A 56,246-nucleotide genomic window follows, 5' to 3' on the forward strand; every position below is an offset into this window, starting at 1 on the left:
GTCCTGCAACTGATGAATAAGAGCATCACTGTGCTGACGATATGGGAGAAATTTTGCCAATGATTGTTGCTGCACTTTATCGGTATTGCCAAAAATATGCTGCTGGCATCTATCACGTACAGATAAACCAAACAATTGCTCCACGACGAACATCATGACGTCATTGTAGCCGTTGGTGCATGAGGTACAGTAATAATTTCCGTCACAGGTTACTTTTCTCTCAACACGCAACTTTGTATCGGGATACATATCTCGAAATAGGTTAGCGTAACGCCAGTGTGTTGTTGCATTTCGCTTAGAAAGTAAATTAGCTTTAGCTAACGCAAATGATCCTGTACTAATAGAAATAATGGGGATATCTGTATCTGCAAAATCCTCTAACCACTTAAGCGCTTTCTCTGAACAGGCAGTCAGCTCGCTATCAGGCTCTCCCAAAGATCCTATCAGTAATATATCCGTACTTTTAATGCTCTCTATTTTTACTGTAGGAGTGAGAGTTATTCCTCCATGTGCAACAACAGGATTATTGTCCTGGGTTACGATATTAATTTCAGGGGGAGTGACCCCTGCAAGGTAAGCTGCTGTAGTCAACACTTCAATTGGCCCAGTAATTGAAGTGGCCACCCCCCCGGGAAATGCAAGCGCAGTTAAGGTTAGTTGTTTCATAAATACCATTAATAATAGAAGGCTATGAAAACCATGTTAGTAAAGTCAATTATATGTGTCTGTATTTTTACTTATTATAATCTAATGTAAGGCTACTTATTCTACATTCGTTCAAGTTAAAGGTCCAAATTCACCGTACCACTGCGCACCGAGAGCCAAAAAAGACTCAATTGGAGGGTGTAAGTCTTTTGAATTGCATTGTAAAGAACAAATATAACATGGTGGTAAAGCTTATCATATTGATAATATAGAAGTTGCCACACAAATGCTCTCTTTGAGGTGAGCACACAGCATCCTGATGGTTCAGACCTGATTTACTACCCTGAGAACCCTGAAAATGGAAAACCCGCAAGCATTGTAAGGGTAGTCAAGGAATGGTGTTTATCTCAGGGGGGGGCCTAGTTTCAAGAGCTAACTCTCTTTTTATTACAAGCAGCTTGTGCTTTCAGAGTAGGGAGCGAGGTAGCTCCCTTTGCAATTTATGCATAGAGTACCAATGTCAACGCCAGTTCAAATTGTCCATTAGTACACTGTAAAATGATCAATCTTTATTGTTTTGTTTTCTTTTCTTTATCTTGGGGGTAACGAAGAGGAAAAATGATCAAACTTTACAGCTTAATGGTCAACTACAGCTTCAAAATGACACATTTCTGATCAATCTATATTGTCCGCCGACACTTGTGTCAACTTTTTGGGTAGGGACGCCCCCTCTTGAAACTTGAAAACCACTGTCATGAACTGTTCCATATTCGGCCTCCTTACTGCGTAGAAACTTTCGTATGCGAGTTTTTGTCTTTAGCTCGCTCAAGAATCTCAGTGACCGTCGAGTGATATTCTGACAAACTTTGACTGAATTGCTGTCCATCAACCGGCTTAACGAAATAGTACACCGTGTCATTGTTACGCACTGCATTGATGTTAGGAATGTCCTGAGAATCAGCGATATATTCCTTCATCGGTAAACTCATAAAAGTAGCGGTCGGGAGCTTAATAGAAGGGCTGGTGGATAAGCCATTGGCATTTACAAAGCCTGTTGTTTCAGCGTCGCTGTATTGCATGTGTGCTATCAGGCTACTGTAATAAGTAAATCTGACCGCGATGACATTTGTATCTGGGATCTGCTTTTTAAGGTCAGCATCGAACACGTCTGTACTGAAAGGTTCCGAAATAGACCGTACACCGACTCTCGTCCCTAAGAAGGCAGTGTCCACTCCTCTGAAATATATCGCTGCGTGGGAGTCCACGTTTGAATCAAGTGGATACCCTTCAACACAAAGGCTTTCACCTCCATTGTATCTTTCATCGTAAAACTTCGAATCTGGCGACAATGGTTTTTTTGTAAAGGATTGAAGTGTGTCGAATGAAGGAACCATTACCTCATCCATTTTAGACATGACAACCTTACACATTTCATACTCGTCTAAGCCACTATAAGTATCAGCATCCAAGTACATAACTAGGTTTCTTCGATCCCAACCGTACTTTTGATCCGCTAGGATGGCCAATCCGAAACCCGTTGCCATAGAGCCCAATGGTAGCCCTAATAACGTAGACCCCACATAGCCACCGATTCCCACATCCGAAATTGCACCTTTAGGTAAGGTTTGGTCTTCGATGATCGTTCCACTTCCTGCTGAACGGGTAACTTGGAGCGCGATACTTGATGTGCCTAATTTCGGTACTTCGTATTTTGCACTATTGGACGCACATGCATTCAAGAGTAAAGCGGCGGTAATGACTGATGCTGTTTTGAATAGGTCCATAATTCTGTCTTCCTTAGCCAAGTGAAACTGTATGAGTATTTATTAAATCTACTTACATTTATACATCATGAGCCGAAAAATACACAAAACCAGCCAATGAAAACGGGGGGAAATGGGGGAAATGGGGGGAAGCTTCGGATTATTTTCAAAATTAGTGACGGATGTCGAAACGATGTAACAAAGTGAATTTCCTTCGTTAATTGAACTTTGTAGCTAAATAATCTCCTACTCTGATGTACATATTCAAATCCATGAAGCAGTACGAGTCACGTATATGTTAAATCAAGATCAACATCTTTGCGTTAATGCGGAAGGCCATATCATGGTTGTTGCATTGCCCGGTTCAGGTAAAACTGAAGTGTCAGTGCGTTATGCTGAACGGGTGCTTACCGATTCCGAGCTACACGCAATTGCCATGCTGACGTTCACAGATGCAGCGGCAACCAACTTAAAACGTAGGCTTAAGTCGACAATGCCAAGAAGTCAGACTCTTCGTGTATTTCCAAGTACTTTTCATTCTATGGCTGTGCAGCTTTGGCGTCAGACGAACTCATATAAAACGATTGTTATGGGTGGACACTTAAACATCTATATTGAGCGAGCGATGCGTGCTTGTCATGTGGCGATGAGTTATGAGGAAGCAGAGAAAACGATAAGTACGATCGGACAGTATTTAACTATACCTCGCTCAGAATTCTCATCTATCAAACTGAAACTTTTTGCAGCTTATGAAAGCATCATGCGAAAAGAGGGCAAAGTCGACCTAAATCAGATATCTCGCGACGTTATTCATGGTCTGCGAGATGGAACAATTCGACCACTGTCAGAAACTTTAGGCGTTACTCACATATGTGCTGATGAGTTTCAGGATTCCGACGATCTCCAATATATGTTTCTTTACGAGCACGCTAAACGAGGTTGTTGCATCATGGTTGTTGGAGACGATGACCAATCAATCTATGCCTTTCGAAATGCAAGAGGGGTCGATAACTTCCGTAACATGCAAGCTGATCTAAACGCGAAAGCCTACAGTTTAAAAATTTGTTATCGATGTCCACCAGCAATACTGAATGTGGCCAACAACCTAATTCAACACAATGTAGAACGAATTCCAAAAGAATTAAGGTCACACGTAGAGGAGGGCGGTGTTGTCGATTGTCATGGTTTTAAGGATGAAGACCATCAAGTTGAAAGTGTTGTTGAAGGTATCCTTGCCGATCAAGGCGGGTGGGCGGTACTGGCTAGAACCAATAAAGAAATCGATACAGTTGAGCTGGAGTTGTCCAAACATAAAGTGAAAGTTAAGCGCCTCGGCGGTAAGAGCTTCTTTGAGTCAGCCGATGTGATTTGTTATATCAAGTTGATGTGGATGCTGACACACCGTAACAGTCGGTATCTACAAGATTTCTTGGCTTACATGCATGAAGATGAGGTGATGATTGATATGGCGAAAAGTGCTAAATCAAATGGAATCGACTTTATTGGGACGGTAACCACCTTAACCCAAAGCCAATCATTGCTAATCCACACCCAATCAATTTTTGAAATGTTCATGCATGAAGGTGTCCCAAAAGAGCCAAGCAAAACGGTCAACGCCGAGTATCAACGAAAGATCATTTCAATGGTGATGGCGCAACGAAATATGAACTCTCCTGCGGCTCTTGGCGCAATGGCTGACATCCTAACCAAAACAGCTGCGTCACTTGGCAGTTTGGCTAAGGCCGCAGATCAGTTCCATGACCGGATAACCAAAATAAACGCTAAAAAGGCTGAAAAGATTGGCACAGATGAGGTAGTGATCGCTACGTTGCATGGCTCTAAAGGACTAGAGTTTCCGAAAGTCGCGATATTGAGCTGTCAAGATGAAAGAATTCCGCAACCAGATAAAGATGGTTTAGGCGAAAAGCATTGGGAGGAAGAGCGTCGCTTGTTGTATGTGGGCATAACAAGAGCTGAGAAGTACTTGCGACTGTGTTTCTTCAAAGAGCAGTTGTCATTTTTGAGAGAGGCGGTTCCAGATCGAATTGAGTTGGCCGTACAACAGCGAAATGAAGAGCCAGATTCGGCATCTCAGGCAGAAAAACTACAACAGCTAAAAAATGAGTTTTTGAACGCTTCTTAACTCAAGGAAAAGTTAAACACTAAAAAAGCTGCGCTTAATTTACAAAAGTCTCCCGTTCTTGGGGTTTACTATAAGTGATTTACCCGAGAAATTTTTTCACTTTTTTAAAGTGATACTTTTCTCCCTTAGTTGGAGAGCTAATAGCAATTCTCCCATAGATTTATTCTATGTCCCCAGTGACTTTTTTAAGTCATAAACCTGACCCTAAAGTGGGCTATAGATATCCCACTAGGGGATTACTCTATCTATAGTTCCACGTTATTTTATTAATGAGGAATTAATTATGAAACCTTTCCGTTCAAACAATGGCCTTATCGCATTCGTAGTTACTGGTTCTCAAATTGAGAATGGCAACACGACCATCTGGGCCGATCAAGTTACCTCTTGGGTAGACGGTCAAAACCAAATGCAGTCACGTACTAACCAGATTCAACTTTTTGCCCATGGGCAATTAGAGTTTCCAGTCGGTGTTGGTTATGTGTGTAAAGTATCTCTTAAGACGTGTAAATTCACTGGTAACAATAACAGCGAACTTACGCATACTTATTATGAACTTCATAATGTGTTAGGCGAAATTGATGGCAATTCTGTTAATCAATTTGGACTACCTTCATTGTGTAACTTTACGCTTGGCGGCAATGTTGGTTCGATTGAACAGAAAAATGCAAATGGCAGTACTTGGTACAATGTTTCAATTGCATTAACTCGTTCATTTAAAGATGAGCAACAAAATTGGCAAGATGAAACCCACTGGGCTCGCCTGTCAATTTCACAAAAAATTTTTGATCAGAACTTCAAACAAGGTTTAGACAAAGGTGATTCTTTAATGGTCGAAACTGAACTCTCTACTAACGATTACACCGACAAAAACGGCAATAATGTCACTGGACATGAATTCCGCGTTAGTCGTGTTCTTGGTATGGTTAAGAAGTTCGAACTTCAAAGCTTAAAAGCTGCGAATCAAGCCCCACAAAACAATGGATCTGCGTACAACAACGCACCACAGCAAAACGCTCCACAGCAAAATGCTCCTGCGTATAACAACGCACCGCAGCAAAATGCTCCACAGCAAAATGCTCCTGCGTACAATAACGCTCCACAGAATGGTCCAGCGTATAATGCACCACAGCAGAATGCTCCACAGCAGAATGCCAATAATGCACAACAACCTGACTCTACACAGCGTCAATTCCGCCCACAAGCAGGCAACGGAAATTTCCGTCAGCGTGCTTATAATCAGCAATAATTCGAGGTACGCGGATATGAATTTTTCTCACCAGAAAAATGTATCTGCAGCACGAAAAAGGCGCGCTCTGCGCCTTCTTCGAAAGGCTCAGGTACTGAATAACCCCAAACTTCTTCATAAAGCAGAAATGCTACTTGAAGATGCTAATAAAGCTTTCTTTCTCAAGACAGCTTAACCCCTTAATTAACTACCCATATTAATTTAACCCCACACTTCATTCCTGGAGGAATTAACTATGTCTAATGCTAACCCTGTGACTACTGTAGACACGAATAACCAACCAACTTCTACTGTTGAAGAAATTGATTACTCAGAGATGATTACTGTTCGTATGGCCGACGTGTTCAAACCGTTTGTCCCAGCAGCAGTAACGGCAGTTATTCAGATCCCTAAACACCGTCATCCAGATGTACCTCGCGAAATCGCAGGTTATATTCCAGATGAAAAACAACTTTCCCAAGTTATATCTTGGTTTTGCTCACCTCAACGACCTAACTTCATGCATATGGTTGGTCCTACGGGGTCTGGTAAAACTGATTTCATGCTTTGGCTTTGTGCTCGCCTTAATTGGCCAACTGTGCTGGTGTCTGTTAACCCGACATTACGCCCTGAGAAGATGCAAGGCCGCTGGGTGTTGTCAAACGGAATATGTTTATGGACCTATCGCTGACGCAATGAAACACGGAAAATGTGTTTTGCTTGATGAATGTGATAAAGGGTCTTTAGATTTTATTGCCAAACTTCACCTTCCTTCTGAGATGACGAAACCTTGGTCTATTGAAGACACAGGAGAAATCATCTATCCACACCAGAACTATCGTTTTGTAACGTTAGGTAATACTTCTGGAGAAGGGGACATTTCTGGTTTGTATCCATCGTCTCGACGTTGGGATACGGCTTTTCGAAATCGTTCATTCGTTGTGCCATTTCCGTATTTACGCACGGAAGTAGAAGAGAAAGTGGTAATTGGTAAATTTCCGTTTTTACGCGACCACAAGAAGTTACTGAAGAAGTTAATCCAGTTTGCTAATGCTATGCGTGATGCAATGTTAGGTCCTAATCGAGATCGAACAACCAAATCTGGTATTGGAACGGCTTTTTCAACTCGTGTGGTTTTATCTTGGTGCTACTACATTCAAATTAATGGTGATAGAGCTCCACTGCGTGCTTCGTTTAATAATGTATTTTGGAATGGCTGCGACACTCGTGACAAAGCTGATATCGAAAAGATTATTGATCAAGTGTTCAAAGATAAGAATGGTCATATTCTCGATCAACCGTATACCTGGTTGAAAGAGCAATCAAAAAAGTAACAAGCAATGATTCAGAGTGTGATGATGCTGATTTGCCAAGATCGGATTTAGACGGTCTAGATATCAGTACAATCAAGTTCAAAATGTATCATTGTAATGACAATGGAAGTAATAAGCTTTGGGGATATACGTGCCTTGGTGCCGACACACTGGTTGTTTACGGAGCCAAAGGCCAAAAGCTTAACTTCTATCGTAAAACCCATCAGTCTGAGTTACTAGCGCGTAACTACATCGACAAAAAAGTTAAAGAGAAAATGAAGAAGCAATATCAGTTTACACAGATTAATTGTTTCAGCAAAAACGAACTTAGGTTCGCTACTCCTTAACAAACCTACCTAACCCCTTCAGGGACTAGATTCCCTGACCGGGATCAGTCCCTCCAATTTTTATTCCTTGGAGGAATTATGAAAGACATCAACGATACCCAAACTCTCGATATCGATACAGTAGCTCAAAATCAACTTGACCAAGTGGCTCAACAAGATGGCGAATTTGCTAATCGACTCGAAAATGGGCTTGTGATTATCGATGTAACTACTTCTGGCCGTGATGGAGAGAAAACGTTAGCGAATGCTAAAACTCTCTTAGACGAAAAGGAAGTGAATTCAAAGATTGCTCGTAAAGCCCGTATTGAGTGGTTTCCTCGTTCTGAGTTGCAGTTTAAGAACACATTGGAGACTAAGGCACGCCGCGCTATTGCAGCCCGAGGTGTCCGATATGGACGCGTTACCGCGATTCCAGTTGATGAACTTGACTCTCTACTCGTTGAACTCAAGGCAATTCAAGCTGAGTTTTATTCAGAAGTCGCTGACCGTGATAATCGCTATGACACCATAGTTGAAGAACACAAGAAAGCTAACCCTGATATGGCTGAAATTATTGAGTCATTGAAGACCCCTAAAGATGATTTCTTTAGACGTTTTCAATTCAACGTGTTGCCGCCGATGGCCTTCAAACCTTATTTCAATGATGACCAACAGGAAGCTGTTGATTACATCGTGGAAGGGATTTTGGATAACGTCGCGGAGCAAGCTGTTGTTGTTTATGAAAAAATTATTGGTAAAAGTTCAATGATTCAGCGAACTTTCAAGCCAATAAGAGCTATTCGTGATTACGTTTACTCAATGTCATTCCAACACACTGTGTTTGACCGATTGGTTGATGAACTTGATGAAGCGTTCGATACCTTACCCAAAACTGGGAACATCGAAGGCTCTGATATGACCTACGCGGTTAAATTGGTACATAACCTTACAGAACGTGGCTCCATCTTAAATGGCATTGTGCCGGTGATGGAAGTCGCAGATGAATCTGAACCGAGAATTATTGACGCGATTAAGGACTCAGTAGTTTCTACTGATACTGACAGCGGCAATAGTACTCCTACCTATGAAGAAGTCACTGGCGAAACGTCAACAACCGGCTTCTGGTTCGGCTAACCCCACCTACCTAACCTAATGAGCTCCCTTTGGGAGCTCTATCCTATTTTTTGGAGGAACACCTTATGGCTTCAATTCAAGAAGTTCAAAACACAATGCGAGTTATTACAGATATTCACGCACGATTTGACGTAAATATCTATTTTGACCGTCGAACTTGCTACACGAATGGCAGAGATATTTACATCAATGCTGGTGACCCCTCTGATGAAGTTTGGTCACGACTCGTTGAAGCAAAAATTACTCATGAAGCTGGTGGTCATTTACGATTCAGTGACTTCTCAGTCTTCGAGAAACACCTCAAGGGTAAATCAAGCACGTTCTTATCAATCAACAATATCATTGAAGATTGTCGCGTAGAGACTGCTTGTATGAAGGAGTTTTCTGGTGCCTACTGGGTATTTCAGAAAATGACTTATGACTTGCTCGAAGAGGGTTATTTTCAGGAACCAATAATAAGTGACGGCCCCGCTGGGTTGTTATTTGCTTGGTTATTGTATTCTGGTCGTGGTATTGCAATTGAGGGGCAATCTCACCTAAAGAAACTTGGTGATGATGCTCGACATCTACTGATGAAATTAGGCACTCCAAACTCTCCAATTTTTGATGAAATTGAAAAGCGGATGATTAATTGGGGTAAATTACCTTCAACAGTGGCTGCTATAGATGAAACCATCGAGGTTATGCTTTTATTAAAGCGTCTTTCTAAAGAGCAACCGCAACCACCACAGCAACAACAATCGGCTAATCAGAATTCAGATTCAGACGATGATTCAGATGGTCAGGGCTCCGGTTCAGATTCAGACGATAATTCAGATGGTCAGGGCTCCGGTTCAGATTCAGATGATGATTCAGATGGTCAGGGCTCCGGTTCAGATTCAGATGATGATTCAGATGGTCAGGGCTCCGGTTCAGATTCAGACGATGATTCAGATGGTCAGGGCTCCGGTTCAGATTCAGACGATGATTCAGATGGTCAGGGCTCCGGTTCAGATTCAGATGATGACTCAGATGGTCAGGGCTCCGGTTCAGATGCAGACGATGATTCAGATGGTCAGGGCTCCGGTTCAGATTCAGATGATGATTCAGATGGTCAGGGCTCCGGTTCAGATTCAGATGATGACTCAGATGGTCAGGGCTCCGGTTCGGATTCAGATGATGACTCAGATGGTCAGGGCTCCGGTTCGGATTCAGACGATGATTCAGATGGTCAGGGCTCCGGTTCGGATTCAGATGATGACTCAGATGGTCAGGACTCCGGTTCAACTGGTCAGGGCGCTTCTCAAGGCTCTTCAACCCGTAACCCACTCAGTGATGAAGATTTTCAGCGCTTGGGTGAAGCATTGGCCGATCTTCATGAGCTTATCGATCAAGCGATCAATAAACATGCTTCAGTGAATCCGGCATCCTATGAGGACATTTGTAACTATAACGTCACGCCAGAGCTAAATGGGCGAATGTTATCAATGCCAATCCAAAGCAGTATCAACTCTGGTGCTCGTGCGATTAAACGTATTATCGAATCGCAGATGTGGGCTAAAGAGGCTGTACCCATCATGTACGATGAATCTGGTAGTGATTTTGACTGTGATTTACTTGCGGGTGTAACTGCTGGTAACAGTCGAATCTTCTATACAGAGGATATCGTTGAGACTCATAAATCTTCATTCGTTATTGCGATTGATATTTCTGGCTCAATGGGTGTGCCTGTTACAAATGAGTCTGGAGATCGAACTGGCTACTGTCGATTAGACATTGCCCAGAAAGCCGCCTTATCGGTTGCAGCTGCACTTGAAGAGTTGGATGTACCAGTATCAGTCTTGTATTTCAATACGATGGCTTATGTTGGAAAGTCATTCAATGAACCTTTGATGCAATGCTATCCGCGAATCGGTATTGACTCTAGTGATGGTACTGAAACCAATAAGGCTGTCTTAGCTGCTCGTCAAGAGTTTACAAAGCTCGATTTGGCAAGCAGAAAGCAATTACTTGTTGTTACCGATGGGTGTCCAGCTGATACACATGCTGTCGAAAGTCAGGTAGAGCAATGTAAAGCCGAAGGGATTGATGTTGCGTCAATCAATATTTGCGAATCAAGGTACGGAGGCATTCCAAATTATCAAGTGATACGTGATGCTGATGACCTTCCCGCTGTGTTGGATGACATGATTCAACAGAACTTGTTGTCATCGATTGAAATTAGTTAAACGTAACAGTGACGCTCTTCGGAGCGTCCCTTTTAGGAGGTCAAAATGAGCAATTACAGAAGATCAAAAATCCAAGATGTACATGCGTTAGTGATGCGTCATGGTGGCTGGTCCTCAGTGTTCAAATGTTACGGTGAACTAACTGAGGCGATGCGAAAGTCTTCAAATGGTGTTTCTAAAGCTGTACCAGATCCATTCACTGGCAAAGGCAAAACTGTCTTTCGCTTGTACAAAGATTGGAACGAGTCTGGTGGCGGTTATTACAATGGTAAGGGTCGTATTGGTGATGGTATTGATATGGTCGCTTGGCTTGAAAATTGTAATAAATCGAAGGCGATGGACATTATCTTAGATATTTTGGGGGAGTCTACAGACAACATTTCTCAACGAGAAGTGAAAGCCGTAGCCGCTCAAAAAGAAGAGAAAGCTGTTCTTAATCCTGCAGATATAAGCAAACGCCTATGGATTTTGCAAAAGGTTGAACATGAGGCATTTGCTGTCACTGAATCTGAAATAGGTATGAACTATCTAATATCTCGCGGATTAGGTGACATTCAAATACCTTGCAACGTTGGGTTTCACTCACAACTTAAAATGTGGGACTCACAAAGCAACGAAGTGTATTTACCAGGCATTGTTTTATACATTCAAAATTTGAAAGGTGAGGCGATTGCTTTTCATCGAATTTTTTTGAATGACGATGGCTCAGATAAATCACCGTTGCTTGATAACCCTAAGATGCAAATGTCACCAATAGAGGATCCTCGCGGTGCATCAATACAGTTTGGTATGCCTTTAATCTGCAAAGATGAAATGGGCAATACACGAATTGTGTTAGGTGTTGGAGAAGGTCCTGAAACCTGTTTGGCTTGCCAGCATGCTGAGAGTATTCCTGTTTGGTCAGGTATCTCTTCTACCTTGATGGAGCTGATCGATATTCCTTTCGAAGTAACCGATTTGGTTATTTTTAAAGACAAAGATCGCCTTACACAAGGAAAAGACATGCCGGAAGGCGACAGAGCTGCCATCTCTTTGAAGGAACGTGTAGAGAAAAATATGAATCACTGCAAAGTGACCATTGCATCTCCACCGAGTCCCATCAAGGAATTGGCAAAATCACAAGATTGGCTTGATGAATGGTGTGATTCTGGATATCAGAATTTCATCGGATACTTAGCCAAAAACAAGCTTACACCGGTTGGTTTTCTCGATAGAGAATTTAACGATGTTGCTTAAATACGCATTAGCCTTCCTTCGGGGAGGCTTTTTGCTTTTAGGTCGCTCAAGGATTGGTCTAAACGCAAAAAGCTCAAGACAATGCACGGTTGCTGTATAACGATATAAATAAAATCACTGAAGGAGAACCTTATGGTCACTGGGTCTTGGTACACGGTTGATGGTAAAAACATTGAAGGGCTGTCCGAGCTAAAGTTCTCTGATATGGCCAATGCACTGAGTGAAGTTGAGGCTTCCTATGAATGCATCGTCCTTGAAGAGTCAGAGCGGTTAGGGTGGAGCTTATTGCAAGTGAAAGCCGTTGTGCCAATTAAGGATGGCACAGTAAAACGAAAATCAACCTTAAGGTTACTACTCAGCCATTAGGTCACTAGAACACAAGTACTTCGTAAACACGGAAAATACCGCCAGTAATTGCCAAAAGTACGATGAAATTCGTGTTAACTGTAATTGATTTACCCGAGAAATTTATCACTTTATTAAAGTGATTATTCCTCATCCAGTTAGGATGCTGTTGCAATATCCTCTTGTCTTATGACATGTCCCCATTGACTTTAATACCCAAGTCACAAAAACCTACCCATAGGGAACAGTTCGTACCCTATTACCATAGGTTGCGTTTGTTCCTTTATTCCTTGGAGGAATTACCATGCGCAACTCTATCATTGATGCAGCTTTAGCAAACTATACGTCTTCTATGACCCGCTATATCTGTAACGATAACCCGTTGGACCTACAAATCGCGCAATGCGCTGTTCGTTGGATTAACGCCTCTCTTGAGCTTACTGGCCGTGAACATTTCCGAACTACATCAAATGGATTATTAGATGTGCCATTTCTTTTAGATTCAAAATACCACGATAACTTCGCTACAGATTGCTGGTTTCTGGCTGAGACTTTATTTGTCCCGACTACTGAAACAATCAAGCAATCGCTTAAACCTGGTGACGTCATCAAGATGATTCACATGAACGATATTGACCCAATTGATGCAGGAGAACTTGGTCAAATCAAGCGTATCGACGACATGGGAACATTGCATATGCAATGGGACAACGGTCGTTCTCTTGGTATTTGCATGCCTGCTGGAGATTTATTCGAGGTTTATTATGCGAGTTAACAACACACCCATTCCAACTGATTCTTGTACGGCGCTTGTCGCACTAGAAAGAGCTGGATACAAAGTAAATTCTGAATGCCGAAATGGTTACTGTGGCGCTTGTCGTCTCAAAGCTACTGGCACTCCTACTTACTTAAATGACCCTATTGGATATAAGCAAGACGGTGAAATACTTGTTTGTTGCGTTGATTCGCAATCAGACATTGACATCGAACTACCTTAATTACCCATAACCCCAACAAACTCAACGTCAATCAAAGACATTGAACTTGTATCCCCAATTCCTATGGAGGAAACCCTTATGTCATATGAAATCATCTATGAGAAATTTGCTACGTTCTGTCCTGCAGATGTAGTAAGTCAACAAAAGAAAGATTTCCTACTCAAACATTTCAATATCAATTGTTCAACTATGAGCGATTACGATATCGATGCCGAACTTTTCAGACGGTTCAAGATCATCTCAACGGATAACTTGTACATGCTTCAACTCTTAATTGGTCCGTCCAATTGTGTTGATACAGAGTCAGGAAAGCGCACCCGAGATTGGATGTATTGCGGTGTCGACACTGAATATTCACTATTCCAAAAATACGGATGTGAATGGTGCCGAAGTGTTGAAAGTGGCGATTTAAAGCCTAATGGTCGATGGGCAACCCCTGAAGGCTGGCTTAAATCATTACGATTGGCATTCAAGCAAGCAGTGAGTTATGAGGCTATGCCTTATTGTCATTCCATGTCTTTTTGGATCGTCAAACCTACAACCTGGGAAGATCAGTACAAACTCAAGCAGTTTGAATCGATGGTATCCAGCTTTGGTGCTGACATCATGGAAAGAAGTTGGTTTGGTACTCGCAAGTTATATTGCTCATTTAGCCCTGAGTCGATGTTTGAAATGTACCTGTTTCAAGAACTATCGATTCGTTTTTTTGGCAAACGTGCATTCAGCACGACTAGCCCGAGTCTAGGTCTAGTCAAGCAAAGAGCTATATAGCTCAACCCCTTACACCTTACCCATTAGCAGGGACTTTCTTCCCTGTGGGAAGTTGTCCCTTCAAAACCTTAATAGTTCTTGGAGGAACTGAATATGATCACTTCAGATATGCTTTTAACTGCAGCAAAACCCTTCGGATTACCAATCGTTGCGATTGATGATATTGAAGCTGATGCGCGTAGCTTGAATCGTACTCGCCGTGATAACCCAACCACCCAATTTCTCTGGGTTGTAAAGCCTTGTGGCAGTGTCTTGTTTCCAATTGGAAAAGGCGTGAATCCACACTTCGTGACATTTTGTTTTGAAGCAAGTCATCAAGCGTTCTTGATAAAAAATGACGATATCTTTCCGATTGAAACCGAAGAAGCCGAACAGCTTTCGTGCAAACTTCCTTTCGATGTGACGGGTATTCGATATCAAGAAACACTGGTACGCAAAGTCACTCAATTACTGAGCCATGCTTGCGTGCATTCTTCTGCTCTTGCGGAATGTAGCTTAGATGAAAACTCTAGCTGGAAGTCATGGCAACGTTGGTTCGAAGATCTAAATCATCCAGTCATGGCTGCGTTTATGTCTCTTTGTATTCAGCGTTCGATTGAACTGACGGAGGCAAACTGATGAATCGCAAAACTTTAGATATTCAACGTCCATGTCGTCGAATACACGATGGTCACAGCTTTATGATTGCTCAACGTGTTCTGCGTTTGCCTGATGAAGACTCTGGCCTGTCTCATTCAATTGTTCGATTCGAAAACAGTCGTGTTGGTTTTGGAAGCTTAAAGCTAAAAAGACGAACGGCAATTCGAATCACCAACAAAGAGAATGGTCAATGGATAATCCGATATTGCATGGGTAATGGCGGCAAGATTAAAGGGCTGAACAAGGAATATATTGCTATCGATTACGATGGTGTAAATGAACTTGGTGTGACCTTTAATAAAGACGTTCGTTTGTCTGTGAATACAGCTGACTGGTGGGACATTACAAGATGGTTTTGGACGTTCCCAGATCTTAATGTAAAGCTTTCCTTTCGTTTAGGTTTGATTGGATTTCTTTTAGGGATAATCAGTCTAGCTGACTTAATTGCGAAGCTATTTATAGCTTAACCCCCTGTGGGTCCGATACCCATTAGGGCGGTCCCCTCATTTCAAGAGGTATACCATGAATGAACTAACACCTACATCGCAAGATGTTGAAGCCCCTCGATCCGTTTTGGAGTTTCTAGACAACTTAACAGCATCGAAATACTTCTATCTTGAGGCCGCTGGCGCGTACCTTAGTGAAGTTATTGATTCTGAATTGCTCGATGATAAAGCCAAGTTGCTCGAATTCATTGAAGACAATAAGTGTGAAGCCGTTGAAGACATCAGCGCAGAGTTGGTTGAAAAGATGATTTCTGACCGTGCAGATACATTGCACAGTTCAGCGTTATACATCTTGAAATCATTTCTCGGCACAGTGCCTAAAACTGAGGTTGAAGCTCTTCAAGATGGCGCTGTTGCTGATATTTGGTATGACGCTTCGGACCACGGAGACACTAGCGCCGCAGCAGTCATCAAAAATACGCAAGATGCCATGAGCATTATTGCTGACTTCTTAACGAAGTAACCAATCTTAAAGGAATCTTCCTTTTACTCCCTTTGGGGCATACGTCCCGTAGGGGAGTTGTGTGCCTCATAGGTTAACCAGCTTATGCAGAGGAACACATTATGGGCTTTTTTTCTTTCAAAACCGCTGACACAAAACAGTCAATCTTTAATACGTGTACTGAGAAGTGTCGTCCAGTGTACATGCTCCAACCAAACAACGAAGACCCAATATATGAACCGGCTTATGAAGGTTATGGTGTTTTCGGAGGGGTTGATGCTTATACATGGTTAGCGAAACATAATTTGCCAACGACAGTCACGAACTCATACGACGACGATTAACTCCGAACTCTGGGGATAAAATTGGCCTTTGGCTTGGACTCTTTTGAATACGATAACCATCTATTCATTAAAGAGAATGAGTTGGATGTGCTAAGACAGGTGAACCCTGCACTGCTTGAACGCGAGTTTACCCAATTCCAAGCTTTTTCCGATTTCATTATCGTGAACGGCGAGGAAATTAGACCAAACGATCTCCCATCGCATTTGAGAACTGACCTGCAATTAGCACCAGTTAAATACCCATTAAAATTCAGTTTCAGAAAAGGTAAGCAATACAGTGATTACCCTGCTTCTGAGAGCTGTCCATATCAAGGTTACTTCATTTAACCCCAAACCTTGATACAACCCACCACTACCCGTGAGGGATCTTCCCTCATAGGGATAGATCCCTCAAAATTGGAGGAATCTATCGTGGAATCAACCTATTTAGATGATACCGACCATATCTTAATTAAAGCGTTATCCAAAGAAGATATGCCGATAAATGAAATTGCCAAAAAGTTTGAAGTACCAATTGCCAATATCGCGATGTCACTAGACACCTGCCATTTTGCAATTACTGACAACATTTTGCGTAAAAACTCTCAGCTAGGAAAAATGAAATTGACTGCCATTGGTATTGAAAAACGATGTACCTTATGCAATCACTTTTTTCCGCTCACTAAAGAATTTTGGCACGTCAAGCGCACCACTAAACATGGCCAGCGTGAGATGGGAACCTGCAAAAGTTGTGAAGCTGAAAAAAAGCGTCGTCAAGAACTCGATGGCCGCTTAAAAGACTTAGGAGGTAAAATGTGTTTCTCGACACGTTACCTGAATAAGTAGCTGCATACCTTGTAGTTAAGATGAAAAGTCACCCGATCGGGTGGCTTTTCATCCACCATTTCCATCCGCTTTGACACATCCAGCCATCTCGCTTCGCCCTAAATTTCAATTTCTTTGAAATACTTCCTAAATCCGCATTTGTATGTTGCATAACCGTTTTAACCGACTATCAAGAACTTAAATGGGTTAGCGCACATGAATAAACAGGACACGATCAACCAAGCACTGAATATCATCACCAGTTGGAACCTTGATGACAGCCATTCCAAATCCTTCTCTGATTTTGTCTTCTATTGGGCCTTTGCGCATACTAATCAGCACAAAGTGACTACAAGGTTAGATTCTAAAGAATCAGTACAAGATGGGGTGGTAGAGCTTGCACAGTTGTTAAGCAATGCAATGCTTAATGGGTACAGTGATCCAATCGGGGACATTCTGATTGAGTTAGGTGTGAATACAAAGACGAAACGAATCAACAATCATCAAGATGACGATTTTTTAGAGCAAATGATGGGGCTCAATGATAACGAGGTCTATGAACCATTTTGCGGTACTGGTGCGTTAACTATGGAGCTCATGCAGGCATATTGTGAAAAGCATACAGAACGCAGCAATCCTCTCGATCACTACACTTATTATCTCGAAGAGGTTAAGCCCCTCAACTGTGCAGCCGCAGTGATTCAAATCTTTCATAAGCTCGAATACCTATCTACCAAATTTGGTACTGCCATCATTCCAGGCAACCTCAAAATCATCAATATCGATCCGATAACACGACAAGAGGGGACCCAACACTACATCGCCAGTAAGATGTCGGATGCTGAACAAATTGAACACAACCTGAACTCGCTGCCTAACACTCAACCGACGATACACTAGGGGGCATTTATGATAGTAAGTTTGAGTGCAGTTAAAGCATTAACCTTTCATGCTTGATTTTCCCGTTCAAGTGGCGTGAGCGAGTTTGCCATTTTGGTTTAGCAGTGTTCTGAGAAGGCTTTGCCCCTTAATGAGATACAGTCCAAAGTTGAAACAGTAATGTTGAGGTCACTTTGATATTCAAAAGTATTGAGCAGCTAAAGAAAAGGGCAAAGCCAACTTATTCACACCTTTCAGTGAGCATAAGTTTTGTTTTAAGAAACGCAAGTTTGATGTCATCAGTTTTGGTGAACTTGAACTTACCATCAGTAGAAGCGTCGAACCTTTCAAAATAGTATTCGAGTAGCGGATCATACCTACCACTGTGAACCCAAGTGTAGAACTTTCCGAGTTCGTATCGTAATTCTTTATTAAGGTCAGATCTTAATCTCAGTACACTAATGGTTGCTAGGTCAACGATGTTCATTTCTTGTAGATTCGTCTTAATCTCTTCAATCAGAGGTAGGAGGGATTCTTTATACTTATCAGCTAATGGTACAAGGTCAGCGTCAGTTACTTCCGCTTCAAAAATCATAATGAGGTCATCAATCTCTCCATTATAGTATTCGTTATCTAATCTTTTTTCTGACTCAGTGCGAAGAACATAGAGTTGTTCTAAAGGATCAGGTTTAGTCTCAATTTTTTCTTTTGAAAGTTTGTGTTGGTACTCAACAAACAGCGTTTCAATCCTATCAGCGATAACATCTAGGTACTCATATCGTATCTTGAGAAATTCGAACAGCTCATTGATATTCAGGTTTAACGTTAAGTCCTCTTTGCCCACATCTCGACTGTACAAATGAACACTCAGGTCGCCAGTGTTGAAACTGCTTGTAAATGGCCAACTTGCGAATCGCTTTGAATTCTCTTGATTAAGATTTACTGGGTGAGCACCGAAACACGCCCTGATAGTTTTAAAGTAATTATTGTCATCTTCATTAGGGAAGAGGCGAGCTTTGAAGCATTTCTTTTCACCATGAAACGGATCTTTATTGTCATTCATAAACACTCGATGGAGTTGTTTGATTGACTCGAAAATGAGGTCTATTGAAGAGATAAGAGAGTAGACCTGCATACATCTACTATCTATATTCTTGTCAAACTCAGGTGCATTTTCTAAGTGCCTAACAGAAACAGTGATCCAATCCATAGCAGAGCAAACGAGGTTAAAAAGGTTCTTACCGCCTTTATCTTTGTAGATTTGATACACAAAGCTAGAGTTTGAGTTCACTAACTCCCTAAAATCCGTGATTTTATCATCACTAACAACGCTTCTCATTCACCAGTTCCTTTTCTAACTAACTGAAAATATTATAAAGAATGGCAATTATGATAGTGATAGTTCTTGATCTCTTCAAATATATTATCTTTCGACACACATCATAGATTGATATTGGTTGAGTTTTATATTTGATGACCGCAACATAGACGAAATTCAATCGCGAATAATTCCCAATATAAGGAATTAGCTAATGATTGATAAGGAGATTAAGTGCAAGTATCAGAACTAAAAACAGTGGCCACCCTGGTCCGGAAAGTGATTAAGAAGGTCGTTTCAGAGTCAACCTATGTTGATGTTGAGCTTCAAAGGTTTCCTTCAGGTTCGTGTGAGGTATCTAGTGTAATTTTGGGACTCTATTTGAGAGCAAAATATGATGTTAACGTTGTATAGTCAGTCGGCAAACGTCCATCTCCGGAATGCGAGTACAGTGAAAATAACCATGTTTGGTTAACGGTGAATGAAACTATTGTTGTCGACATCACTGCTGATCAGTTTGACGATTGTTTGGAGAAAGTATTTGTTGGTCGCGATAGCGCTTTTCATGACACATTCGAAGTTTATGATACAAGACCGGTAGATTTTAGTTACTTACTGAGACGCGGTTCAGAGGGATATGGACATATATATAAGGAAGTAGTTACTCGAATGGCAAACTAGTTTACCTAGTCGCCAGCTTATTCGATTGGTTGAGTTTAGTTAACAAGGTGACTTTTAAGTGCTTTATATTTTTCGATGGAGGGGTACTCATAGATAAATTTGATGTTGAGCTACTTGGTTGGGACGGTAGTCTGGAAAGTTGTTTAGGCATGTTTTCAGGGCTTTATGGATATCACATTGACCCTAGTACCCACAAAAAACCTAATGAATGTATTAAGTATGAAGAATTCCTTAAAAGTTCAAATGTTTTGAATCAATGGCAAGAGAGTATGGCCAGTAACGGTGATACCCCGATATTTAAACTATTTCAGAGAAACTATAGAGGTTTCAATGTCGATGATTTCATTAATTTAGATATGGAAATACAGGAGAAAGGTCTTTCATTAGCCAAAGGTCAGATTTTGTTTCGCGGTGTCTGTTCTGAAAATGAAAATGATGACTGGACCAAACCTGTGTCTACAACTTTGTCTCCTTACATCGCGATTTACCACGCATTGAAAAATGGTTATACGAAGCCCATAAAAATATGTGTAATCGAGGTTCCAGTTGATACAAATGTAAAGGCTATTATAGGTCCATTTGGTGACAATGTTGATTTTGGGCAAGAGTATGAAGTTTTAGTCAATTTTAAGCACCGCCCGAAAGTTCATGAAGAGATAACTAGAGGCAATGTGACGTTCCAGTCATTACGTTGATTGAGTCTATGCATTGATCTTTATGGTCAGTATTGGATTCTGGTAGTACCTAGACACACGCTTTGGGACGTAGAAAAGTTTCAAACTTATTGTCCAGCGATAATAGTCATCAATCTTCATGAGAACTATATCGATTTGAATAGGTAATGATTGAAACCCACGGTCACGATGTACGTGTGCGCTATCTGCAATGGTTAGAAAGCACGCGTACTCAAAACAAGCAAAATAAGCTGACTAATTGGAAACTGAGACTCATTACTTTGCCATAGTAAAAGGGCAAATTGAGTAACACACTGTACACTTGGACAGCGAGGATCACCCTCTAGCTCACCTGGTTATTACGCCATCTGAAATGTAATCAGTCCTTTGACTGCCCCTATTAACTCCTCAGAGTTACCAACCTTCAAATACAACTCTTGTTTATACCCCAACTAGTCCCATGAATAACTGGAGTCCAGATATGAATGCACTTAACTTCCTTGGTTTTGATTGCCGCATTGTTAAACGTCACTACGCTAACGGTGTAATTGCGCTTGAGCTGATTGCTGCTGAAACCGATAACAACATTAACAACGACACCTTTCCCGGTGAACGCATTTGTGTTGCAACAACCTGTGTTCCAACTGACTCTCTTTTAGAGAATGAAACATGCATCAAGAATTTCAGTGAAAATACTGGAATTGAACATGTTCTTGTTGAGGCCGGAATCATTAAGCTAACAGGAAGATCATACAAAACCGGCTACGTTAATGTACCTATTGTCGAAGTCTTGATTTAGTGATTTTTATACCCCTGTTTGCCATTGAATAAATGGAGATCTCATATGACTACTTTCGAACAAATGTCAGCTTTAGTGGATATCGAAATCAGTCTTATTAAAACTGTCAGACGCATTAAATTGCTCAAAAGACCACCGTCAAATTTGCTCTTAGAGACTTATCGCTCATTCAATGAGTTGAAAGCTCAAAGTGTCAAATTAGATAGTTACGCAGGCGACTGCATTATTGCTCGAATTGACCATCTTCTACAGGACGATGAGATACAAGCACTTCTAAAGAAGTAACCCCCCATTCGAAGTTTGTTTCCCAACAAACATAGAAACAAAGATCCGCTCTTAACCCCCATAACCTTAACCCAACACGGGACCTATTAGCTTACCCGTGCGGTGGCCTAGTACGTCTCAAATTCCAGTTCTTGGAGGAGCTAACTCATGCCACGAAACATTCCAATAAGTAAGTTTGCTGACTTTATTTTGTTCTACAAGATCAACGGCAAGGTGAAGCAGAAAAAGTTTGAAGATACAGAGGCAGAAAATGTGTATCGCTACGCTAGGTCATTCCCACAAGGAATAGCTTGGAAAATTAGACAACTACCCTCACAGCAACAGGTGTGATTATGAATATTGAAATGACAGAAAAAGCCATGGCAGAACCGGTCGCGATGCATCTAGAAGGTGCTGATGTAGCCGTCGTTGTGGAATATTTTTTAGGTCGCCTAGTTAACGAGATTCCTGAAGAGAATCTTGAGGTGGTACTTAAATCATGCAGCTCAGAAATCGATATTCATTCTAGAAAATGACACCTGCACTTACTAAACCCCATGTGCCTACGCACGAACTATACCGAGGAACTACCATGTCTTTCACAACAAAATGCGCAAATTTGAAATGTAACTTCATGAGCAAATTTGCACTCACTACTATCATCGGCTTGTCTTCTTCCACTGTACTTGCAGATTGTAAGTTTGGTGCAGAGACAATCCCTTTAGGTGAACAACTCACAATCCGTGATGAACGCTTAGTTGAGCAAAGTTATGAATATTATCTCAATCAAGGTCACACGAAAGAGAAGAGTATGCAAATGGCCATGTCCAGCGATTGGACGGTCGTAACCGTTGAGTGTACTCGTCAATTTGCCATGAACCCTGAATTCTCACCAGAGACAGCAGAACATCCAGGTTCCCAATTTGTTTATATTGGTGATGTGCTGGTGGCTGGAGAGTTTCAACGAGAATTTTTACCAACTGTAATGGGCTTGTCCCTAAATGATGAGGAGACATCCCATGTACAATAGAGTTATTGATTCCGATTGGGTCATGATTGATCAATCTTTAACACCGTGTAAGTTCAGTACTGCATTTCATGAATACTTGTGCTTACGACGTCATGATAATCATCATGATTTTGATACGAAAAAGCACGGATTACTTACACCCACGCGCAATTACTCGATTGAGTTTCTAATGGCTGCTACCCATTCTTTTATCGACTTCGGTGACACGATAGTGGTTCCACTTCGAGCAGGGAATAATGACATCCAAGAAACATTGTCGTTTAAGTTTGTAGCATGTTTAACCGATTCAGTTGCCAAACCATTATGGGAACAATACGCCGAATATCACTCCATTCGCTCCGTCGAACGGTTTGCTGAAGCGGTGAATTCCAATAAGAGCTTTATTTGGTCATGGTTAAAACTTCAAGCATCCACGTCTGTGAACCAAGAGCAATCCACCAAACCATCGAGCAGTTTAGAAGATGATTTGCGAGAACTCTTATGCGACTTTCGTGAAGATGAAAAACTCAAAAAGCAACGTAGAAATACGAGCTTAGATATAGACAAAGGTTACTTTGAAGGGTGCGAATGCACGCTGGCTTACGTTCAATCACACATCATTCGTGTGTTACGTAGCCATGGCGTTCGTATTCCTGAACAAATAAACTAAAAAAATGCTCCCTTTGGGAGCATTTATCTTCAATTTCATTCCATTTCCTTCATTCAGTTAGGCTTATCCATGTAACCGAAGAAGTCCCCCAGCGGTTACTCTTTTGGGTTTTATATTCTTTTACCCCACTTCCGATTCGATACAGCAAGATCGCTTGATCTTCTATGTTCGATAGCTTGGTGCTCAAATCCCCATCACCAAACTGTGTAATGACCTGATTGATGAAGTCATTTAGAGCAGCTGTCTTCTGGTTGATGTTAATGGCCACCAAGTCACCGTCACTGAGTGTCGCAAGGTTTTCATCCAAGTCAGAATTACGCCAAGTGGAAACGTCGGCAAATCCATAACTATGATACTCAGCATTTGCACTCTTTCTTAGAAAGACTTGAAGGTTGCCTGTTGGCGCTTTCAATCTGTCCATCTCCAATGTTCGATCACATCGATTAGAGTCGGCATCTGAGCATGTTCTTTGTACGACGTAACGCCAATCGTGAGGTGAGTCAATCCAAGGGAATTCAATGCTGAAATTCGCAACTTCCGCATCCGGAGTAAAATAGAATATGGGTAGAGCTGACCCTGCTTTATCAAGGTTAACGGTTATCGATACCGTATCACCTGGTGCGGCAACCTTATCACCGACCATCATGTCATGAGTGTTATTAACATCAGCGGTGATTAGAGCCTCATGTGGGCCTTCTACTAAATTACCCTCACCACTTTCAAGTGCTGGAATGGTCACGAGGGTGTGAGGCGTATTGTCTAAGTCAAGCAGCTGCACATCGGAAGTGATAATCTCAAAATTTTGGTTCAAGTAGTCATTGTTTGTCGAGGGTATAACCTGAATATCGAATGTCCCTGCATTGTACGTCTTGAGTCCATCGCTTGTTTCGAAGGTGATGTCGTGATGCATGCCAAGATCATCGTCAGTTGGATTCATCTCAATGACACCCAACTCATTTAATCGCATGAAGTTAGGCTTATTGATTATATTCACGACCGGTTTACCGTCAGTCCTTGTTGATTTAATTTGGGTGAAGACATTCTTTATTTGACCAGACACAAGGTGTGGAGGCAGGGTGAAGGAAGTGCCGCTTGATCGTACATTTACATCGACATTGCCGTCAGTAAACAAGTTCGATTCATCCGTCACTCTGTATTTAAATGTCTGAATGCCATCGTGGTCAGGTGATGGGGTATAAGTAAAGGTACACGGGGGAGTCATCGTCACAGTACCATAATAAGGCTGTTGGCTTACCATGCAGCTGTGGCTATCCGTTGTATTCCTATCCGTCCATGTGCCCGTTACCGTAAAAGGCACACCTTGAGAGATATCCCCTGTTTTGTGTTCAGCTATAGGTGGATATAGTTGCTGAATGGAATTGTAACGCACCTTCCCTTGTGACCAGTTAAAAAAGCCGAAGTATCCCGGAGCTACGGTCAGGTTATTGACATCAAATATTGTCGCGCCATCTAACTTGGTCACAATCCTATTGGGAAACAGCTGCATTTCAAATTGATAGGGCTGGCCGTGCATCCACTCTACGTTTCGCTTTTTGCCTAAGATAGTATTTTTGCCTTGTTCGACATCATGAACCGTCCACCCATAATCGCTCATCTGATCTAGGGTGCCATCGAAATAAATCAAACTGAAACCACTGTCTGCAGAGGTCGGTAGCTTTTTCCAAGAGAACAGGTAAAAGCCACCAGCAGTAGGATCGCCGTAAATGAAACCGATATAGTCATCATCACCGGCTCCTGCATCAACCTGTATGATCCCTTTGAAGGTTCGATACTCATACTTGTTGGCACTCATAAACGCGGTAGGCGCACCATTAATGCTTTGATACACGCTTTGGCCATCTTGACTTACCGCCCAGTTTCCCGAAGCCGCTGCGCCGTATTGCTTCCAAGTGTGGAGATTTACTCGGTCAGATTCCGCGTGTGCAACACCGACAGTCATCAGTAAGTGTATGACCATGCCAGAAAGGATGTTCCTTGGATTGAATTTCATGGCTTGTTCCTCTTATTAATGAATCGGTGAACCCGCGCTTTCGCTGACATCATCCTCAAGTTCGGTTTGCAAACGAGCCAGAGAAAACTCACAAATATCAATTAAATCTGCATCATCATTAAATTTCGCGACCGATAAAATGCTGCTTATGAGCAATTGGCGCAAATGCAGGGGCGTATCATCGGTTACACCTAAAACCTTTAATGCCGCCACTAACCGGACAGTACTATTGGTTTCTGTGTTGGTCGAAGTCGTATTTGTAGTCATCATTTACTCCAGTTTTCTTTTGCTGCGAACGCTGTGGGAAACGTGCGTATTGGGGGCTGTGCAATAGCACTAAACCGCAGAAAATTTCAACGCCAACCCAAAATCACGGGTTTAGATTGGCTACGTAAGCTGAGGATATCTCAGTGTCGAACCAAGAAATTCAAATAAGCAGGGCTATATCAGCGATTAAATTGATACGACTATGAGATTGGTGTGACGTTTAGCGAGCTGTCGGTCACTGAAGCGATGCTTTGTCAATTAAGGTGCGATATTGGCTTCGCTAATTTCTAAAAGGAGAGAATGGGGCGTGTATAAATGAACTGAACCAATCAGTCAGCATAAATAAGGTACATTATGAACAACAACATGAAGAACTTTAACTTTAGAATTACGTGCATTGGTTTGATACTAATGCTGTGTTGCGGTCTGTCATTTTTTTTCCAAGCCGCAGTAAATGGCTACCCACTATTTGAATTCATTGCCGAAGTAGCTTTACGAAACAATCTTCCGCAAGATGTTAAAAATCTCGCGATGCTTCAATTACTTCCAACTGTCGGTGGCTTATTGTTAGCTATCGGTGGTACGAAAAAGATGATCGCTGAGAAAAAGACTGCCGAATCGTCTGACGTCGAAGAGCAAGCATAAGTTAAGTGGTTATGGACCTCATAAACCGCATTATGAGGTCTTGCTGATCCAAAACTCACCATCGCAAGGACCGACGAAAGGAATGGCTTCGCCACTGTTTAGGTACGAGTCTTCGCGTGATTCTCTTGGAGAGACAACGCAATGGTAAGTAATTGGAGATAAGCTAATAAAGAAACCAAGTTTCATCGGTCTAGATTGTCGATCCCAATATACTCGGCTGCGATATTGGTGACCTGTTTGTCTCCTATACACTATATCTTCGCGACCAAAGTAGTTCACTAACTCTTGCGTGCTTACTTTTAAAGAGAGTGTTACTGGAGCTAACGAAACGGTAGCGGTACTGAACCCAAGGTCAATTAAATCCTTTCGCATGTCGTTATAGTTTTGAATGTCGCGTTCCGGTGTATCGCTATATTTACCTCGTACTAAGCTCACTTCGTCAGAGCTCGTGATTAGATTCGAAGAGTGCGCAACGTTTTTGTAAACACCGATACGCGTAGCATCAACTAAAAAAATAGGTTCACGAGAGCATCTTTTTTCCGAAAGTGTCAAAGATTGATGAAGGTCGTAAATTTCTTTGGCTTGTTTCTGAAGTTTATTGAACAGGCTTTGATCGCCATTAACGTGACCTATCCAGCGAATATGTTGAGGTTTGGTCAGACGAAGGTGACCCGACTCGGTAAATTCTTCAGTGTATTTTGGATAGCAATGTGAACCAAAGGACTCAACTTCATTTGTGGAAGAGAGTACATCGTCGAAGAACTGCTCTTCTAATTTGAAGAAGCGTACCCAATCAGCGTTGCGGTTTGTCATTCTGGAAGACTCTTAGATAACGTATTATGTTATTGTATACAATTATTGGTTAAATACAAAAGGGGCCTTGTATGACGAATCAATTGCCAGTAGCGCATCAAGAATGCGTCGAGGAAAAGGCGTTAGGCACTTAAAGGAGCTCAACTCATGCAAGAACTATGGTTATTGGTGATCTTCTATATCACATTTGGGGTTTGGGTTGGATGCGGCACCGCTCCCGCAATTCTCGTATGGATTAAGAACCCACACGAAAGTTCTTTGTGGAAGATTTGGGCTGTCACGTACAGTTTGGCGCAAGGGCCAATTGGGTTGCTTTCCATCAAAAACTGGAATCTGGACTAAAGGTTATGCGTATGTCTATTGGAAGCGGTTATAAGAGGCTTACAGTCGCCTTTACTCTCTTAGTCGTCATAAAGTATGTCGAACCTGTTTCTTCATTTTTAAATGTCACCCCAAACTCTCTAGCCGATATTTCACTATTTCTATGCGCGGTATGTGTGCTCTCTATTTGGATACAGAGAAAGTTAGTTAACGACCGTATCTAACATCATCCGGTGACACTTTTTCCGCGATGTCTAAAAGTATAGCGACTACCGTTCTTTGAACATCTTGCTTTTGCTCTTCAAGAGTAGAGCTAAATAAACTGATCTTTCTATCGATACCCGTTGCGATGGCATAGCCAGCTGATGGGTAGAGCACGATATTAAACGCGTCACTAATTTTAAGTTCGTGAGTGCCGTCATCCAAATTTCTCCATGAAATCATATCTCTCTCCTGTGCGCTAAGTGCATTGAAGTTCAAACAATATCATCATCCAAAGTGGGTACACGGTAGTTTTGAGGGATATGAAAAAAAATTTTGGGATCTCGGAAAAATTAAGTAGGTTTAAATCAAAAGGAATACATTCTTATGTTAAAACCAACTTTCACGCTCTTAACTGATTACGTAATGAACGTCATCACGGTAGTTATTCAAACCCTGAAATACATCATTCCGACTCTGTGTATCTTACTCAGCTGTTATTTTGGTGATTATGTGTTCATAGTCGCAATGGGCGTCTCACTCGTACAGGCGAAAGCCATTAGAAACATCGCCTATGAAAAGATAGTGCTCGATGATCCGACGCACATGAACCTCTCTATGTTTCATTCCGAATATTGGCACCGATTCTGTAAGACGGCCAAACTTATGACGAAGTTCTCTGTTTTTTATCTACTCTTGTTTGCACTTGATTCATTCAATTGGAACGACACCTTTATCAATAAAAATTATAGCGAGAACCTGGCCTTAGAGAATCTATGGCCTTGCTTACTATCGGGCTGGAACTATGCTCTTGTCCTATTGGTAGCGTTCATGACTTGGGTGATAATGACACCGATAAAATTAGTATTCGGTAGCACCGAGATATTGATGCTGGAGTGGTATCCGATCACTAATCGTTGGAAACATGCATCAGATATAAACCTCCATTTGGCAGACCCTTACAAACCAATAAAAGGCAAAAAAGACCAACTGATCAGAGAAATGACGATGTTTACTAGCGCATTGAATGGTAGTGGATTTTACTCACTCAGCGTCAACACACACGTAATTAGTGGGAAGTTATGGGAACTACTAAAGATAACGTTAAGTGATGCAGTTATCGATGTGAACAAGAAACGTAAAAATTGGCTCGACTTCACCGTGTATAAGGTAGCTATCTACGTCAATCAGTGTGGCCTGAAGGGAAAATCCTATCAACAGTATCGTGATCTTATAGGTAAGCAGAGGTTTGAGAATAACCACATCGTAAAAATTCGCTTCAATGAAAAGCCGATAAAGCGAGAGTCGGTCCTGATTAAATAGCGTGTATTAAAAGGCTCTGATTGTTAGAGCCTTATTCATACATCAATTTGTCGAAGTCTTTGAGAATCGTCATACCGTAGCTGGTCAATGACAGCCAACGAGGACGTCTTCCTGAAACGGGATCAATTCCCATTGCTATTAAGTCATATCTCGTCATATTCGTGACGTTGAAAATTGGAAGAGAGGATTTCTTGTTGGCATGTTTAACCAAGTCACTGAGAAATTGATACGAATCCTTACCATCTCTATTGACCCCGTAGAGCTCTGCTATCTCGGTCATAATATTGCCATTTCGAGTGGCATCAATCAGTACGAATGTGGACAGGGAAACATCATATTTGTTTGCTAGGACACGAGACACGTATTGAAGACCACCAGGTTTGAGCTGCTTAGACATCTGTTAACTTCCTGAAATTTCGATATAACAATAGATAGCCTTAGTAATATCTAATATTCCGCTACTAACAGCAACACACAATACCGGTTGAACCACAACCTTGTGATGACAATGTGCTTAATAGAACACATCGATGTTGTATATCTAATCCAAAGCCAATTGAAGGAACTGAGATATGCAAACGAAGCAAGGCGAACTGAAATTTAATACTGGTAGAGGTTATGCACCGGATGGACAAAGAATTCATGCGACTATTATCGATGATACTGAAGTAACACTCCGTGTACGATTTTCCGATAAAACGCGTGGGATAGATGGCGAAGTACAAGTGCTCGAATTCACAGAGACTGCCATTATGCGTGAGTATGATTCCGGTAACTATACAGAGGTGTAATGACCATGAATACAACAACACCAAGTAAGGTTCACAACAAGATGAGCACTCAAGAGATGGCCGCATATATGTTGGAGTCGGGAGTGCATTACACTGCTGCAAGTTTATCAAAAGAGTTGGGTATACCTCTAGCCAATGCATCTGGAAACTTATATAACATAATAACCGGGAAAAAGTATGAGACTGATTTAGTAGGTAAGCCAGTCACCGTAAAAGTCGTGGATATACGTGGACTTAAAAAGGGGCAGCGTTTGTGGTCCCAGATTCTATCGGGCTGCTGGTCTTAGTGACAATGTAACGCAAATAAATGGAGAACGTTATGATGGGGATTATTCGCAGTACGATGTATTTGGTTGTTTTACTTGCTTCGTTTTCATCACTGGGAAATGACATGTGGCGTGGGTTGGTAGTTAAGGAAGAGCATCGATGTTCACCATACGATAAGAAAAGCCAATACCCATATCCCGCTTCAGTAGAGTCAGCGATAGTCGATAGTATGGGAGGTCAGATTTATGGCCCTTATACTGGCACCTACTACCAATCAACTTCAGAGACAGACATCGAACACATCATTGCAGCCAGTGAAGGGCATGACAGTGGGCTCTGTGCGGCAAGCCCTGAAACAAGAAAAGCATTTGCAACAGATCTATTGAACTTGACCCTAGCATCCCCAGCTGTGAACCGTTGTAGTTCTACTGGAAAATGCGGCTTGGACGCTGGCGAGTGGTTACCGCCAAGAAACCAATGTTGGTTCGCGTTGCGTGTCATTGAGATAAAAACTAAGTATGGCCTTAGTGTAAATCCAGTCGAAGCGAACACGTTGGAGAGTGTTATCAATAATTGCCCGTCTTTTGAAATGGTGTTCTATGCACCTGCGGGAAGCGCTCCAACTAAATACGTCACCCAATCTACGGGGCATACGCATTCATGTCTGACCGAGACAGGGATGGTGTTGTGTGCGAGTAAACGATTTATTGCTGGCGAGACTGAAGTTTTGCCAGCGTTCTCTTTGATAACTTCCGACCCACAAAAACAAACAACCCCAAACAGACTAGACCTACGCCAGCACCATAGCCATTGAAAATGTGGACTAAAGCTAACCAAGCGAAAAATAGTACAACAACTAATATTGCAAACCTTACTAATGGCATAGTGACCTCTTAACTTTCCCTTTGATTTAAACAACTTAACATCGTTTAGGTGAAACCTAAATATAAACAATATCATATTATGTTATCGTATATATGGCTCTTGTTCATAATGTCGCCCTCTCAACCTCTGTCTCACCTTAAATTCTATAGCGCTAGTTACCTACTGAGACATTCTCTTGCCTTTTATCTAGATTCGGGGCTAGAATCAAACTGTATAAATAACCAGTATAAATTATGAATATATTAACTTATCCAGTGAGTGCAGGCGTGGTGGGTTTTGAGTCCCCAGCTGCAGAATATAAACAACTGGAATTGAGCCTTGATGAATTGCTGGTGGAACACCCTTCATCAACTTTTTTAGCGCTGGCACAGGGAGATAGCATGCAAGGAGTTGGGATTTTTTCAGGTGATGTATTGATTGTAGATCGAGCCCTTACTGCGAAAGACCACGATATTATCATTGCCAATCTAAACGGTGAACTGGTTTGTAAAATTCTAGATATCAAAGGACGTCGCTTGCTGAGTGCGAATGAATCAATGAAGCCGGTAAGAATTGATGAACAAGACTCCTTCGCAATAGAAGGGGTATTAGCGAGTTCCATCAGACTCCACCGTGTATCAACTATGTTTTCGGGTTAAGCATGTATTCATTAATAGATGGCAATTCATTCTACAATTCGTGTCATCAAGTCTTCAGACCTGATTTACGTGGAAAGCCGGTTATCACCGTCAGTAACAATGATGGTTGTGCCGTTGCGGTAAACAATCAAGCGAAGGCGTTGAACATTCCAAAGTTCGAACCTTACTTTAAAATCAAGGCATTATGTGAGCAACATGGCGTTACAGTCTTCTCATCTAACTATGAACTGTACTCCAGTTTGAGCTTGCGGATGATGCAAGTGATTGCACGTTTTGGACCTGAACAACTGATCTATTCAATCGATGAAAGCTTCCTAAATCTGGACAAGTGCATAAACATTCCTTGTTTACGAGAGCATGGGGCCGCAATTCGAAAAGCAATATGGAAAGAGTGTCGGATCCCGGTCTGTGTGGGAACCGGCCCGACGCTCACCCTCTCAAAATTAGCCAACCACGCAGCGAAAAAACTCCCTGGTTATCAGGGGGTATGTGTTTTAGATTCAGTGAAAGAAACCCAACGTGTTCTCCAGGCTATTGATGTGGGTTCAGTTTGGGGGATTGGTCGCAAGCGAACGAAAGCATTGCAATTTATTGGGATCACTACCGCAGCGCAACTAGCAAATTTTTCACCTTCAAAAGCGAGAAAAGAATTCGATGTCGGTGTTGAGCGCACGATACGGGAGCTCAATGGTGAAAAGTGTATTCCATTCGACATAGCAAGAGCAGACAAACAACAAGTTTTTTCTACCCGCAGTCTGGGTAAGCGCATAACGGAATTCGATGAGCTTAGACAAGCTATCAGTCAGCATGTGGGCATTGCCTCGCGAAAGATCCGTGCTCAACAGTCACTTTGTAAAGTGTTGGTTTGCTTTGCAGGAAATTCACCTTTTGACGAAAAGCCGGTTAGTTTCAAAGCGATTCACAAATTTGAGTACGCGACAGCTAATGTAGATACCTTAACCAGTGCGGCCTGTGCTCTGGCCAAAACACTCTACAAAGAAGGTGTTCAGTACTACAAAGTCGGTGTTGGGCTGATTGACCTCGTTGACGGAAGGCATGAGCAAGCTGACCTATTTAACCCACAACCCAATAATGCAAAGTTAATGGCTTCGTTTGATCAGATAAACGCAAAGTATGGAACGGACACTATCTTTCTGGCTGCGCAAGGAACACCCACAAGACAGTCTTGGGGTATGCGCCGCGATATGCTGTCTCCACAATACACCACTAAATGGAGCGACTTACCTAGAATCGCCTGCTAGTTTCTGCCCACCGCGTTTGTGTTTCGCAATCTATTCTCCAATTCATGCTCTTTATTTGAACATGCCTTTATCGGGTTGTTGGATACTGAACTCAGTAGTACTTAACAAAGTAGAGAGCAAGAATGGCAGACACGCTAAAAGACCCGTTTATAAGGCAACGACTCCCCTCGAATTCTAAACCAGCATTCGATGACTGGATTGCGCACGTTCCTGTGGGTAATCAGCTGCCGAGAGGCAAGTATTTCCAATGTAAGGTGACAATACCTAAGCACCAGTCAGACGAAACAGAATTGCAGTTCAAACCTTCCCGTTAAAGGCAAAGATATGACTTCAATAAAAATCGTTTCTACAGCTCAACGGCTTCACCAATGTCGTGAACAACAAATATTTCTTTCCGGAGAGCAGGGGTTCATTGAAAAATATGAGAAATGGTCCCCTGTAATACGATTAACGATGGCCAAATTCAATTGTAACGAGTTACATGCCCTGGTCAGAATCTTAGAGATCACTGAGAAGCGACATGATTCAGGCATGTTTACTCATTTGTTGTCGGCAGTAGCTTGCGAGATGTGCGAACCGACTATCACCGTTAACACAAACCACACGACTGAATTCAAAGCCGGAGTCATGGCAAGTAGAAAAGGGGAGAAGTTTAACCCTGATTGCCATATCGAGTGGCAAGAAGGCTATATCCGTGAGCAGTTAAGGAGAGTCGCCAATAATGCGCAAACTCAAGTACGATCTCACTGACTACATGGGACCTGTTGATAAAGCGTTGCTCAGGTTAAGCATCCTAACCATTGGGTCGCATGTAATGATAGTTACTGGCTTTAACGGGCAACTTTTCGGCCTGGTTGAAACCTTACTCACCTTGGGTTTCGTTGCGGCAGTGGCGACAATTGCCTACAAACAAAAACGTAAAGATCGAGAAGAGCACCTTTGAGTTCTTCAGTCTGCTCTAGCGTCGTCTAAATATTGAAACTCGATACGAATCTAAATTGGGAGTCTTGGGATGTATAACAAACTCACAGTTAATCTTAGGAAGATAATATGAAGACAGTGACAGAATTGCACACAATGAATGTCGCTCTATATTGCCCTCACTGCGGAGAAGAACAAGATGTTTTTTGTGGCAATCCTGCGGGTGGTGAATTTGAATGCGACGATTGCAATAGGCCATACAAAGTCCACTCTGAAGCCGATATCGAACATAGATAATCAGCTGTGATTCATCTAACAACACAACAATGCGAGTTAATGTGGCAAGGAGAAGAGTTAAGTAAAATTTCAACGATACCAGTAAAGCAACTACTCTTAGATAATCCTGATAGTTTCGCGGAGCTGGTGGGTTCGATGCTACGGGAAGCAAGGAGCAATTAAGGGCAACCACAACGAACGACCAATATTTTTCGTGACCGTCAAGAACAGTGGCGAAATCGAACGTAACTAAAAGGAACGACGGTTATAAGCTCACCGCTTTACTCTAAAGAATTGAGCTCACCTTCGTGATCAAAATATGAGTAGAAGCCGCACACATCAAAACAGCGATTTACCACCTTACCTATATCGATTTAAACATAAAGACGGAAGAATGCGTTTCCGTCTGAAACTTGTAACAGGCAAATTTTTCAACTTCCCTGTAGGCACGAAGAAACTTCACGCGATCAATGAAGCGGTTAACTACAATATCAAATACCGGTCTATGGAACAGCTCATAGAAAAAGCCCACCGAACTTCATTACCGACTCTCGATAGTGTCCCAGATAAGCCACGACACACTTCTTCAAACGAATTCAATATTCCTTTGGAAAAAGCACTGAAGAAAATTTTTCCGTTGATTAAAAGAGAAGAACTGTCAAAAGGTACGATGGAGAAGTATCAATTGGTGATGAAAAAACTCTGTAAGGATTTAGGAAAAACAAACACTCACGATTTAAACTTACAAATGATGAATGTCTTCTTGAACACTCATTATTCAAAATTTTCAGCTAAGTGCTTCAACAATAATCTGAGCTTTGTTAATAAAGCATTCAGTTACTTAGCAGATCAATCGTATATACCTGATAACTTCATGCGCAATAAGAAACGTCTAAGGATCACTAAAAAAGAACTGGTTAAAAAGCGACAAAGGCTGACATTAGAAGAGTTTGAGTTGATTTATGATAGCGCACCGATCTTTCTTAAAGTAGCAATGGCATTAACGTTAGAGACAACTCATGCCATCAATGAGATCTGTCGTATCAAATACAACATACGCACGCCAAAGGATAACCGTTGTGGAATTGTCTGGAATGAGGATAAGCAGCCTATTTTAGTGGATGGTGAAAAAATTTATGGTTACTTATATATCCATAGACAAAAGGTATTAAATTCCGACGCATCTAGAGTAAAGATCCCCGTCACTCAGTCTATCTATGACATTGTACAGCTGAGTTATACAGACCGTATACGCTGCCCTTATATCGTTCACATGAAACCGATACAAAGACAAAGAGGCGTGGCAAAAGATTGTGATCATATCTACCAAGTGCAAAGCCATTACCTCAGCAAGCAGTTCAGCAGGGTACGTGACAAAGTTGGTGTGAAGTCGCACTTACCAAGTAATGAAAGACCGACGTACCATGAAATTCGTTCCTTAGCGGCTCGAATGATTGAAGAAAAAGGGTTAAGTGCTACAAAGAGAATGGCCCATAGCAACTCAAAAACCACGGAAATCTATACAAAACCTGACCAAGCAGTATGGAATGAGTGTGAGCCAATTTCAGTTAAGCAATACCCGAACGATAACTAAATGGATGTGGGGAGATTTTCAATAGCTTCCATCCTGAGCTAAATAAAACCTAAGACAGAGAAGTGCAACATGCTTTGGCGGTAATAACCCCCTGCAGCTGTCAGCACTAGGGCTTCAACTGACTGGTTATTTTCGTCCTCTAAATGCGCGTTTCTGTGCCATTGCACCATCTTTTGCCAATATTCCGCGACCGTACCTCATCACCATAGCCGGTGTGGACCAACGTCCGGCTTGCTGTACTTGCAAGATGGTGTATCCATCGGTCAATAAATCCTGACACGCGCCAACTCTTGCACTGTGGCCAGTAAAAGTGGCAATACCAACCTTACCCAAATTAAGCGCTTCCCATGCTTTATTGAAGATCTGCTCGATAGTCCATGACGTCATTTTCTTATGTTTTTTGCCGCTTTCAGGGTGGGCTGGGTCGATTAACTTTGGTCTATATGGCGTGTTGTGTCGGCTCACACCGACGAACAAGAAGGCTTGTTCATCAGTGTCATCAAGCCCTGCTAATTCTACGTATTCATGAATAATATCAACAGCTTCCGGACTAAAAACCACTGTATCTGGTTCGCCACTATGATTAGATTTGGTGATAGGGATGGTCAGCAAAGCCGTTCCGTCACCTGGGTACTCTAAGTGACCAAAACGGATATTTGCGATTTCCGACGCACGAAGTAGGGTTTCATAAGCAACAGTCAGCAAAGCCAGATCACGACGATACCGTAGGCTAGGGGAATGACGCCACAATTCGGTTATCTTATCTAAGTGTTTCTCTCGAAACGCTGAAGCCTGTACAATTCGTTCACCCGCCTCAACTTTTCTCCGAAAGATACCGGCCATCTTGTCACGCACGATTTCATCAAGAAATGGATCCGGACAACCCGAGATACGATGAATTTTTGAAATGGCCCAGGCATAAGATCGATTTGAGTTACGGTGTAAGTCGTCGACCTTATCTTCAAAGAATAATTCGATGGTTTCTGCGGCTGCTGGCAATGGGTGATGTTCATGCTCGTGACACCATTTCTCAAATCGTGACCAGTTGCTATAAAGCTGAGAAAGTGAGTTCTTAGCATAACGCTCTTCACGTTTATTGAACTCTCGCAAAAGATGGTTAATAGCATCTTGAATTTTTTGGTACTGTTCGTTCGATGTACCGTGCTTTCGTGCGAGCATGATCGCTTGGTGAACATGTTCTGGCCTTAAACGGGAAAAGTCCGTATGAAGTGAGATTTCAGTGCCGACCATATCATTTCCAACTTATGCTTTCGTAGTTCGTTACAGTCTAACCAATTCCCTGTATTTTTTCTAGATCACATATAATTGTAATTATCTGAGATCTAGAAAATTGAGATATTTGAGCTTTCAATCTTATGAACAATCACCGCTGCATAGTTATTAGTTAAAAGCATTACAGTGTCACTTAATCAGACAGAGTAGGGCAGTTGTAATGTCGTAGTTGGTGCGCAACCAGATAAAATAAGATTCCTATCAGGTGCGATGTCTCACATAGCACAATCGAACACCGAACAGGTGTTCGTTCGTTGTGGACGTTCGGTGTATGTTCGATTAAAATGTATGAAATCCAAATCTGAACTTGAGTACCATCCAATGAGCGACATCAGCACACAGAAAGACCTTACCGCAGAACAGTTACAACGACGCCAACGTGTTTTCGAGATTTGTGATTCGCTCTTCGTTAAAGGCGAAAAAACCAGTGTGCGAAATGTGCTATCGATGATGCCAGATGTAAAATCTACCAGCACAATCAATGTGGATGTCCGTGAATGGAATACTCAAGCTAAGAACAAACGAATGGACTTATTCCGCGAGCGTGGTTTTAGTGATGAGTTCGTTGAATTGTTCTCTACTGAAATTACTCGGTTAAGTGCGGCCAAAGACGCAGAGCACAATGCCGAAGTACTCATGTATAAAGATGAAGCAGATCTGGCCAACGAACTCCTTTTGAAAACTGAGGGTGACCTTGAGTTAGCTGGTGTTCAGTTGCAAGAAGCGAACACTACCATTTCATTGAAAGACAAAGAAATAACTAAACTAAAAACCGAGCTTGAGCAAAGCCAGAAGAACTGTGAAGGTGTTGAAACACGCCTAAGTGATGAGATTGGTGTGTTACAGGACAATGCGAATAATCTAAAGGTCGAATTGGACAAGCATCAAAGTTTACTAGCCAAAGCCGAGGTGAAGCTAGAAAACCAAGTCACTGTGATTGAGAAGCTAGAAAATCAGCTTACAGATTGCCGCAAGCAAATTTCCGAACTAAGTGACACTGTGACGAAAAAGTCGGGTGAGATCATCAGATTTGAAACACAGGCTCAAGGTGACGCTCAACTCCTGCAGGAATTACGCGAGAGTCGAAACAAATTCAGTACCGACCTATCAGAACTTGAAACCGAATACATCACATCGAAATCTGAGAATGCTCGCCTAAACAGTGAGTTGGAACAAGCCATGATTAGGTTCGGTAATGCATCCGAACGACTTACCTCTCTCTCAGACCAGTTGACTGAGCTACGAATGTCTAACAGTCAGAACCTAAGCACCATTGAAAGACAAGGTGCCTTCAACACTCGCCTAGAACAAGATATTAAGCGTCTTACTGAGCAAAACGAAACACAGGAAAAGGAACTATCGACTAAACAGGCGATCATCAAAGAACTTGAGTCCAAAAACACTCAGTTAGACAATAAGTAAGCCCAAGTTATTAGACACTCAGTTTTCCATTAAATGGTGTACAACCTTATGTGTACTCATCTAACTGGAGATAATTATGAGAGCGACAACAAGCTTGTGTGATGTGTTCCAGGACACGAAATTTTCAGCGGTCAAAGATAAACTCAAGGATCTTGCGGAAATCAATAAATTGTTTCATGAAGAGTTTCCACACTACGGCAATCAGCTGCGTGTGGCGAACATCAGTGGAGGTTGCATTGCCATTGAAACGCCAAATAGCATGCTACTCACGAGATTGAAATTTGACAGAATACAAATTCTAAAATGGGCTGAGTCCGTTGATTTGTCTGCCAATGATCTGAAACTAACCGTCAATCCGGCTTTGTATAAGCAGTTAGGATCAGATGTTTATGGTCAAGGATCGCCTAAGCATCAAAAATAGAGCGTTTAATTGACAACACAATAGCTCGCCCAACCTAAGATGGGTTTGTGGCAATATAATGCGCCATGACAACGTATTGACGAATCCATATGAAAATATGGCAGAGTGAAAGTCGCTTAACCGCGACTTTTTCATTTCTACAGTAAGTTGCTCTACTCTATTGAGTCGTTTATAAGACTCTATACATCCGATGCTTGAACCCTGCAGACTTTAAACCATTCACTCAAATCAACTTTGTGTATTTATCCACCAGCCACTAACAAATTTTGTGGATATCTCACTACCCTATTGAGCTCAGAGGTTTAAAACCGATATTTATACAATCAATGCATGAAATTGAGCCCTCTATTTGCACACTTGTCATTAAGATTGCTGTTCAATTGAACGGACTGTAATGGATTTAGCAAAGAGATGTGACTATGACGGACGCAATACAAAATGAATATCAGAAAGAGAGAAACGTGCTCGCCATATCTCTGTTTGTACCTTTGGTGGCCGCAGCTTGCCTTGCAGGAATATTGATTGGTAAGGGTAAAGTTGAGCTATCAATCTTTCACGAAGTCAGTGTGATTTTGGCTTGCAGCGGATTTATCATTGGTATCATTTTTGGCAATCGACTTGTGTTGACACAAATGGAAAAAGTCATCGCGATCCGAGAACGCAGTCAACGCGCCGTTAGGATACGAGAAGCACTGTTAAACGGCGAGATCAAACCCTATCTCCAAAGTAGGGTATCTGAAAAAAGCGGTAAAATTAATGGCTGTGAAGCTTTGGCCAGGTGGGAATCTCAACATGGCGTGATACCACCTGCAGAGTTCATCCCTTTCTCGATAGAAGAGGGTTTGATTTCAAGCATAGACACCGAAATTGCAGTCCAAGCCATACACCAATTGGAAGTGTGGGTGCATGAGCATACTATTGAAGACAACTTTACGCTTTCGTTTAATGTTGCCGCCGACACCCTACAGTGTCCAGATTCAATAGAGAAGATAGCAAATGCTTTAAGCAGTGTAGTGAGTCATAAAGTTACGGTTGAAATAGAGATTACTGAACAAAGCAAGGTAGACACTAACCAATTGATGCTCAGACACATTGAGGTTCTGAAACAATCAGGAGCAGCTTTGGCGCTTGACGATTTCACAGCAGGTCACAATAGCATGACTATGTTGACGTCCATAAAATTTGATTCCATCAAATTCGATAGAAGCCTCATCACCTTTAAGTCCCATGATGTCCGTTCACAAGAGGTAAGCATCAAAGTGTTGGAAAGTTTTGTGGGCTTATCTAAACAGTTGGGGTTGAACACCACTCTAGAAGGGATAGAAACTGAGGAAGCACGTCACTTGTACTCCTCGTCAGGTATAGAGAGTTTTCAGGGCTTTTTGTTTTCAAAGCCCTTGTCTTCCAATAACTTCAAGCAACATTATATTAATTTCAACCATTGACACACGATGCCTAATGGAAGTTCCAAAGGTGGATTGTTCAATGTCAGTGGTCGTTTTGTATTGGCTTATGGTGACGCAAGATTAACGCTATCCGCTAATGAAGTAGAGCAAATGACTACCTTGATTACCAACGCGTCTTGGTACAGCTAACGTAGAGGGAAAATGATGATAAAGCGTATTGAATTTAATGTTCTAGGATGTGGTATGAACACGAGAACGACAGCTAACGAACTTCTTATTGATGTCGCACATGAGCGATTAAATAACTGGTTAGTTGAACACGCAGTTTCAATTGTCAATATTGAATCTATTTATGAGACTAAAATTAACACTGGCGACAGTAGATTTACTTGCCTACGACTTTGGTACACTGACTAAACTGCAACCACCACTAAGGCAAGAAAAGCAAAAAGTAACTGATGACCGAGCTGGTGGGTGCTTTTACCAACGTTTAGTTAACCGGCTCACTATCATGAAGATCTGCCTTCACCGCCCCATCGACCAAGAGTACAGACACCGAATAAATAGACTGTTCAATGTTGCCATCTTCATTCATCCGTTCATAACCACCGATAGTCTTGTCCCCGTGCTGTTCTACCAATTGGCTCAGGGATTGTTGGTTCAAACTGCCCTCGCCTTCTTGCACTGATTCAGACGCGACAACTGACACAGAGACAGTGAAAGACATTGAGGCTACCAAAAAAAAAGCAAATTTCGAATTCATACATTTAATCTCTAATGGTCAAACATACTTGCTATATACAACAATTTACGAACAGTTTAGTTCTTGCTATAGCAATTAGACACATGGCCAGTATGAAATATCTGAATTAAAGCGTTATCGCTCTTGGCTGTCCATATTGTATACCCAAATGAACTGGGCCTAGCTTCTAAAGACCAATCGCTTTGGATCTCATATACGAACCTTGGTGTTTTTATGAAGGTGAGTAGCGAATGGCGATAGTAAGTTTCAACCGTGTCCTCTTTGATTTCTACAAATTCAGTCCAAGACAGGCAGACGGCAAGTAGGCAAAGAGATATCACTTCTTGCACCGGTGGGTGGTAACTATGGGATGAGCTGACCAGTGAGGTGTAAAACATAAACCCAATAAGGACAATGACCCAGCCTCTTACGAAATTTAAAACAGGCACCGTCGCTTGATATTTTGCATTAAAAATAGTCATTGAATTAACTCCGCAATACGTTGATAAGAACCTGGAACCTTACGACTAAACCAATCGTAACGATGTACTTTTTGATCTCGGCTAAATACGTAATCTTGGCTTTTGGTTTTGGTCCACACTGCAACCACCGATTTCGATTTGAATTCATCACTCAGAAACTCAATCGCTCTCGGGGTCATAAAATTTGGATTGATAAAATATGCAGATAGGCCCTTAGACCAACACATATCTATAAACAGTGGATCATCTGAGACAAACACTCGCTTAGTTTTGTTAGTGCCTTTTGTGTAAGACCGGATGAATGGTGATCTCGCGGAGCTGTATCCATTGAGTTTAATGAACACTAAGCGACCTTTGTTAACGAACAATAAGATGGGTTCGCCTTGAAACTCAGTGATGGCATCAATAACGGCATTGGGAACCCAACCGTTAACAGCGTTCACATATTCGATAAATTGTTCAGCGTCTGGAATACAGGATAGATGGTCAGGCACATTGCGTTCATCCACTGAAAGCCCCCACTCTTCCACTTCTTTTGGCAAGACTCTCATTCTCGCGATGTCCATAACGATATCCGTGAATTTGATATCTTCAGGTGTGAGTTCACGGTAAATGTCAGCAGGTATATTCAAACCGGCTAGGCGACATAATTCTATAATGGCGCGATGTGGTGTTACTGAGTGGTCGTTTGAATAGGCGTCGATAATCGAAGTAGGTCCACAAGACTCACAGTTGAAACTGCCAGTGCCTAAAAAGTGGGTCCCCTTGTTTCCACAGGAAGGGCATAACAACTCGACCATTTCACCAGCACCTAATCTGGGGACCAGGTGACCAAACGCTTGATCGATTGTTTCTTTGGTCATCTTTGGAAATAGATGCTCTTTCAAATATCCATTGACTAGATCGGAATCCATACGCATCTCCGTTTCATTCATTTACACCGAAGGTATAAAGGAAGAATGGAGCAATACCGCGTTAAATTGGTTAATTAATGAAAGAGATTTGAGTGTTTAGGAGGTGTGTAAGATTAGTATAGCTGTAGAGAAGGGATGATATGTCGTAGTGGGCGGTAAAGAATCGATTCCTTACCTTTCAAAAGTTAACTTTGACATTCGATTTCAATGTCTCTGCATGTTCAAGTCTAACACCACTTGTCAAATGGGTGTGAACGATACCTTTGGGTTGATCGTGTTCTGGACATGCAGCAAGATATTAGTCATCACCTTCAAATGCTTTATCGCGCTCCATTTCATTTGAAAGCCAATGAACATATGGAAGACCTCCAAACAGTTTGTCTTCTTCTCTTTCAGGGGATGAATGACGATGAGATACGCCTCGTCTCCTTACTCCAGAATTTTTGCGTCGGTTGTTCTGCATTCTATTGCAAAAATCATCGTGACTTTGTTGCTCAGTTCTACGTGACATAATGTAATCTCCTGTTGTTGCATATTTTAGTTATACAACAAAAAAGCTAGGAATGAATATGTTGCGTACCAAAAGTGGGGGGAATGTATTTAGAAGTGTTGTATTGCTCGGTCTGGACAGACGCCGGTATCCGCATTACAACCGATGATCACATTCTCACGGTATCGCGTTGAATCGTTGCCAAAGGCTGGCAACATTGCGCCCTGTGACAACCTACGAGGCTTTTTCTGGTGGGTAACATCAAGTAAGCCTTTGCTATCCATATACGCTTGCCATTGCTTAGGCGACATCTGAGCGTATTGTTCCGGTTCTATGCCAATAGTGAGACGACTGGCCGCTGACCTACTACCCGACATCGCAAAGTGTTCTATTTCTTTATCCGCCAATTCAACTGAATATTGGTATTCGAATTTATCCCAAATACAGTAAGAGTAACTATCCACTTTTGTTTCTTTTGGTACAGGTTCACCCTTGAAGCTACCAACTCGTACAAATCTACTTTGTGAATAAAGCGGAAGCGTAAGTTTCGTGTCACTTTCATATAAAGCCTGTAGAACCGGTGAATGAGATTCAAAGGAGTTCGGTTCAATACAAAGCTGTCGCACTTTTAGCTGGTGGCCATCATCAAAGTGATTTCCTAGACTGATGCGAGAAGAAACATTTCCTTGATGCACCACTCGATGGTACATGTCCATTGCATAACCGTTACTATCTATAATTGCCGCTAAACGAGAATCAAAGTCATGATTGCCATATGAGCTACCTCGTGAACGTAATGTAACCTTCACTCTGTTACTAGAAATGCGCTCGATACCTTCAACTTGAGTAAAGATAATGAAATCCGAATAATGCCGTGCAATTTCAGTCACAATTCGCATTGACTTAATATCACGTTCCACCAACTGGCTCTCATGAAGCTGCACCTTTAGCGAATTAACCAAATCAGACTGTTCACCGTGTTTACTCAAACTCTCGATCTGAGAAGACAACATCGTAATTCGCTTTCGAAGAGGATGACCAGGCTCCCTATGATATTGCTCCAGACTTCTTCTTAAAACTTCATCATTCTTTATCATTTCAAGCTGAGACTGGAACTCTCCTCTGTCTATATGCACATTGACTGTCAGTGATACACATTTAAAATCAGCGCCAGTGCAGTTATTCACTGATTGACTAACAACATCCACATCGGCTACTAGAGGTAGTAGAACCTTCAATGTCTCTAGATAAGCGCCGTTATAACTTTGACTCGTCTTTACATAACCACGTAAATCCGCTTTAGAGACAGCTAAAAACGCGGCTTCATCTTTCAATTGCTGAAAGAGAGCCTGCGTTACTTGCTCGCTCGGAACTACGCGCTCTACAGTTGCGTCGAATGGCTTTGCAGTCACTAGGCTAGACATTAGAAACAACAAAATAAACATACGTCCCATACATCACTCCTCCACTGTTAACGAACTCAAAGCAGTACCATACCCTGCAGTCTGTAAGCCCACGTATGGAACAACAAGAGGATACGTTGGTTGATAGCGCTCAATTCTAAATGGGTATCTCATTCCGGCTGCGACTTTAGAGAAGGCAACATGGGGTTCGCCATTAAGCATCAACATGAATTGTTTAGGGGTTATAACCTGTGAAGAACACACCGCATCAATGCATCCTTGTCGGATCGTATTAATCTCATCTGTATAACGTGACTCTATCCATGCTTTATCAAAGTTAGAATCAACGAGAAGCCAATCATCAATATTCGTTTCATCCGCATTGAAATCCGTGGCTACCTCCCGGATACGAACAGTACTAAACACCGTCACATGGGACCCCAAAAAAGCTGCCTGCTTTGTATCTTTAGGAAACACCAATTCTCCATTAAGCAGTTCACAATAGGTTGGAATCCCTGAACGCTTGAATACTGAATCAGATTCGGAACCTTTTTCGTAATAGTACCCACGACCTATATGGACTATCTTTCCTGACACGTTGATTGCTACTTCTGGCTCTCGGTGAAACAATTGAGCTGTTGTCAGCGATTGATGTGATAAGTAATCATCTGCCGATGCGAATAACATGCAATGATACTTAGCCCTAAATTCGACCTGCTCTATGGACAGCTCTGTGACACTCATCTTCATAGTCACATACCGAGTATCAGAGATTAAAGATGGAATGGCTTTTACCAGATCATTCATCTGCTCGGAACCAGGTAGGGCAAACGAATAGGCAATGTACTGAGACGTTGATGGCTCTCCTATGGAATCAAACACAGGCACCTTATTCAGCTTAACTTTTTGTGGAACGAACCCCGTATCCTTAAATATCGTAGATACCTTGATACGTTTAACAAGCTCCTTTTGCTCCTTTGCTCTTAGCCTTAACCACTGAGAATAGATTCCGTCTTCTGCGCGGAACTCAATTGGTAACCGAGAGTGGCGTGACTCTATCAATGTAAATTGGTTTAGCTGCGCACTGAGTACATCTTTGGGCTTTGACTCAAGTTGCGACATGCCACTAGCACTGTTATGAAGGCTTTGACTGATAGCCTTAGCAATTTGTTTATCGACTATCAATTTAATAGTTGTTTCTAAGCAAATGCCAACATCGCATTCAACTTTATCCTGAGCTAAGACAATAAGTTTCTGAATGGATGGCTGGTAAGAATACACAAGTCCAAATTTGTCTCCCTTGGAAATGGTTTGCTCAACTCGTTCCAACGCATCAACTTTAGCGGCTTCCACACCTAAAGCTTCTAAGCCAACCGTAGTTTGCGCATCCATGATTAATAAACTTCTCCCTGAAACCTCATATGCTTCAGAAACGAACGACATGATCATCAATGCGATTGTGGAATATATCTTCATTCGGAAACCTAAAAAAAACCCTATTGGAGTTTATATACACCAATAGGGTTTAGTTATTCGAAATATCGATTAAACGTCATCAATATGGGCATTATGTATATTTTGTTTCTTGGTCATAGTTGACGTCACCATCGATTTCTCCTACTGAACCTCCCAAGCCAACTACAGTATCAAGCTTGTCGCCATTGATAATTTCATCGGCATCCATTTCAAGATTTGTCTTGTCGCCAGTAGTTAAAGCTGTCGCAATATCCAACTTATTAGAATGGTCTCCTAAGTTTGCGTCAGACGTACTTGGGTCCATATCTCCATCGCTTGGAGCATCAAATCCTGTTGATGCTAGTTGATCACCATTTTCTCGCATCATAGAGTCATGCTCTGCACCATCGCTCGGTGCTACCGATGTGTCAAACTGGTTAGGAGTATCCATCGCTACTTGCGTACCCGATAGCTCAGTGCTTTGCTGCTCTTCGGCTCCGGATACTGGCGCTTCAAAGCTCGTTGACGCTAAGTGTTGTTCACCCTCGCGCATGGTTGAGTTCATTTCTCCGCCATCACTTGGTGCCACCGATGTATCAAACTGGTTAGGAGTATCCATCGCCACTTGCGCTTCAAACTGTTCAGCGCTTGGCTGCTCGACCGCTCCTGATACTGGCGCCTCAATGTTCGTTGACGCTAATTGTGCGTCGCTTTCTTTAGCGATGAACTCATTGTCTGCACCTGTACGCGCCGATTCCATGTCACTATCTGAGCTCGCAGTAAGGTCACTATTAGATTGACTAGAACCAGTAGAAGCCAACATTTCATTACGAGCGCTCGGCAATTCCTTTGTCCCGTTAGCTATCTGAATAGCTTCATCAGAGTTAAGCTCTCCACTTTGAACTGCATTGAACACTTCAATGCCTTCATCAGCAGTAAGTTGGCCACTAGCAATAGCTTCCATCACAATCTCTTTATCTCCATCAGCCATACCACTGAACTGTGAAGACTCCAATAATGCTAGGTCCATTGAACCGCTTCCGGTAACAGAAGGCGAACTTGGATCACTTTCGTTGAGTGATGCTAGTTTGGTTTGATTCCCCATTTTGTAATCATTTTGAGAGTCCTCAATAGTTCCCGCGCCTTGATTGCCGTTATTGGAGTCAGTGGGTGCATTCGCCAATTGGGTCTGATTTGTTCCTGTCTCCTTCTCTGAAGTATTAGGGCGTTGTGTATTTGCAACAGCATCAGTTGCCTTTTGAGTAGGAGCACTCGCCAGTTGTGTTCCTGACTCTACATTGCCCGACTGTGCTACTGAACTTTCAGTACGTGAGTTCGTAGGTACTGTCTCATCCACTTTCTGCGGTGATGCGCTTGCCACTTGCGTTGCTGGCGCTACTGTACCCGTTTGAGCCACCGACTGTGGTGCTGAACTTTCAGGGCGTGAGTTCGTAGGTACTGTCTCATCCACTTTCTGCGGTGATGCACTTGCCACTTGCGTTGCTGGCGCTACTGTACCCGTTTGAGCCACCGACTGTGGTGCTGAACTTTCAGGGCGTGAGTTCGTAGGTACTGTCTCATCCACTTTCTGCGGTGATGCACTTGTCACTTGCGTTGCTGGCGCTACTGTACCCGTTTGAGCCACCGACTGTGGTGCTGAACTTTCAGGGCGTGAGTTCGTAGGTGCTGTCTCATCCACATTCTGCGGTGATGCGCTTGCCACTTGCGTTGCTGGCGCTACTGTACCCGTTTGAGCCACCGACTGTGGTGCTGAACTTTCAGGGCGTGAGTTCGTAGCTACAGTGTCAGAGGTCTTCGACGTCTCTACCGTTTCGGCTGATTTATTATCAGGAACTACCTCTTGATTGCTTTGAACTTGGGTATGCTGATTATTACTGTCCTCTGGCTGTAATGGGCTACTAGGTAATGCGCTAACAACCATTGAAGCTAGTTTGGAGAAACCTGTTTGATCATTGCCTTGGGTTTGTTGTGTCGTTGTTTCCTTTGAACTATTTGCCTCTGTTGGTTGAGCATCAGGTTGGGTGTTTTCTGTTGAAGCAAGCATCTCCTCTTTCTCTTGCAACGACGTAATTGCCTGATTAGCGGTCATTTCACCTGAACTTACAGCATTGAACAGTTGAGATCCTTCTTTTACAGAAATCGTATTACTGTCAATGGAGTCAAAGATTTGTGATTTCTGTTCGTCACTCATACCACTGTTCTCTGATGCCTCCATAAGTGCCAAGCTTTGCGCTGCAGTTTCAGCGAATTTTGTCATTGAACTTGGTACTGATGACGGCTCATTTGACGGTACAGAACGCGGCATTGCTGTGTTCGCTACGGTGTCATTAACACCCGTTAATGGAGTTGTTCCGTTAGATTGGCCCTCTTTAATTGCAGCTTCATTTTGCTCTTTACCTGTCGCTTCAAGTTGTGACAACTTCACTTCATTCGGTGTATCTTTAGCTGCGTGGTAAGCTTTCTGGTGTTCGGCCCCATCCTCTGTTCCAATCTGCAGATAATGTTTAGATAACAATTTGCCATTTACGACATCGTAATTCTTATTGACCTCAGATTGATTTGATAGATTCGAAACTTGCTCATCAGTAAGGGATGTACCAAGTGTTGAAGCAACATGAGCAACGTTGTTGTAATCAATGTCTCTGAACCCGTCCTCAGAGCCACCCATAAACAGTTTATAGTCCTCTAACGCTTCCATGGTGTATTTGCCCGATGCAAGTCCACCTACTTCTTTGGCAAATGACTCATCCTCAGCCATTTCCGTTCTTAGTTTTTCTATATTCCCAACCGCATTATTGTGATGCTTGATTTCAGTGTCACTGAGTAGCCCATCTTTATTGAGCGTGTTCTCATCACTGGTTAACGCGATCACAGCGGCACCATACACACCTTCGGAATTAGTGGTGAGTCCAAAATCACGAGCACTTGGGTTAGTCGCAATTTGTGGTCTTGTTAATAAATCACCACCTTTATTCAATGGTGATTCTAAGTGCTTCATATTTTCTGCGGCAGGTTCTGATAGCTGTTGCGCTGTCGCAGAGTGAAACTGAGAAACTAGCCCCGCTGCAACGTCATTTACTAATCCACCAGCATCTTTCGCAGCACTCTTAACTTCTTGAGAAATTGGAGTTGGATTAACTGTATCAGTGGCAGTTTCAATGACCTTAATCTCATCTGTTTTCTCAGGCGCAACTTTTGATGCATTGGCGCGAGCCTTATCAACATTGTCCCCGTGCTCTTCTTTGATATTTTTGGTGGTCAATAATGTACCAACCTCATTCAGTCGCTCATCTCTTGTTTTCTCAAAGCCTTGCTGGTGTCTTTGAATTTCTTCCGGAATGCCTGCTACGGCTGAGTTGCTGGTGGTATCTTTCACAGACCCTAAATTGTTACTCATCGTGGCAAAGTTTTTCGACATATCATTAAGTGCTTTGTCACCAATCAAGAAGTCGGCTTCATTGAATTTCTGCGAGATATCCATCAAGCCAGATTTCATTGAATTCATGTCTTTAGCGTTCGCCACTTCTTGATATTGATTAACCATTTCACTTGAGAAAAGTACTGCTGCAGCACGACCCACATCTCCGTGATAGTATTTAGATGCATCACGTTGTATTTGGAGGTTTCGGGCTTGAGCATTGGCCTCAACGACTCTACGCTCCTCTGGGTTCATGTTGGCCATCTCACTTTCGGTGTTATAACCATTAGCCACCCACTCTTTAAATTCCTTATTGTTTGCCGCATTTGTAAAATTGGTTGAATAGTTTTGATTCAAACCTTTTGCAACACCCAATGCGTGACTCGTCGTTTCTTGGAATTGTTTCGCAGCTGTATAACTTTTCAGGTCTTGAATAGCATTTTGTCCCGTTTCGCCCCAACCTGTCGTTCTTGAAAGACCATGAACCTTTTGAATCGCTTCTTGACTGGTATATTGAGCACTGGTGCCGCCTTGTTCACTGGTCACGTAACCTAAGCTTGCCTGCAATGCCTCTGCCTCACGTTCCGTAAGGTTAAACCCGCCTTCTGCGTTAACCTGAACTCGGCCATCAAGACCAACCGCGAAGTCACTTTTGCTTCTTGAACCCACTCGGTCTGTTTTTCCGGAACTCTTGTCATTACTCTTAGTGTCAGTAACTTGGACTCTTTCTGCTTTTGAATTGCCCTTATCTTCTATGTGGCTGGTTCTAGTCACGGGGCCACGTCCGTGTCGTCCTGCAGCCTGAGAGCCCCCCTGCGTATTCGACATTGTTTTATTACTTTGTCCATTACTGTATTGGGTAGAGTCAGAAGCTTGAGTCGACGTCTTTGCACTCTCAGAGGTTTGCTGTGTTGAATCCTCTCCACTTCCCCAACCGAAATTTCCGCTACCCGAGCCACTACCACCCATTACTAACTTACCCATCAATTGAGTAATTTCTTGAGTATCTAGATTGGTGTTTTTCTGTAAGCCTTCACGCACCTGTGATGCAAATTGAGCATTTTCAGAATATTGATGACTATCACTACCGTTCGCACTTTTTCCTTTTTGAATCTGCGTCATAAGTTGAGAAAGCTTGCCCCATGACTGTTGATGTGAAGCTTGGGATGATTGAACTCGCGACTCTGCCATACTTGATGTAAGGGACAAGTTACTTGTCATATTCGACATACCACCGAGTGTTGGCATGTTTTGATCTTGAATTTGATTTGTTGAATGAACCACACCGTTATCACCCATAGTCCAACTGTGATTACCCATTCTGAGTGAACCATTTTTGGCACCAACTGCAATATCTGGTGCGACAGCACTAGGATTAACATGTGCGGTTCCCCCGATCTTGCCAGCCATACTCACGGTTGCGTATTCGCCACCTTTCAAAAGCATATAAGCCAACATAGGAACCATTGTCGTCATGTAAGATGCGGTCGCTATATAACTTCGCGCTTCGGAATAGAAATTGGACAATCCCCCTATGGTGTATGCTGTTTGCTCAGTGATCGACGTTTCCAACGCATTTTGAATAGACCAATCGAGATAGAAGTTAATCAGAATCATCACAAATGGATACAATCCAACTAACACTAAGAATCGCATGTATGACGCGGCGATCTTAAAGCCCCCTTCACCAAAGATGATAAAGAAGGACATAAGTGGTGCAGCAAACCACACGAACGCTTCAAAAAATGAGATGGTGGCAGGGGCCATTTCAAGCCACAAGTTTCTGTCACCTGCCATAGTGAAAAGACGCTGTTGTTTCGCTTGATATTCCATAGCGTCAACAAGTTGGCCTCGTGCAGAATGACTAGCATCTAACCCCATAGCGTTCTTTTTGACGTGATAATCAAGGAAGTTATTCATTTGAAATGTGTAGCTGTCCATTGATGCAGAGCCCAACTGCTGAAGTGCAGAGCTTACTTGTGTCGCTGAAATGCCTTTCGCTTCATTTAACTCATCGAGTCCGTCGGCTAATTTCGATTGGTCATTATCAATGTACGCGCTCAGTGCAGTGTAAGCGTCTTTACAAGACATGAACGACGGTTGACCTTCAAGGTACATGTCGATGTACCAAATCGTTGAGCTCACCTCCATCGCGGCCCAAGCATCGACATTCGTCAATACATTGCCAACCTTCGCCTCTTGATAGGCTCCACCAACTTCCATGTCTTTGAACAAACAGCCATTCATGTAACTGTCTATGCTGCGTATGAAATCACTATCTGCATGTCCAATAGTACGAATATTCGGACTATTTACAGACCCTTCAATCGCCACCAGCGTTCTAAGTGCGTCTAAGTGTGTGCCTGAGTTCTGAGGCATCACAAAGATGTCACTCAAAATATCGATAAATGCGATAGGTACTTGAGTCGTTACAGCCCCACCTATCGCCAAACCAACAGGAATGTCAGTAAAATACGCTGAATCACCCGTACCAGCATGTTCGACTACAATGTCGACCCTCGGGTAGAAACACAGCATCCAGATAAGATAGCCCTTGCACACTGTTCCTAAGAATTCACCACCAACCTGACCCTTTTCAAAGAATTGTTTGAAGGCTGCAACGAAGAAGGAAAGAACTAATCCAAGACCGAACAAGTAGTTAGGCTGTCCAAAATCACCTGTTGATGGATCGAACGCCATCGACAAGCCAAGGAAAACTTGTCTAGCCCAATCAAAATTACCAATGGTATATATCAGAAATTCCATGACTTAGTTCTCCATACTCTTCTCGACTAACATATGCAAACGGTTCTTAGAGTCTTGTTGTTCATAGTGGCGGTCCACAATGTCCATCTGTATGTTCAACATTTCTCTTGCTTCTTTGATGTATGCTTGGGCATTAGCATCGCTGTCGGCTTTAGCCGCGATTGCGACCGCATCTAAATACGCACGAGCAGACGCGAAAAATTGCATCGCAAAGTTGTACGCGTATTCATTAGCAATTGCCTCGTAGTAACCTTGGACCTCTGAACTTTTTCGGTATTTGGTCGCGAGTAAAGCTATGTAGCCATATACATCCATACCGCCACCCTGAATCACAGCTTTTTGAGTAGGACCAAAATCATTCGCACCGCGAGCACCTGTTCGATAGACCTCTAATACGCCTGCGGTCCCGTCTGTCGTTCCGTCCAACGCTTCTAAGAACTGTTTGTTCAACGGCCTCCAATCAATCGTTTCTTGAGTAATATCGAGACATTTAGAGCTGGCCACCGTATCTGGGTTGCCGTCATTACACTTGAGCCTTGTCACTTGCTCTTGAGTATCAAAGCCACCAAAAGCGATATCTATCAGAGTCAACGTCGCTGGTACGGGAGTTGTCGCAATTGAAGAAGTTTCGACACCTTGGCGGTCAGGGTTAGTGTTATCAGCAACATCACGGATTTCTGTCCCAACTAGCGACATGACGGTTTCCGAAAATCTAGGGAAGAAGTCAGCGGCACCAACATTCATTTTTGATGTTCTCATGCCGTTGATTAGCAGGTTACCTGTCAGTAATTCCTCACCATTCTGAACTTTTTGGGAGAGCTCAAGCAATGAAGTGCCTGGGACCATGTTTTGAAACCAATCAGCTGAATCTGTCGCAACGCCAGTTGAGTTTGCGACTTGACTGATTGCCAAAGTATCTCGGATTGATTGTTCATATGGGCCGACCGCGTTGGCCATTAATGCCTGACCCGCTTCACATGAGTTCTTGAAAAATTGGTTCCATTCATCCATCGCTTTTTTCAAGGCTTTGATGTTTGCAGCACACGTCGGACACAGAGCATCTAAAGCTAGGTTGAAGGCATATGACGCACTACCCGCTGCAATTTGTCTCATTGAGTTTTGAAGCATCCCAGTTAAATCTTTGATCATTGAAAATGAACCGAGATTAAGGTCGATGCCGTTGCATCCGGCTTTCATCGAAGGGCCTTGAAAGTTCACGATATTTGGATCATGACTCTTAACACGGTATGAAAAAGAACCGAGTGCGATGGCGTTTTTATTACTGGTTTCGTAGTCGACAATACCATGACCTGTCGAGTACCCATTGAAGACGTCTTGCATTGGGTTGGCCAACACATTGATAGAGCATGTCAGCGAGGCGGCAACGATAAAAGACCTAATACGTTTCATAATTGATTGCCTCCTGCGCTTGTGCATTGACATTCTTTGTCAAACTTTTCTGTTGGTCTGATTCAGGCGAAGGGATAAACGGCAACACATTAAGTACCAACTCCTTCGCAATTTCGTAGCTGTCTTCAACCACTACTCGCTCATAAAACTGATATTCACTTGGTTCTAGAGTTTCAGGGTCAATAAGGTGAAGCTTGGCGAGTTCGTAGCTTGCTGACTCTGCAGAGCTATAAGCGGTCAAAGCTTCAGGGACCTCAAGAACGAGCGCTTCATAACGCAAAACTGGGAGCAAGCTTGAATAGAAATTAAGTAGGCTGACTTTCAACGCGTTGATGTCGCCTTTATTCGACGTAATAGCGCCAAATAGCCGCTCGTAATCGGGCATTTCTACTATTTGTCGAGTCGTCGATTGATGGGAGTTGGTAGTGTTTGATGACGTAATCACGGGCTTTTGTGACTCGTTAGCCATCACTAATGTACTGAATGTCAGTAGAACCACTGGTATAAGCTTCATGACCATATCCTGATAGAGAACTAGGATTAGTGTTACTTAACGCCAGTGCAAAAAATTCAAATAAGGAGCCTTTTTTCGGTAATTAACGTGCAACTGATATAAAAAAGCCTGCTCATTAACTAATGAACAGGCTCCATTTAACCGCGATAAAGTTAGTAACCTTGCTGTGCCTTGAGGTTCGATTCTAAGATTTCAACTAGATAGTTTGCGTCTGTTAAGGCTCTTTCTTCATCAATATCTTCAAATCGTGTAATTTGCTGTAGTGACTCAACTGCCGACGCGTCGTTAAATTGTTCTTCTGAAATAACATTGGCCGTCTTTGCCTGAATAAGAACCAATCTGACTATTTCACTTTCAGTCACAATGCCTTGTGAAATGGGCGCTACGAACTCACCGGAATTACCAACTAAAAACAAAGCAGGCACTCTTTGAACGCCTAGCTCTTTATACTTCTGCTTGGTATCCGGTTGATACTCAGGAAACATACCATTTTCCATTGGCGCTAAATCGATGCTGATCGCATTTACATTAAAGCCATATTTGCTCATGAGGCGTTGGACAATGGGTGCTTGGCGTTTACAGTAATCACAAGTGCTCTCAAAAAAGAACCATAACCCCGCTTGTTTTGCTACTTCTTGAACCACTTCCTGTTCTGCACGATTCTTAGCTTCATTCTTAGCATTAAGAGCAAAACTCGATGTTGGCCTTGCTTGTGTTTCATCAAGAAGAGGGTTGTTGATGACATCTTGCATCCACGCTTCCCTAAAAGCAGTCGCCTTGTCCATAATCACACGTTGCATGTATCGGGCTCGTTGGATGTTCTCCGGAGTAGGGTCATTAATTGCTTCACCAACAAACTCCATAAAGTGCGCTCGAATCCATTTCGTCGACATAGGTTCAGGACCAGATTTTGCTGCACTTGGAGGGGCAATAGGGACTGGTGGAGGCACGGGCTTTTTGAGTTCTTCTGGTTCAGGCTCCCCATAAAAGTGCCAACCTTGAGCGGCACTTTTATCATTGACGAAATTTGCATCTGCCGTCGCGGTAGCTGCAAATGCAAGGGCGCATAACATCGATAAGCCTAGATAGTTCGATTTCATAATCTATACCTCAGCGGCTTTGGCTTTACGACGATTTCTCGCTCTTTCTGCACGACAGTGAGCACAACCAGTACCAGGTCTTTCAGTGTGGCCAATATATTTTGTCCCACACTCACATTTGAAAATGTGAATCGTACCGTCACCGATACGATGAAGGAGTTGAACAAATCGATTGAAATTCACGTAAGCACGTATGTCTTCACTCGATTCATCAAATACTCTTGCATAAGCATCAAGCATCTTGTCGATATTGTCTTGAAGCGGCAACTTCACTGATGGGTCATTGGAGAGGATTGAATAATAAGCCCAAAGCTTATTCGAGATGGGAAACGCTTCCGGTACTTGATGAAGAAAGCTCGCATCTTTACCCATTCTTGATTTTTTAAAGTCTGTCTGCATTCGGCAAAGCTCATGTTGAGCAGACTTAGGCACTGAACCTAAAAGGTCTTTAATTGTGGCTGCGTTTGCACCAAAGCGTACAAGATCGAGTGCTCGCGTCTCCAATTTCAGCGCCATTTGAGACGCTGTGGATAATTGTATCTCGGACATATGACTATCCTTTCAAATTGTGAACAGACTGAATTTAGATCATATCGGTCAAGGTACGCATACGAATGCGTTCTACGCCGACATTGTGACTTTTAAATTCATGAGTCTCTAAGGCATTCAACATCTCAGCTTCAGTACCTTCGTGAAATACGAAAGGATTGATACCGGCAGATGTGAACCTGACAATTTGAAACAACTCAAAACTAGCAAACTTAGTGATTTCTTGTTGAGTTGCCATTAGCTCAATCATCGCAGAATGCGGATCTGTTTGAGCGAGGTTGTGCATTGCGAGAATTAGTGATTGGCACTGAAAACTCATCTCATCGGTAGAAGGTGTAGATTCAGAAGTGACATTGAGATAAGCGTTCAATCGTGTTCGATAATTTTCAAACTGGCCTGTTTCAATTGCGGTATTAAGAACCGATAAACCTGTTTGTTTGGTGCAGCCAGAACGTAATGGGGCAAGGGTAAAGATATGATGCTGCGTCTCTGCAAACTTCTCTAGAGTATCGGGCTCGATACTTATAAATCGATCTACGTCGATGTTAGTCAGAAAGTTAATTTGAGCGGAGCATTCTCTGTTAGTTAAAACAGATTGGTGTGCAGCTGACAATATGCGAGCGGAAATTGCACGCACGGCTGCCATGTGGCCTAGACGTTTCATAAGTAAATCTTCCATGCTTTTTACGCAGTTTGAGCGATCCCAACATTGACCTTTCAAACACCTTACTAAGCTCACCACGAGCGTTGTTAGGTTGCGTTTACAGTATTGACGTTGTGTTCATTTATACGAAATTACGAATTCCATAATACGCAATTTGTTTTAGTGAACTCTTGGATTATTGCATAAATGTATAAAATCACAACAATGATTACAAAAAAACATACACATTCTCAATATTAAGTCTTGACTTATTGCAAATGTGCTATGCGAAAAATCAACTGATTAATCCGCTTGAAGTCAAGTTATCAACCAGTTCCGTAGATACCAAATCTGCTGGGTCTGTCTGTGGTGATTTAGCTTCAGGTATCTGTGGAGAATTTTGGGAAGAACCTTGTTCGTTGTTGGTGTTCACGTTACCCAAAAATC

General features: G+C 42.4%; 66 protein-coding genes (2 of these 66 cut by a window edge). 45 read left to right on the plus strand and 21 right to left on the minus strand.

The genetic code is table 11. The features are described from left to right. Nucleotides 1-666 carry the 5' portion of a GlxA family transcriptional regulator gene (locus tag OCV56_RS25180; RefSeq protein WP_086714910.1) on the minus strand. The gene continues 294 nt to the left of window position 1, outside the view, so only the first 666 of its 960 coding nucleotides appear in the window; the start codon lies at nucleotides 664-666; its stop codon lies off the left edge, out of view. Between the two features lie 279 nt (nucleotides 667-945). Here OCV56_RS25180 and OCV56_RS25185 point away from each other — a divergent pair, with 279 nt between their 5' ends. After that, nucleotides 946-1,068, plus strand: a complete 123-nt coding sequence (locus OCV56_RS25185) for a bacteriocin immunity protein (RefSeq protein ID WP_086714909.1) — start codon at nucleotides 946-948, stop codon at nucleotides 1,066-1,068. A 356-nt stretch (nucleotides 1,069-1,424) separates the two neighbouring features. Here OCV56_RS25185 and OCV56_RS25190 read toward each other — a convergent pair whose 3' ends face one another. Beyond that, nucleotides 1,425-2,429, minus strand: a complete 1,005-nt coding sequence (locus OCV56_RS25190) for a hypothetical protein (RefSeq protein ID WP_086714908.1) — start codon at nucleotides 2,427-2,429, stop codon at nucleotides 1,425-1,427. Nucleotides 2,430-2,703: 274 nt separating this feature from the next. Here OCV56_RS25190 and OCV56_RS25195 point away from each other — a divergent pair, with 274 nt between their 5' ends. The 20 genes from OCV56_RS25195 to OCV56_RS25285 all read left to right on the plus strand — a co-directional run bounded on the left by OCV56_RS25195 (nucleotide 2,704) and on the right by OCV56_RS25285 (nucleotide 17,741). Further along, nucleotides 2,704-4,551 (plus strand): ATP-dependent helicase, encoded by a 1,848-nt coding sequence (locus OCV56_RS25195; RefSeq protein ID WP_086714907.1) that lies wholly within the window; start codon nucleotides 2,704-2,706, stop codon nucleotides 4,549-4,551. Nucleotides 4,552-4,834: 283 nt separating this feature from the next. Further along, nucleotides 4,835-5,797, plus strand: coding sequence for a single-stranded DNA-binding protein (locus tag OCV56_RS25200; RefSeq protein ID WP_086714906.1), 963 nt, complete (start codon nucleotides 4,835-4,837; stop codon nucleotides 5,795-5,797). Nucleotides 5,798-5,813: 16 nt separating this feature from the next. Next, nucleotides 5,814-5,972 carry a hypothetical protein gene (locus OCV56_RS25205; protein WP_154723760.1) on the plus strand — a complete coding sequence of 53 codons (159 nt, stop codon included), beginning with the start codon at nucleotides 5,814-5,816 and terminating at the stop codon, nucleotides 5,970-5,972. 60 nt (nucleotides 5,973-6,032) lie between these two features. Continuing rightward, complete coding sequence (locus OCV56_RS25210; RefSeq protein ID WP_086714905.1) at nucleotides 6,033-6,467, plus strand: AAA family ATPase; 435 nt, start codon at nucleotides 6,033-6,035, stop codon at nucleotides 6,465-6,467. Between the two features lie 4 nt (nucleotides 6,468-6,471). Further along, entirely contained in the window at nucleotides 6,472-7,110 is a 639-nt protein-coding gene (locus tag OCV56_RS25215; protein ID WP_086714904.1) for a hypothetical protein, read from the plus strand. A 32-nt stretch (nucleotides 7,111-7,142) separates the two neighbouring features. Next, the gene (locus OCV56_RS25220; protein ID WP_086714903.1) at nucleotides 7,143-7,436 is read left to right on the plus strand and encodes a hypothetical protein; all 294 of its coding nucleotides are present in this window, start codon (nucleotides 7,143-7,145) and stop codon (nucleotides 7,434-7,436) included. 78 nt (nucleotides 7,437-7,514) lie between these two features. Next, the gene (locus OCV56_RS25225) at nucleotides 7,515-8,549 is read left to right on the plus strand and encodes a DUF3150 domain-containing protein (RefSeq protein WP_081230317.1); all 1,035 of its coding nucleotides are present in this window, start codon (nucleotides 7,515-7,517) and stop codon (nucleotides 8,547-8,549) included. A gap of 816 nt (nucleotides 8,550-9,365) precedes the next feature. Beyond that, nucleotides 9,366-9,947 (plus strand): hypothetical protein, encoded by a 582-nt coding sequence (locus OCV56_RS26215; protein WP_455432289.1) that lies wholly within the window; start codon nucleotides 9,366-9,368, stop codon nucleotides 9,945-9,947. Nucleotides 9,948-10,801: 854 nt separating this feature from the next. Continuing rightward, nucleotides 10,802-11,992 carry a DUF7146 domain-containing protein gene (locus OCV56_RS25235; protein WP_081231378.1) on the plus strand — a complete coding sequence of 397 codons (1,191 nt, stop codon included), beginning with the start codon at nucleotides 10,802-10,804 and terminating at the stop codon, nucleotides 11,990-11,992. Between the two features lie 132 nt (nucleotides 11,993-12,124). Next, nucleotides 12,125-12,358, plus strand: a complete 234-nt coding sequence (locus OCV56_RS25240) for a hypothetical protein (protein WP_081231379.1) — start codon at nucleotides 12,125-12,127, stop codon at nucleotides 12,356-12,358. Between the two features lie 283 nt (nucleotides 12,359-12,641). After that, nucleotides 12,642-13,112, plus strand: a complete 471-nt coding sequence (locus OCV56_RS25245; protein WP_198595718.1) for a DUF4314 domain-containing protein — start codon at nucleotides 12,642-12,644, stop codon at nucleotides 13,110-13,112. Further along, the gene (locus OCV56_RS26190) at nucleotides 13,102-13,335 is read left to right on the plus strand and encodes a 2Fe-2S iron-sulfur cluster-binding protein (RefSeq protein ID WP_081231380.1); all 234 of its coding nucleotides are present in this window, start codon (nucleotides 13,102-13,104) and stop codon (nucleotides 13,333-13,335) included. Before OCV56_RS25245 ends, OCV56_RS26190 begins: the two co-directional genes overlap by 11 nt. Nucleotides 13,336-13,413: 78 nt before the next feature. Next, nucleotides 13,414-14,106: a hypothetical protein gene (locus OCV56_RS25250; RefSeq protein ID WP_081231381.1), complete on the plus strand. Its 693-nt coding sequence runs from the start codon at nucleotides 13,414-13,416 to the stop codon at nucleotides 14,104-14,106. Nucleotides 14,107-14,199: 93 nt separating this feature from the next. Further along, nucleotides 14,200-14,724, plus strand: coding sequence for a hypothetical protein (locus OCV56_RS25255; protein WP_081231382.1), 525 nt, complete (start codon nucleotides 14,200-14,202; stop codon nucleotides 14,722-14,724). After that, nucleotides 14,724-15,212, plus strand: a complete 489-nt coding sequence (locus OCV56_RS25260; protein WP_081231383.1) for a hypothetical protein — start codon at nucleotides 14,724-14,726, stop codon at nucleotides 15,210-15,212. Before OCV56_RS25255 ends, OCV56_RS25260 begins: the two co-directional genes overlap by 1 nt. Before the next feature lie 55 nt (nucleotides 15,213-15,267). Beyond that, on the plus strand, nucleotides 15,268-15,714 hold the full coding sequence (locus tag OCV56_RS25265) for a hypothetical protein (RefSeq protein WP_081231384.1): 447 nt from the start codon (nucleotides 15,268-15,270) through the stop codon (nucleotides 15,712-15,714). Between the two features lie 101 nt (nucleotides 15,715-15,815). After that, nucleotides 15,816-16,037: a hypothetical protein gene (locus tag OCV56_RS25270; protein ID WP_086715513.1), complete on the plus strand. Its 222-nt coding sequence runs from the start codon at nucleotides 15,816-15,818 to the stop codon at nucleotides 16,035-16,037. A gap of 33 nt (nucleotides 16,038-16,070) precedes the next feature. Then, nucleotides 16,071-16,364 (plus strand): hypothetical protein, encoded by a 294-nt coding sequence (locus OCV56_RS25275; RefSeq protein ID WP_102560770.1) that lies wholly within the window; start codon nucleotides 16,071-16,073, stop codon nucleotides 16,362-16,364. Nucleotides 16,365-16,448: 84 nt separating this feature from the next. Next, entirely contained in the window at nucleotides 16,449-16,862 is a 414-nt protein-coding gene (locus tag OCV56_RS25280; RefSeq protein ID WP_081231386.1) for a hypothetical protein, read from the plus strand. Between the two features lie 195 nt (nucleotides 16,863-17,057). Next, nucleotides 17,058-17,741: a hypothetical protein gene (locus tag OCV56_RS25285; RefSeq protein WP_081231387.1), complete on the plus strand. Its 684-nt coding sequence runs from the start codon at nucleotides 17,058-17,060 to the stop codon at nucleotides 17,739-17,741. 220 nt (nucleotides 17,742-17,961) lie between these two features. Here OCV56_RS25285 and OCV56_RS25290 read toward each other — a convergent pair whose 3' ends face one another. After that, nucleotides 17,962-19,059, minus strand: coding sequence for a hypothetical protein (locus OCV56_RS25290; protein ID WP_086715510.1), 1,098 nt, complete (start codon nucleotides 19,057-19,059; stop codon nucleotides 17,962-17,964). Between the two features lie 707 nt (nucleotides 19,060-19,766). Here OCV56_RS25290 and OCV56_RS25295 point away from each other — a divergent pair. The 8 genes from OCV56_RS25295 to OCV56_RS25330 all read left to right on the plus strand — a co-directional run bounded on the left by OCV56_RS25295 (nucleotide 19,767) and on the right by OCV56_RS25330 (nucleotide 23,135). Then, a complete protein-coding gene (locus OCV56_RS25295) occupies nucleotides 19,767-20,414 on the plus strand; it encodes a hypothetical protein (protein WP_081231390.1) in 648 nt (215 codons plus the stop codon). 146 nt (nucleotides 20,415-20,560) lie between these two features. Further along, a complete protein-coding gene (locus tag OCV56_RS25300) occupies nucleotides 20,561-20,683 on the plus strand; it encodes a hypothetical protein (protein ID WP_261901434.1) in 123 nt (40 codons plus the stop codon). Between the two features lie 191 nt (nucleotides 20,684-20,874). Next, nucleotides 20,875-21,192 (plus strand): hypothetical protein, encoded by a 318-nt coding sequence (locus OCV56_RS25305; RefSeq protein WP_081231391.1) that lies wholly within the window; start codon nucleotides 20,875-20,877, stop codon nucleotides 21,190-21,192. 45 nt (nucleotides 21,193-21,237) lie between these two features. After that, on the plus strand, nucleotides 21,238-21,477 hold the full coding sequence (locus tag OCV56_RS25310; protein ID WP_081231392.1) for a hypothetical protein: 240 nt from the start codon (nucleotides 21,238-21,240) through the stop codon (nucleotides 21,475-21,477). 147 nt (nucleotides 21,478-21,624) lie between these two features. Beyond that, complete coding sequence (locus tag OCV56_RS25315) at nucleotides 21,625-21,807, plus strand: hypothetical protein (RefSeq protein ID WP_081231393.1); 183 nt, start codon at nucleotides 21,625-21,627, stop codon at nucleotides 21,805-21,807. A 2-nt stretch (nucleotides 21,808-21,809) separates the two neighbouring features. Further along, a complete protein-coding gene (locus OCV56_RS25320; protein ID WP_081231394.1) occupies nucleotides 21,810-21,992 on the plus strand; it encodes a hypothetical protein in 183 nt (60 codons plus the stop codon). Between the two features lie 56 nt (nucleotides 21,993-22,048). Then, entirely contained in the window at nucleotides 22,049-22,486 is a 438-nt protein-coding gene (locus OCV56_RS25325) for a hypothetical protein (protein WP_081231395.1), read from the plus strand. Beyond that, on the plus strand, nucleotides 22,476-23,135 hold the full coding sequence (locus tag OCV56_RS25330) for a hypothetical protein (RefSeq protein WP_086715506.1): 660 nt from the start codon (nucleotides 22,476-22,478) through the stop codon (nucleotides 23,133-23,135). The genes OCV56_RS25325 and OCV56_RS25330 overlap by 11 nt, the downstream gene beginning before the upstream one ends. Before the next feature lie 49 nt (nucleotides 23,136-23,184). Here OCV56_RS25330 and OCV56_RS25335 read toward each other — a convergent pair whose 3' ends face one another. Together OCV56_RS25335 and OCV56_RS25340 are read right to left on the minus strand one after the other, a co-directional pair. Continuing rightward, complete coding sequence (locus OCV56_RS25335; protein ID WP_086715505.1) at nucleotides 23,185-25,146, minus strand: Ig-like domain-containing protein; 1,962 nt, start codon at nucleotides 25,144-25,146, stop codon at nucleotides 23,185-23,187. A gap of 15 nt (nucleotides 25,147-25,161) precedes the next feature. Next, nucleotides 25,162-25,416 (minus strand): hypothetical protein, encoded by a 255-nt coding sequence (locus OCV56_RS25340; RefSeq protein ID WP_150330745.1) that lies wholly within the window; start codon nucleotides 25,414-25,416, stop codon nucleotides 25,162-25,164. 351 nt (nucleotides 25,417-25,767) lie between these two features. Between OCV56_RS25340 and OCV56_RS25345 the strand changes: the two genes are divergently transcribed. Beyond that, nucleotides 25,768-26,058, plus strand: coding sequence for a hypothetical protein (locus OCV56_RS25345; protein WP_086715503.1), 291 nt, complete (start codon nucleotides 25,768-25,770; stop codon nucleotides 26,056-26,058). Nucleotides 26,059-26,088: 30 nt separating this feature from the next. Here the strand turns inward: OCV56_RS25345 and OCV56_RS25350 are convergent, their stop codons facing one another. Next, nucleotides 26,089-26,871, minus strand: coding sequence for a hypothetical protein (locus tag OCV56_RS25350; protein ID WP_086715501.1), 783 nt, complete (start codon nucleotides 26,869-26,871; stop codon nucleotides 26,089-26,091). A gap of 528 nt (nucleotides 26,872-27,399) precedes the next feature. Continuing rightward, on the minus strand, nucleotides 27,400-27,636 hold the full coding sequence (locus OCV56_RS25355) for a hypothetical protein (RefSeq protein ID WP_081231402.1): 237 nt from the start codon (nucleotides 27,634-27,636) through the stop codon (nucleotides 27,400-27,402). A gap of 144 nt (nucleotides 27,637-27,780) precedes the next feature. Between OCV56_RS25355 and OCV56_RS25360 the strand changes: the two genes are divergently transcribed. Beyond that, nucleotides 27,781-28,716, plus strand: coding sequence for a hypothetical protein (locus OCV56_RS25360; RefSeq protein WP_086715497.1), 936 nt, complete (start codon nucleotides 27,781-27,783; stop codon nucleotides 28,714-28,716). Between the two features lie 31 nt (nucleotides 28,717-28,747). Here the strand turns inward: OCV56_RS25360 and OCV56_RS25365 are convergent, their stop codons facing one another. Further along, a complete protein-coding gene (locus OCV56_RS25365; protein WP_081231404.1) occupies nucleotides 28,748-29,113 on the minus strand; it encodes a hypothetical protein in 366 nt (121 codons plus the stop codon). 175 nt (nucleotides 29,114-29,288) lie between these two features. On the opposite strand from OCV56_RS25365, the gene OCV56_RS25370 reads away from it, so the two are divergent. The 10 genes from OCV56_RS25370 to OCV56_RS25415 all read left to right on the plus strand — a co-directional run bounded on the left by OCV56_RS25370 (nucleotide 29,289) and on the right by OCV56_RS25415 (nucleotide 35,350). Next, nucleotides 29,289-29,507 (plus strand): hypothetical protein, encoded by a 219-nt coding sequence (locus tag OCV56_RS25370; protein WP_086715495.1) that lies wholly within the window; start codon nucleotides 29,289-29,291, stop codon nucleotides 29,505-29,507. Nucleotides 29,508-29,512: 5 nt separating this feature from the next. Beyond that, a complete protein-coding gene (locus OCV56_RS25375; RefSeq protein ID WP_133152255.1) occupies nucleotides 29,513-29,794 on the plus strand; it encodes a hypothetical protein in 282 nt (93 codons plus the stop codon). A gap of 32 nt (nucleotides 29,795-29,826) precedes the next feature. Further along, complete coding sequence (locus tag OCV56_RS25380) at nucleotides 29,827-30,588, plus strand: GmrSD restriction endonuclease domain-containing protein (RefSeq protein WP_086715491.1); 762 nt, start codon at nucleotides 29,827-29,829, stop codon at nucleotides 30,586-30,588. A gap of 304 nt (nucleotides 30,589-30,892) precedes the next feature. After that, nucleotides 30,893-31,297, plus strand: coding sequence for a LexA family protein (locus tag OCV56_RS25385; RefSeq protein WP_086715489.1), 405 nt, complete (start codon nucleotides 30,893-30,895; stop codon nucleotides 31,295-31,297). Nucleotides 31,298-31,299: 2 nt separating this feature from the next. Continuing rightward, on the plus strand, nucleotides 31,300-32,559 hold the full coding sequence (locus OCV56_RS25390) for a Y-family DNA polymerase (RefSeq protein WP_086715487.1): 1,260 nt from the start codon (nucleotides 31,300-31,302) through the stop codon (nucleotides 32,557-32,559). A 122-nt stretch (nucleotides 32,560-32,681) separates the two neighbouring features. Continuing rightward, nucleotides 32,682-32,873 carry a hypothetical protein gene (locus OCV56_RS25395; RefSeq protein WP_086715485.1) on the plus strand — a complete coding sequence of 64 codons (192 nt, stop codon included), beginning with the start codon at nucleotides 32,682-32,684 and terminating at the stop codon, nucleotides 32,871-32,873. 139 nt (nucleotides 32,874-33,012) lie between these two features. After that, nucleotides 33,013-33,309 (plus strand): hypothetical protein, encoded by a 297-nt coding sequence (locus OCV56_RS25400; protein WP_133152402.1) that lies wholly within the window; start codon nucleotides 33,013-33,015, stop codon nucleotides 33,307-33,309. After that, nucleotides 33,281-33,502: a hypothetical protein gene (locus OCV56_RS25405; RefSeq protein WP_086715480.1), complete on the plus strand. Its 222-nt coding sequence runs from the start codon at nucleotides 33,281-33,283 to the stop codon at nucleotides 33,500-33,502. The genes OCV56_RS25400 and OCV56_RS25405 overlap by 29 nt, the downstream gene beginning before the upstream one ends. Before the next feature lie 107 nt (nucleotides 33,503-33,609). Continuing rightward, nucleotides 33,610-33,777, plus strand: coding sequence for a hypothetical protein (locus tag OCV56_RS25410; RefSeq protein WP_158094639.1), 168 nt, complete (start codon nucleotides 33,610-33,612; stop codon nucleotides 33,775-33,777). 298 nt (nucleotides 33,778-34,075) lie between these two features. Beyond that, complete coding sequence (locus OCV56_RS25415; protein ID WP_143691594.1) at nucleotides 34,076-35,350, plus strand: phage integrase Arm DNA-binding domain-containing protein; 1,275 nt, start codon at nucleotides 34,076-34,078, stop codon at nucleotides 35,348-35,350. Between the two features lie 126 nt (nucleotides 35,351-35,476). Here the strand turns inward: OCV56_RS25415 and OCV56_RS25420 are convergent, their stop codons facing one another. Then, nucleotides 35,477-36,601: a tyrosine-type recombinase/integrase gene (locus OCV56_RS25420; protein ID WP_086715478.1), complete on the minus strand. Its 1,125-nt coding sequence runs from the start codon at nucleotides 36,599-36,601 to the stop codon at nucleotides 35,477-35,479. 252 nt (nucleotides 36,602-36,853) lie between these two features. On the opposite strand from OCV56_RS25420, the gene OCV56_RS25425 reads away from it, so the two are divergent. The 4 genes from OCV56_RS25425 to OCV56_RS25440 all read left to right on the plus strand — a co-directional run bounded on the left by OCV56_RS25425 (nucleotide 36,854) and on the right by OCV56_RS25440 (nucleotide 40,081). Next, entirely contained in the window at nucleotides 36,854-38,065 is a 1,212-nt protein-coding gene (locus OCV56_RS25425) for a hypothetical protein (protein ID WP_143691593.1), read from the plus strand. Between the two features lie 76 nt (nucleotides 38,066-38,141). Next, nucleotides 38,142-38,486, plus strand: a complete 345-nt coding sequence (locus tag OCV56_RS25430; protein ID WP_086715474.1) for a hypothetical protein — start codon at nucleotides 38,142-38,144, stop codon at nucleotides 38,484-38,486. 419 nt (nucleotides 38,487-38,905) lie between these two features. Next, a complete protein-coding gene (locus tag OCV56_RS25435) occupies nucleotides 38,906-39,931 on the plus strand; it encodes an EAL domain-containing protein (RefSeq protein WP_086715472.1) in 1,026 nt (341 codons plus the stop codon). Nucleotides 39,932-39,937: 6 nt separating this feature from the next. After that, on the plus strand, nucleotides 39,938-40,081 hold the full coding sequence (locus OCV56_RS25440) for a hypothetical protein (RefSeq protein WP_157939168.1): 144 nt from the start codon (nucleotides 39,938-39,940) through the stop codon (nucleotides 40,079-40,081). A gap of 301 nt (nucleotides 40,082-40,382) precedes the next feature. Here OCV56_RS25440 and OCV56_RS25445 read toward each other — a convergent pair whose 3' ends face one another. From OCV56_RS25445 to OCV56_RS25500, 12 genes are all read right to left on the minus strand, one after another. After that, the gene (locus tag OCV56_RS25445; protein ID WP_102423505.1) at nucleotides 40,383-40,619 is read right to left on the minus strand and encodes a hypothetical protein; all 237 of its coding nucleotides are present in this window, start codon (nucleotides 40,617-40,619) and stop codon (nucleotides 40,383-40,385) included. Between the two features lie 493 nt (nucleotides 40,620-41,112). After that, a complete protein-coding gene (locus tag OCV56_RS25450; protein WP_086715471.1) occupies nucleotides 41,113-42,030 on the minus strand; it encodes a hypothetical protein in 918 nt (305 codons plus the stop codon). 298 nt (nucleotides 42,031-42,328) lie between these two features. Then, complete coding sequence (locus OCV56_RS25455) at nucleotides 42,329-42,541, minus strand: hypothetical protein (protein WP_133152253.1); 213 nt, start codon at nucleotides 42,539-42,541, stop codon at nucleotides 42,329-42,331. A gap of 89 nt (nucleotides 42,542-42,630) precedes the next feature. Continuing rightward, entirely contained in the window at nucleotides 42,631-43,974 is a 1,344-nt protein-coding gene (locus OCV56_RS25460; protein WP_086715469.1) for a hypothetical protein, read from the minus strand. A 3-nt stretch (nucleotides 43,975-43,977) separates the two neighbouring features. Beyond that, nucleotides 43,978-45,399, minus strand: coding sequence for a hypothetical protein (locus OCV56_RS25465; RefSeq protein WP_086715467.1), 1,422 nt, complete (start codon nucleotides 45,397-45,399; stop codon nucleotides 43,978-43,980). 91 nt (nucleotides 45,400-45,490) lie between these two features. Beyond that, the gene (locus OCV56_RS25470) at nucleotides 45,491-51,583 is read right to left on the minus strand and encodes a conjugal transfer protein TraG N-terminal domain-containing protein (protein ID WP_150330746.1); all 6,093 of its coding nucleotides are present in this window, start codon (nucleotides 51,581-51,583) and stop codon (nucleotides 45,491-45,493) included. A gap of 3 nt (nucleotides 51,584-51,586) precedes the next feature. Further along, nucleotides 51,587-52,993, minus strand: coding sequence for a conjugal transfer protein TraH (locus tag OCV56_RS25475; RefSeq protein WP_157939204.1), 1,407 nt, complete (start codon nucleotides 52,991-52,993; stop codon nucleotides 51,587-51,589). Beyond that, nucleotides 52,980-53,507 carry a hypothetical protein gene (locus OCV56_RS25480; RefSeq protein WP_086715044.1) on the minus strand — a complete coding sequence of 176 codons (528 nt, stop codon included), beginning with the start codon at nucleotides 53,505-53,507 and terminating at the stop codon, nucleotides 52,980-52,982. The genes OCV56_RS25475 and OCV56_RS25480 overlap by 14 nt, the downstream gene beginning before the upstream one ends. Before the next feature lie 152 nt (nucleotides 53,508-53,659). Further along, a complete protein-coding gene (gene traF / locus OCV56_RS25485) occupies nucleotides 53,660-54,607 on the minus strand; it encodes a conjugal transfer protein TraF (RefSeq protein WP_086715042.1) in 948 nt (315 codons plus the stop codon). Between the two features lie 3 nt (nucleotides 54,608-54,610). Continuing rightward, the gene (locus OCV56_RS25490; RefSeq protein WP_086715040.1) at nucleotides 54,611-55,156 is read right to left on the minus strand and encodes a hypothetical protein; all 546 of its coding nucleotides are present in this window, start codon (nucleotides 55,154-55,156) and stop codon (nucleotides 54,611-54,613) included. Nucleotides 55,157-55,190: 34 nt separating this feature from the next. Further along, a complete protein-coding gene (locus OCV56_RS25495) occupies nucleotides 55,191-55,820 on the minus strand; it encodes a hypothetical protein (protein ID WP_086715038.1) in 630 nt (209 codons plus the stop codon). Between the two features lie 274 nt (nucleotides 55,821-56,094). Further along, a protein-coding gene (locus OCV56_RS25500) for a hypothetical protein (RefSeq protein WP_086715036.1) crosses the window boundary here: on the minus strand, nucleotides 56,095-56,246 show its 3' portion. 343 nt of this gene lie beyond the right edge of the window; only the last 152 of its 495 coding nucleotides appear in the window; the start codon falls outside the window, past its right edge; it ends in the stop codon at nucleotides 56,095-56,097.

Source organism: Vibrio gigantis, from assembly GCF_024347515.1.
GTDB classification, from domain to species: domain Bacteria; phylum Pseudomonadota; class Gammaproteobacteria; order Enterobacterales; family Vibrionaceae; genus Vibrio; species Vibrio gigantis.

Excerpts from the sequence above, each read along its gene's own strand:
- OCV56_RS25190 (WP_086714908.1), bottom strand. The coding sequence starts at position 2,429 with ATGGACCTATTCAAAACAGCATCAGTCATTACCGCCGCTTTACTCTTG.
- OCV56_RS25195 (WP_086714907.1), top strand. The coding sequence starts at position 2,704 with ATGTTAAATCAAGATCAACATCTTTGCGTTAATGCGGAAGGCCATATC.
- OCV56_RS25200 (WP_086714906.1), top strand. The coding sequence starts at position 4,835 with ATGAAACCTTTCCGTTCAAACAATGGCCTTATCGCATTCGTAGTTACT.
- OCV56_RS25205 (WP_154723760.1), top strand. The coding sequence starts at position 5,814 with ATGAATTTTTCTCACCAGAAAAATGTATCTGCAGCACGAAAAAGGCGC.
- OCV56_RS25210 (WP_086714905.1), top strand. The coding sequence starts at position 6,033 with ATGTCTAATGCTAACCCTGTGACTACTGTAGACACGAATAACCAACCA.
- OCV56_RS25215 (WP_086714904.1), top strand. The coding sequence starts at position 6,472 with ATGAAACACGGAAAATGTGTTTTGCTTGATGAATGTGATAAAGGGTCT.
- OCV56_RS25225 (WP_081230317.1), top strand. The coding sequence starts at position 7,515 with ATGAAAGACATCAACGATACCCAAACTCTCGATATCGATACAGTAGCT.
- OCV56_RS26215 (WP_455432289.1), top strand. The coding sequence starts at position 9,366 with ATGGTCAGGGCTCCGGTTCAGATTCAGATGATGATTCAGATGGTCAGG.
- OCV56_RS25235 (WP_081231378.1), top strand. The coding sequence starts at position 10,802 with ATGAGCAATTACAGAAGATCAAAAATCCAAGATGTACATGCGTTAGTG.
- OCV56_RS25240 (WP_081231379.1), top strand. The coding sequence starts at position 12,125 with ATGGTCACTGGGTCTTGGTACACGGTTGATGGTAAAAACATTGAAGGG.
- OCV56_RS25245 (WP_198595718.1), top strand. The coding sequence starts at position 12,642 with ATGCGCAACTCTATCATTGATGCAGCTTTAGCAAACTATACGTCTTCT.
- OCV56_RS26190 (WP_081231380.1), top strand. The coding sequence starts at position 13,102 with ATGCGAGTTAACAACACACCCATTCCAACTGATTCTTGTACGGCGCTT.
- OCV56_RS25250 (WP_081231381.1), top strand. The coding sequence starts at position 13,414 with ATGTCATATGAAATCATCTATGAGAAATTTGCTACGTTCTGTCCTGCA.
- OCV56_RS25255 (WP_081231382.1), top strand. The coding sequence starts at position 14,200 with ATGATCACTTCAGATATGCTTTTAACTGCAGCAAAACCCTTCGGATTA.
- OCV56_RS25260 (WP_081231383.1), top strand. The coding sequence starts at position 14,724 with ATGAATCGCAAAACTTTAGATATTCAACGTCCATGTCGTCGAATACAC.
- OCV56_RS25265 (WP_081231384.1), top strand. The coding sequence starts at position 15,268 with ATGAATGAACTAACACCTACATCGCAAGATGTTGAAGCCCCTCGATCC.
- OCV56_RS25270 (WP_086715513.1), top strand. The coding sequence starts at position 15,816 with ATGGGCTTTTTTTCTTTCAAAACCGCTGACACAAAACAGTCAATCTTT.
- OCV56_RS25285 (WP_081231387.1), top strand. The coding sequence starts at position 17,058 with ATGAATAAACAGGACACGATCAACCAAGCACTGAATATCATCACCAGT.
- OCV56_RS25290 (WP_086715510.1), bottom strand. The coding sequence starts at position 19,059 with ATGAGAAGCGTTGTTAGTGATGATAAAATCACGGATTTTAGGGAGTTA.
- OCV56_RS25300 (WP_261901434.1), top strand. The coding sequence starts at position 20,561 with ATGATTGAAACCCACGGTCACGATGTACGTGTGCGCTATCTGCAATGG.
- OCV56_RS25305 (WP_081231391.1), top strand. The coding sequence starts at position 20,875 with ATGAATGCACTTAACTTCCTTGGTTTTGATTGCCGCATTGTTAAACGT.
- OCV56_RS25310 (WP_081231392.1), top strand. The coding sequence starts at position 21,238 with ATGACTACTTTCGAACAAATGTCAGCTTTAGTGGATATCGAAATCAGT.
- OCV56_RS25315 (WP_081231393.1), top strand. The coding sequence starts at position 21,625 with ATGCCACGAAACATTCCAATAAGTAAGTTTGCTGACTTTATTTTGTTC.
- OCV56_RS25320 (WP_081231394.1), top strand. The coding sequence starts at position 21,810 with ATGAATATTGAAATGACAGAAAAAGCCATGGCAGAACCGGTCGCGATG.
- OCV56_RS25325 (WP_081231395.1), top strand. The coding sequence starts at position 22,049 with ATGTCTTTCACAACAAAATGCGCAAATTTGAAATGTAACTTCATGAGC.
- OCV56_RS25330 (WP_086715506.1), top strand. The coding sequence starts at position 22,476 with ATGTACAATAGAGTTATTGATTCCGATTGGGTCATGATTGATCAATCT.
- OCV56_RS25335 (WP_086715505.1), bottom strand. The coding sequence starts at position 25,146 with ATGAAATTCAATCCAAGGAACATCCTTTCTGGCATGGTCATACACTTA.
- OCV56_RS25340 (WP_150330745.1), bottom strand. The coding sequence starts at position 25,416 with ATGATGACTACAAATACGACTTCGACCAACACAGAAACCAATAGTACT.
- OCV56_RS25345 (WP_086715503.1), top strand. The coding sequence starts at position 25,768 with ATGAACAACAACATGAAGAACTTTAACTTTAGAATTACGTGCATTGGT.
- OCV56_RS25350 (WP_086715501.1), bottom strand. The coding sequence starts at position 26,871 with ATGACAAACCGCAACGCTGATTGGGTACGCTTCTTCAAATTAGAAGAG.
- OCV56_RS25355 (WP_081231402.1), bottom strand. The coding sequence starts at position 27,636 with ATGATTTCATGGAGAAATTTGGATGACGGCACTCACGAACTTAAAATT.
- OCV56_RS25360 (WP_086715497.1), top strand. The coding sequence starts at position 27,781 with ATGTTAAAACCAACTTTCACGCTCTTAACTGATTACGTAATGAACGTC.
- OCV56_RS25365 (WP_081231404.1), bottom strand. The coding sequence starts at position 29,113 with ATGTCTAAGCAGCTCAAACCTGGTGGTCTTCAATACGTGTCTCGTGTC.
- OCV56_RS25370 (WP_086715495.1), top strand. The coding sequence starts at position 29,289 with ATGCAAACGAAGCAAGGCGAACTGAAATTTAATACTGGTAGAGGTTAT.
- OCV56_RS25375 (WP_133152255.1), top strand. The coding sequence starts at position 29,513 with ATGAATACAACAACACCAAGTAAGGTTCACAACAAGATGAGCACTCAA.
- OCV56_RS25380 (WP_086715491.1), top strand. The coding sequence starts at position 29,827 with ATGATGGGGATTATTCGCAGTACGATGTATTTGGTTGTTTTACTTGCT.
- OCV56_RS25385 (WP_086715489.1), top strand. The coding sequence starts at position 30,893 with ATGAATATATTAACTTATCCAGTGAGTGCAGGCGTGGTGGGTTTTGAG.
- OCV56_RS25390 (WP_086715487.1), top strand. The coding sequence starts at position 31,300 with ATGTATTCATTAATAGATGGCAATTCATTCTACAATTCGTGTCATCAA.
- OCV56_RS25395 (WP_086715485.1), top strand. The coding sequence starts at position 32,682 with ATGGCAGACACGCTAAAAGACCCGTTTATAAGGCAACGACTCCCCTCG.
- OCV56_RS25400 (WP_133152402.1), top strand. The coding sequence starts at position 33,013 with ATGGCCAAATTCAATTGTAACGAGTTACATGCCCTGGTCAGAATCTTA.
- OCV56_RS25405 (WP_086715480.1), top strand. The coding sequence starts at position 33,281 with ATGCGCAAACTCAAGTACGATCTCACTGACTACATGGGACCTGTTGAT.
- OCV56_RS25410 (WP_158094639.1), top strand. The coding sequence starts at position 33,610 with ATGAAGACAGTGACAGAATTGCACACAATGAATGTCGCTCTATATTGC.
- OCV56_RS25415 (WP_143691594.1), top strand. The coding sequence starts at position 34,076 with ATGAGTAGAAGCCGCACACATCAAAACAGCGATTTACCACCTTACCTA.
- OCV56_RS25420 (WP_086715478.1), bottom strand. The coding sequence starts at position 36,601 with ATGGTCGGCACTGAAATCTCACTTCATACGGACTTTTCCCGTTTAAGG.
- OCV56_RS25425 (WP_143691593.1), top strand. The coding sequence starts at position 36,854 with ATGTCTCACATAGCACAATCGAACACCGAACAGGTGTTCGTTCGTTGT.
- OCV56_RS25430 (WP_086715474.1), top strand. The coding sequence starts at position 38,142 with ATGAGAGCGACAACAAGCTTGTGTGATGTGTTCCAGGACACGAAATTT.
- OCV56_RS25435 (WP_086715472.1), top strand. The coding sequence starts at position 38,906 with ATGACGGACGCAATACAAAATGAATATCAGAAAGAGAGAAACGTGCTC.
- OCV56_RS25440 (WP_157939168.1), top strand. The coding sequence starts at position 39,938 with ATGCCTAATGGAAGTTCCAAAGGTGGATTGTTCAATGTCAGTGGTCGT.
- OCV56_RS25445 (WP_102423505.1), bottom strand. The coding sequence starts at position 40,619 with ATGTCTTTCACTGTCTCTGTGTCAGTTGTCGCGTCTGAATCAGTGCAA.
- OCV56_RS25450 (WP_086715471.1), bottom strand. The coding sequence starts at position 42,030 with ATGGATTCCGATCTAGTCAATGGATATTTGAAAGAGCATCTATTTCCA.
- OCV56_RS25455 (WP_133152253.1), bottom strand. The coding sequence starts at position 42,541 with ATGTCACGTAGAACTGAGCAACAAAGTCACGATGATTTTTGCAATAGA.
- OCV56_RS25460 (WP_086715469.1), bottom strand. The coding sequence starts at position 43,974 with ATGGGACGTATGTTTATTTTGTTGTTTCTAATGTCTAGCCTAGTGACT.
- OCV56_RS25465 (WP_086715467.1), bottom strand. The coding sequence starts at position 45,399 with ATGAAGATATATTCCACAATCGCATTGATGATCATGTCGTTCGTTTCT.
- OCV56_RS25470 (WP_150330746.1), bottom strand. The coding sequence starts at position 51,583 with ATGGAATTTCTGATATATACCATTGGTAATTTTGATTGGGCTAGACAA.
- OCV56_RS25475 (WP_157939204.1), bottom strand. The coding sequence starts at position 52,993 with ATGAAACGTATTAGGTCTTTTATCGTTGCCGCCTCGCTGACATGCTCT.
- OCV56_RS25480 (WP_086715044.1), bottom strand. The coding sequence starts at position 53,507 with ATGAAGCTTATACCAGTGGTTCTACTGACATTCAGTACATTAGTGATG.
- traF (WP_086715042.1), bottom strand. The coding sequence starts at position 54,607 with ATGAAATCGAACTATCTAGGCTTATCGATGTTATGCGCCCTTGCATTT.
- OCV56_RS25490 (WP_086715040.1), bottom strand. The coding sequence starts at position 55,156 with ATGTCCGAGATACAATTATCCACAGCGTCTCAAATGGCGCTGAAATTG.
- OCV56_RS25495 (WP_086715038.1), bottom strand. The coding sequence starts at position 55,820 with ATGAAACGTCTAGGCCACATGGCAGCCGTGCGTGCAATTTCCGCTCGC.